Genomic DNA, 55,754 nt, shown 5'->3' with positions numbered 1-55,754 from the left:
GCAACAGGATCCGCGCCAGGCGCTCGCCGCCGGGGGTGAAGACCGAGACACCGTCCTTACCTGCACCGCCTGAGACACTGCTCCAGATATTGCCGTCCTGGTCCAGCGTGATGCCGTCATAGCCCTCGTCCTTGCTCGAGACTACCGTCTCACGCTCGCCTTGCGCAGTGCCGTCCTCCGCCAGGCGCCAACGCGAGATGGTGGCCGGTTGGTCGGGGTAGTGGGACGGTGCGGTGTCACTGGCGTAAAGCGTGCGCTTGTCGGCGCTCAGTGCAATTCCGTTGGGCTTGTAAAGCGCATCGGAGAATAGCCGTGGCTCGTCGAGTTCGTCGTCGATGTAGTAGATCGCCGGGTCGAGTTCGAGTTCACGCTTGTGGCCTTCGTAATCCACGTGCGCGCCGTAGCCGGGGTCGGTAAACAGGATGCCGCCGTTGTCGAGGGCGACCAGGTCGTTGGGCGCATTGAGTCGCTTGCCCTGGAATTGGTCGGCCAGGGTCGTGACGCTGCCGTCCCACTCGTAGCGCACCACGCGCGCTGGTGAGTGCTCACATGCTACCAGGCGACCCCAGCGGTCGAAGGTGTTGCCGTTGGAATGGCCGACGCCTTCGCGCAATACGCTGACTTCGCTGGTGACCTCGTCCCAGCGCATCTGTCGGGCACGGGGAATGTCGCTGAACACGGCGTAACGGCCCACGGCATTCCAGGCGGGGCCTTCGAGCCATAGACCGCCAGTCCATTGCCGCTCGAGCGGTGTGTTGAAGACGTAATAGGGCTTGAAACGATCATCGAGCACTTCCCAGGCATCATCCGGGTAACGCTGCGGTTGACCGGCACCGTTGGTGTGCGCCAATAGCGTCGGCGCGAAGGTGGCCGTGGCGGCAAGGGCGCTGGAGGTGGCGAGAAATTGGCGACGTCCCATCTGCATGGCGTGAAGATCCTTTGCGTTTGTTGGATGTGATGTGTGACGGGTTACTTGCCTTTTTGAATGTAGAACTAATCTGCGCGTATGTTGAACCTATTCGACCAATGGGCGAGACGCAGTCGGCTAGACGCTTGGAAAGAAAGTGGGCACTTACTGTGCACTGTGCCTCTCAAGAATCGTTGCGTCCGGCCGATAACCCCTCCGTCATCGATTGTGAAGACGCAACAAGGGTCAAGGGGGGTTAATGGCTAATTCGAACGTGGTCGCTCACGCGGGCGAACCGACGGCGCCGGTGGTATCGCACGGTTCTCATGCGGAGACGACACGTACGCAGTGGACGCTCAAGCGCAAGTTGTGGCTGACGCTGGCACTGATGTGGCTGGTGATGATTGCCATCGTGGTCAGCATGGCGTGGCAGAGTCGGAATGTGATGTTCGATGAGCGCAGGGCCGCGCTTTCCAACACCATCGGTATGGTGCATACCCTGCTGGACGGCTATGCCGAGCGCGTCGCGGCGGGTGAGCTGAGTGCAGAAGAGGCCAAGGCGCGGGCCGTCGATGCCCTCGACGCAATACGCTTCGGCAGCGACCGCGACAATTATGTCTTCGTCTTCGATGCCGACGCGAAACTCGTCTATCACCCGCGTCGTGAAGCGGGCTCGGACATGTCGAACTACGAGGATCCCAACGGCGTGGCGGTGTATCGCGATCTGGCCTCGCTTGCAGGAAAGGGTGGCGGCTATCTGCCGTATTCCTCGCGCGACGCCAACAGCGATGCGCTGTTCCCCAAGCTCAGCTATGTCGAGCGCTTCGAGCCCTGGGGATGGAACATGGCGGCGGGGGTCTACACTAACGACATTCAGTCGGCCTTCATCGACAAACTGTGGCAGTACGCACTGGTCTTGCTGGTGGCGGGGGGCCTTCTGACGGCGGCCTTCCTGCTGGTGATTCGCAACGTGTATCGCAGCCTGGGCGGCGAGCCGGATGAAGCCGCGCGTGTCGTGGGACGTATCGCTGAGGGGGATCTGACGTCTCCCGTTACATTGCGCGAGGGCGATACGCAAAGTTTGATGTATGCCATTGAGCGCATGCGTCTCGAGTTGAGCAGGACGATTGCCCGTATCCGTGACGCAGGAGAGGCGATCGACCAGGGCTCACGCGAGATTGCCACGGGTAACAACGATCTTTCCGCGCGGACCGAGGAGCAGGCGGCGTCGCTGGCACAAACCGCGTCGAGCATGGAGGAGTTGACGGCTACCGTGCGTCAGAACGCGGAAAACGCCGATCAGGCCAATAAGGTCTCGGATGCCACCACGGCGTCGGTGGCGCATGGCCAGGAGGTGATTACCCAGGTCGTGAGTACCATGGGCGAGATCCGCAGCAGCTCTCGCAAGGTGGCCGATATCATTTCGCTGATCGATGACATCGCCTTCCAGACCAATCTGCTGGCGCTCAACGCCTCGGTGGAAGCGGCGCGTGCCGGCGAGCAGGGCCGTGGTTTCGCGGTGGTGGCCAGCGAGGTACGCAATCTAGCCAGTCGCAGTGCGGACGCAGCGCGCGATATCAAGACGTTGATCGAAGGCTCGGTGAGCCACGTCAACGCCGGTGCCGAACTCGTTGACCAGGCCGATAGCGCGATGGGTGAGATTCGTGAAGGTGCCCAGCGTGTCAGCGACTTGATGGCCGAGATCTCCGCCGCCTCGCAGGAGCAGTCCTCGGGGATCGAGCAGGTCAACCAGGCCGTGACGCAGATGGATCAGGTCACGCAGCAGAACGCGGCCCTGGTGCAGCAGGCCGCTGGTGCAGCGGGTTCGCTCGAAACGCAAGCCGGCGATCTCTATCAAGCCGTGGTGCGCTTCCGCGTAGCATCGGACCGCTAATACCGGTTCTGTAACGCGCCTCGCGAACTGCGATGGCGAAAGACACGAACGCCCGGCGAGAATATTCTCGCCGGGCGTTCGCGTTATGGCGTGGTGCTCGGTTGCTTGCTCCCGGTCTCACACTCAAGACGCTAGGCGCTGCATCTCTTCCTGGTAGGTCTTGGCCAGCGACAGCTTGGTCGCGTCGTCGAAGACGCGCCCGGCCAACTGAAAGACTTCCTGTTCTTCCTCGTCGAGATGATGGGTGACCATCTCCTGCAGCTGGCGCGCCGTTGCGAGCCAGCCCGGTGAGCTATAATCGGTCTGTTGCAGGCTCTCGATCAGTTCGTCGATCTCGTGATGCTCGGCCACGCTGTGGCGGGCTTTTTCCTGCGTCATGTCGTGTTCCATCATGGGGATGTAGAGCGCGCGCTCCTCCGCCCCCGCATGATGTTCCAACTCGGCGCGCACGCGCTTGAACAGCTCGTCGCGACCATTGCTATCGCCGTGCGTCTTGACCAGCAGATCGAGCAAGGTGCGCTGCCTGTCGTGACTTTCGCGCAGTGCTTCGAATATCGTCATGATCCTCTCCCTAGATCGTTCACGGTCTGGGCCGTGGCTGTTGGTGCCACGTCCCCATTTACCCACCTACCTTAGGCGACGCGCGCGGCTGGTGCGACCAAGCGGACTGCTCAGATCGCCTCGATGATGGCCTGCGCCAGGCCCCGTGTCGTGCCATGACCCTTGAGGTCGGGGGTCAGCACGTTGGGGTCGGCCTTGGCGAGCACCGATTCGATGGCGTCGAGAATGGCTTTGCCGGCGTCCTCGTGGCCCAGGTGATCGAGCATCATGGCGCCGCACCAGATCTGGCCGATGGGATTGGCGATACCTTGGCCGGCGATATCCGGCGCGCTGCCGTGAACCGGTTCGAAGAGGCTGGGGAACTTGCCTTCCGGGTTGATGTTGGCCGAGGGGGCGACGCCGATGGTGCCGGTGCACGCCGGGCCCAGGTCGGAGAGGATGTCGCCGAACAAATTGCTGGCGACGACCACATCGAACCAGTCGGGGTGGAGCACGAAATTGGCGGTGAGGATGTCGATGTGGAACTGATCCACATCGATCTCCGGGTAGGACGCATGCATGGCTTTCACGCGTTCGTCCCAGTAAGGCATGGTGATCGAGATGCCGTTGGATTTGGTGGCCGAGGTGAGCTTGCCGCGCGGGCGCTTTTTGGCCAGCTCGAAGGCGTACTTGAGCACTCGGTCGATGCCGGTGCGAGTCATCACGGTTTCCTGCATTACCGTTTCGCGCTCGGTGCCCTCGAAGATCTTGCCGCCGATGCTCGAGTATTCGCCTTCGGTATTCTCGCGCACCACGTAGAAGTCGATATCGCCGGGATGGCGGTCGGCCAGCGGACTCTTGATACCGGGCATCAACTTGCAGGGGCGTAGGTTGATGTATTGGTCGAACTCGCGCCGAAACTGCAGCAGCGATCCCCAAAGTGAGATGTGATCGGGCACCTTGGCGGGTATGCCCACGGCGCCGAAGAAGATAGCGTCGAAGCGGGACAGCGTGGCTTTCCAGTCATCCGGCAACATCTGGCCGTGGGCGAGGTAATAATCGCAGCTGGCGAAGTCGAAGTCTTCGAAGCTGAGGTCAATGCCGAAGCGTTGGGCTGCGGTTTCAAGGGCGCGGACGCCCTCCGGGGTGACTTCGGTGCCGATGCCGTCGCCGGGAATGACGGCGATGTTGTGTGTGGTCATGAAAGGCTCCTGAGCGGTCAATGGAGTGAAATGGTATGTCGTGGTATGTCCCTTGAGTCTAGCGCGCGGCAGCGCGGTGATAATCAGGCTATAATGCAATCCACTATTGAATGAAAGTGGAGAATGATGTGACGCCGCTAGACGATTTGGCCTTCTTTCAGCAGGTGGCGCGTTCGGGGAGCTTGACCGGGGCATCGCGTGAGCTCGGCCTGTCGTTGTCGGCGGTGAGCAAGCGCCTCATGCAGTTGGAGACCCGACTCGGGGTGTCGCTGGCCACACGCACCACGCGCCGGCTGACGTTGACCGCCGAAGGGGAGCGCTATCTGGCGCGTGGCGCGACGATCCTCTCCGACCTTGGCGAGCTGGAAAGCGAATTGCGTGACCGGCGCGGCGATTTGTCGGGGCGCCTGCGTATCAATGCCACCTTCGGCTTCGGGCGGCGGCATGTGGCGCCGTTGATCGCGACCTTTACCGCGCGCCATCCGGGGGTGGATATCTGGCTGGAGTTGACAAATTTCCCCTTGAGTCTCGCCGATCATGGTTTCGATCTCGGCATTCGCGTCGGCGAGCCGCCCGATGCGCACCTGGTCGCGCATCCGGTCCTCGCCAACCGCCGCATTCTGTGCGCCTCGCCCGACTATCTCCAGCGGGCGCCGCCGCTGCGAACGCCGGAAGACTTGGCGCGGCACACTTGCCTGGTCGTGCGCGAAAATGACAGCGACTTTGCGTTATGGCGCCTTGAACGCCAAGGTGAGGTGCGCACGGTGCGTGTCGGCGGTCACCTGGCCAGCAATGACGGCGAGGTGGTCACTTGCCTGGCGAGGGAAGGCGCGGGAGTTCTGATGCGTTCGTGGTGGGATGTGCATGCTGCTTTGTCACGAGGGGAACTCGTGCCTCTGTTGCCGGAATGGCAAGGTGTGCGAGCGGATTTCTATGCCGTGCATGAGCCGCGTCGACATGCCGGCGCGCGCTTGAGGGCGTTTGTCGACCACCTGGCGGAAGGCATGCGGGGGCGCGTGCCTGAATTGCCCGACGCATCACGTTAATGTCTCCAACTCTGGCCTTTGGTGCCATGCTATCTGCTATGATGTGCCGCCTTGCGGCGGGCCAGATCCGCGTCGCGCTTTCGAGGTCATAGGGAGTCGAGGGATTGAATATCCTGATGTTCACCAACACCTACTGTCCGACCGTGGGTGGAGTGAGTGAATCCGTTCAGCGTCTCAAGCGGTGCCTGCAGAATGCGGGGCACAGCGTGTTGGTCGTAGCGCCGAAACTGGATGGTCAGCCACGTTTCGAGCGCGATGTGGTGCGCGTGGTGGCCATGCAGCGCTTCAACGGCAGTGATTTTTCTCTTCCCGTGCCGGTGCCCGGTCAACTCTACGAGGCCATCGAGGCGTTCGAGCCCGACCTGGTGCATTCCCATCATCCCTTCCTGCTCGGTGACACCGCAGCGCGCGTGGCGCAAACCTATGGCCTGCCGCTGGTCTTTACCCATCACACGCTTTATGAGCACTATACGCATTACGTGCCCGGCGACTCGCCGCGCATGCAGCGTTTCGCGATTGCCCTGTCCAGCGAATACACGCGCTTGTGCGATGCGGTCATCGCACCCAGCGAAAGCATTGCGGGCCTATTGGCCCAGCGTGGCGTTTTACCCGACAAGGTGCGCGTGATTCCCAGCGGCGTGGATACGCGCGCCTTTGCCCGGGGCGATGGAAAGCGCTGGCGTCAGCGTTTCGGCATCCCCGAGGATGCGATGGTGATAGGCCACGTGGGGCGTCTGGCCATGGAGAAGAATCTCGACTTCCTGGCTGCAGCGCTGTCGCGTTTCATGGCGCGTCATCCCAAGGCGCGCGCCTTGATCGTCGGCGAGGGCGACGCCCGCACGGCGATGCACGACCATGCTGCGCGAGAGGGCGTGGCGGATCGCTTCCATTACACCGGCAAGCTGCACGATCAGGCGCTGATCGATGCCTATCATGCGATGGACACGTTTGCCTTCGCCTCACACAGCGAAACCCAGGGTATGGTCATTGCCGAGGCCATGGCCGCCGGCCTGCCGGTGGTGGCGGTCGATGCCAGTGGTGTGCGCGAGGTGCTGGGTGATGGTCTCAACGGCATCATGTTGCCGAGCGACGATGTCGAGACGTTTGCGAAAGCGCTGGAAACGCTGCAAGAGCCGGCGCTGCGTGCGACCTTGCGCAAGGGCGCGCTCGATAGCGCGCTTGGCTTCGATGAACGACGCTGTGCCGAGCATTGCTTGAGCATCTATCGCCAGGTGCTCGAGGCTGAAGCGAGCGCGGCGGAGCGCGATGACGGGGCCTGGGAAAAGGTGCGCGGGCGTCTCGAAGCCGAGTGGCGTTTGCTGCGACATCGCGGTCGGGTATTGCGCTCGGTGTTTCAAACCGTGCCGGAGAGCGATGTTGTCCAGGCCACGGAAGAAGCTCCCAGTAAGTGAGCGCTCATAGAGAGGGCGTTACACACGTTTGCGACGCCGCTCGGCATAACGCTTGAGTCCCCACAAGATACCAATCGCGACGACGATGCCGCCGGCGGCGATCAGCAATCCCTCGCGGCTTTCTGCGGTGACCAACGACCCCAGTTGACTCCCCAGCAAGGTGACGCCCAGCAGTCCAGGGGCGATCCCTAGCGTGGAACCGAGCATGTAATCGCGAAAACGCAAATGGCAGGCTCCGGCCAGCATATTGGTCAGGGTAAAGGGGGCCAGCGGCAGCAGGTTGAACAGCACCATGGTGCGTATACCACGTCCCGCGAGTAGACGGGCAAGACCGTTGAGCTTCTGGCCGCCGTGGCGCAACAGGGCGTCGCGTCCCAACGCCCTGCCTACCCAGTACGTGGCGATCGACGCTGACAGCGTCCCCAGCATGGCATAGACGAAGCCCCAGGCGGGACCGAAGATCAAGCCGGTGACCGCCACCAGTACACTCAAGGGGAAGATCACCAGCGACGTGGTGGCATAGATCCCCATCACCGCAAAGGGTGCCCAGGCGGCGTCGCGCCATGTGCCGGCGTGTTGTAGCGTTTGCAATAGTGCTTGCGGCGTCAGGATGTCTTGCATGGCCAACCATTGCCAGAGCAGGCCACAGCCGAGCATCACGGCCAGCAGGGCGAACAGGATAGCGAGGGAACGGGACATGCGGGCCTCTCAACGTTGAATGCGCCAAGCATACGTGAGAGACCGCATGGGGGAAACATGGCACCCAGCGGTGCCATGCGTGTAGGTGCGGGGTTGTCTTATAGCGACAAGGCTTCTTTGACGATCGGCCAGGCGGGCTTGCCGTTAGTGGTGGTCACGCCCTTCAGCATGTCTTGGATGCGCTTGGGATGGTCCTGGATCCAGGTGTTGGCGACTTCTTCGCGCCCTTTCTTGTCGAGACCGAAGGCCTTGATCATCCAGCTTTGCTGTTCGGCGGTGAAGGTGAAGTTCTCGAAAAACGCTGTCAGGTTGGGGTGAGCGTCGGCATAGTCGGCGTTCATCAATGTGAGCACCTGGCTGGCGCCGTTGCCCTTGCCGAACAGGTTCTTGCTGTCATCCAGATAGCGCATCGGCATCTCGATGTTCATCCAGTGCGGCGTCCAACCTACCCACACGATGGGTTCCTCGCGAGAGATGGCATCCCGCGCAGCACTGAGCATGCCGACGGTGCTGGTATCCACCAGCTGCCAGTCGCCGAGTCCCCAAGTGTCGTTGTCGATCGCCTTGTTGAGGATCTCGCTGGCGGCCGAGCCGGCGCCGAAGCCGTAAATCTCTCCTTCGAACATATCACGATGCGCGTCGAGGTCCGCGAACGAGGTCACGCCTTGCTCGTAGACATACTCGGGCACCGCCAGCGTCATTTGCGCGCCATCGACGTTGTTGGCGATACGCGTCACGCTGCCGCTGTCTTCCATCGGCGTGAGCATCGGCTCTTGTGCCGGCAGCCAGCCGCCCAGAAAGACATCCAGGTCGCCGCTTTTCAGGCCTTGATAAATGACCTGCAGGCCGACGTTATCGGACTGCGTCGTGTAGCCGAGAGGTTCCAGCAGTTGGCTGGCGATCTCGGTCTTGACGGTAATCCCGGGCCACGAGGGCACGCCGAAGTTCACGCTATTGTCGGCGGCTTGAGCCGGCATGGCCAGGCCGATAGCGGCGGCTAGCGGTAGTCCGCCGAGTAAGGGGCGCAGCGAGTGAGACATCAGGAAACTCCCGTTTCATTGGTGGATGTTGTCGGAGTAGCGGGCGCGGCGTTGGAAGCGTGGCGCGCCAGCACGCGTAGATGCGATTCGAGGTGGTCGATATCCAGATAAGTGCCTTGCAGGTGACGACGGCCGGTATTGGGGTCGAAGGCGCCGCGACCGTGCAGCACGCGACGGTTGTCGAAGGCCACCATCTGCCCGGACTTGAGCGCGAAGTCGACGCGGAAGCGCGGCTCACGCAGACGCTGCCAGAAGATCAGGTACGCCTCGTACCAGGCATCGGCTTCTTCCGGCGGAAGACGCAGGGTGTCGCGAATCCAGTTGTTGAAGCGCACTTCGCGAATGCGGCCTGTGTCATCGACATCGATGACTGGGGCACGCACGGCGATGTCGCTATCCTCGTCCTGGAAACGGAAATCAATGGGGGTGTCGCGCAGGCGGAGGAAGACCTCCGGCGCCTCGTGGCGCAGTGCTTCGGCCACGGCGAAACCATCGGCGAACAACGATTCGCCGCCTTCGGCTTCGTTCTCCAGGCAATACAGCAACTGGATGTCCGGCGGATGGCGCCAGTTGGGCAGGTCGGTATGCAGCTCGAGGCCGATGGCCGTATAAGCGGCATTATTAGGATTCGGCTTGGACTGGACGTCGAAGCGCGCCCCGAAGTTGGTGGCACGCATCGGCCCGAACAGTTCGGTGATGCGCACGACTTCCTCGAGTTCGCGCGGGCCGTCGTCGAGCAGCACCAAGCCATCGCGCAGCAAGGCAGTCAACCACTCGCGGCGACCGTCACTGCCGGCCATCATGTCGGCATGCGACACATGAACGGGCGCGAAGTCTTCGCGCCAGGCTGTGGCGCGGGGAACGCCGTCATCGATGTGCGATTCGGGGCGACGTTGATACAGCCAGCCGGCGTCGAAGCGCGATTCGTGACCGTCGGCCCAGCGCAGCACCAGCACACCGTCCTCGACGGCGGCTTGGGGGCGGGCATTCAGGAAGTTCTCGTCTTCGAGCGGCATATAGAGACGCTCACGCGTCATGGGGTGGCGGCACTCGGCGCAGGCGCAATGGTCACGCAGCCAACGGTAGCTGAAACGCGCACTGTCGGCGTTTTCCCAGGTCACCTCCAGTGCATTGTCGTGAGCCCGGCTGGCGTGCAGCGTGGAGCCTTGTGCATAAGGAAACAGCTCGCTCATGTCGACGGCGGGGGAATGGCTCTGGGAATGCATGATGGCCTCCTGATATGGGTCGTGCGAATCGGCCTCTAGCATGTCGCCTCATGGCGACATTAGACAAACGATGAATCTCGTACCTGAGGCCAAGTTTTGCTAATGGGTGGCTTATTGACGATCATGGGTGAATATTCATCACCGCCGAGTTCGCCATGTCCCTACCGCCGGTTCTATGGATGCAAGCCTTCGAGGTTGCTGCGCGCACGCTGAGTTTCACCCAGGCCGGTCGTGAGCTGGGCGTGACGCAGTCAGCCGTCAGCCAGCGGATTCGCTTGCTCGAGGACCGCCTCGGCCAAGCGCTATTCGTGCGTCACCCTCGGAGTTTGTCGCTGACGCCGGCCGGGCAGGCCTGGCTACCGAGCATTCAGGAGGCCTTTACGCGTATTGCCGAAGGTACCGCCGAGGTCTTCGGGCCGCACCCCGACGCACCGGTCACGTTGCGTGCCACACCCGCCGTTCAGGCCGGTTGGCTGGCCACCGAGCTGACGCGCTTTCACCAGCGCCATCGTGATATCACGGTACGTTTAGTGAGCGCCGTGTGGCCCGGTGACTTCGGCGCCGAGGGCGTCGACATGGAAATTCGCTACGGCCAGGGAGATTGGCCCGATATGGAGTCGGTGCTGCTCAACGAAGAAGTCATGCTGCCGGTATGCGCGCCGGCTCTGGCCCGTGAGTTGCAAACGCCTGGCGACCTGGCCGGGCATACCCTGTTGCACGCTGCGGGCTTCGCGCTGGGCTGGCCGAGCTGGCTGGCGCTGGCCGGGTCTGAAGGGCTGGAAGCACGCTGTGCTTCGTTCATTTGCGATACCCAGGTTGCCACACTGGCATTGGCCTCACGCGGCGCGGGCATCGCCTTGACCCACCGGCGCCTCTTCGATGGTCGCGACGATCTGGTAGCGCCTTTTGAGTTGTGCATGCCCACCGATGAAGCCTTCTGGCTGGTACGCCCGCAGGCGCGAGCACTGCGGCCGGCATGCGAAGCGCTGTGGGAATGGTTATGCGATGCACGTGAACTAGACTGACGGCATAGGCCCATGAGTGGGATCGGGTTCCGAGGAGATGAGCATGACGAGGTATCGGTACGTGGGTGACGTAATGCCTGTCGCGATGGGCATTGCCTTGTGGCTGGCGGTGGCGGGAATCACGACGGCCAGCGCGGATGGCATCAAGGTTTACGATCCCGATAGCGGGCGCTTGCTACCGCTCGAGTCCCGTTCTGCCGGGCATGATGACAGACGACATGACCGTGAGCGTCACGCCGGGTATGGCTGGGACGAGCGCGGATGGCGAGAAGAACGCCAGCGCATCGACGTGTACCCGTCGGTCATCGTGCAGCCTCGTGTGTCATCGTCGCCGGATGTTGAGGCGCGCACTAACACCTCCGCAGGTAGCCATGTATGTCGCGGGGACGATGGCGCCACCACCTGGTCGACGCGTCCCATGCCCTGTGCTTCGTCCTCGGCCACGACCTCGGAGAGCCGCGATGCGACGCCTCAGTGATGTCGCGATGCGCCGCTGCCTGGTGTGGGCGTTCCTGCTGCTGGCGGGGTTGGGCTTGTCATGGTGGGCGAGCGCGCAACCCGAAGGTGAGGGTGACACCCCCCACGGCGTGGTCCTGACCATCGACGGCAGCATTGGCCCCGCCACCAGTGATTACTTTCAGCGTGGGCTCGAGCGTGCCGACGAAAACGGTGCCTCGTTGGTGATTCTCGAACTCGATACCCCCGGCGGCCTGGCCGCTTCGATGCGCGACATGATCAGCGCAATGCTCACCTCGCCGGTGCCGGTGGTGAGCTATGTGACGCCCGCCGGTGCGCGTGCCGCCAGCGCCGGCACTTATCTGCTTTATGCCAGTCATGTCGCCGCCATGGCGCCGGCCACGCATCTCGGCTCGGCGACGCCGGTGCAACTGGGTGGCGTTGGTGACGATAACGATCAAGCGCGTGAAGAGGGCAAAGGCGACGCTGAAGCGGGCGAGGGCGGCAATGACACGCAGGCGTCTTCTTCGGCGATGGAACGCAAGGTGCTCGAGGATGCCGTGGCCACGATTCGCTCGCTGGCCGAGCGCCACGGGCGCAACGCCGAGTGGGCCGAACGCGCGGTTCGAGAGGCGGCCAACCTGACGGCCAACGAGGCCTTGGAGGCCAATGTCATCGAGATCGTGGCGAGTGATCTCGATGCTTTGCTGACCCAGCTCGATGGGCGGAGCGTGGTCATGGAAGGCGGTGAGCGTACGCTCTCCACGGAGAACATGACGCTCGAGCGCCAGCCCCCCGATTGGCGCGCCAAGGTACTGGCGTTCATTACCGATCCCAACGTCGCGTATTTCCTGATGATCATCGGCTTCTACGGGCTGATCTTCGAATTGCTGAGCCCGGGCACGTTATTCCCGGGGGTCGTCGGCGCTATCTGTCTGGTGTTGGCCATGTATGCCTTCCAGGTGCTCTCGGTGGGGTACGCTGGCTTGGTATTGATTTTCCTGGGCATGGCGCTGGTGGTGGCCGAGGCATTCGTGCCCAGTATCGGGGTGCTGGGGTTCGGCGGACTAGCGGCGTTCGTCGCCGGTTCGGTGATGCTGATGGACGACACGCATCAGGCGCTGGCCTGGCCATTGGTAGGCGGCGTGGCGCTGGTGGCCGCCGGGTTCTTGCTGTGGGTAGTGATGCGCTTCGTGGGGTTGCGCGAACGTCGTCCTCAGGGCGGCCAGGAGGAGATGGTCGGTCAGGAGGCCACGGTGCTGGCGGATTTTCAGGGGCAAGGCAAGGTCATGGTGCATGGTGAGCGCTGGCACGCACGCTGTGCTTCTCCCGTGGCCCGTGGTCAGCGGGTGCGGATCGTATCCAACGAAGGCTTGACGCTGGTGGTCGAGCCCATCACGGCAACCCCCTAGTCGTCATGCGGGGCATGCCAACGCTAAGCGAGAAGGAGTAACGCCATGTACGCGAGTTATGCCTATCTAGTGCCGATTGTTCTCGTGGTGCTATTGCTGTTCGCGGCGATACGCATCTTGCCGGAGTACAAGCGCGGTGTGGTGTTCTTCCTGGGCCGTTTTCAGGCGGTGAAGGGGCCGGGGCTGTTGTTGTTGATTCCGGGTATTCAGAAGATGCAGGTCGTCGACCTGCGCACCGTGACCCTGGACGTGCCGGAGCAGGACGTCATCTCGCAGGATAACGTCACCGTGCGCGTCAATGCGGTGTTGTACTTTCGCGTGGTCGACCCCGAGAAGGCCATCATTCAGGTCGAGAATTTCGGTGTCGCCACCAGCCAGCTGGCACAGACCACCTTGCGCTCGGTGCTCGGCAAGCACGATCTCGACGAGATGCTCTCCGAGCGCGACCGTCTCAACAACGATATCCAGGAGATCCTCGACACCCAGACCGAGGCCTGGGGCATCAAGGTCGCCAATGTCGAGATCAAGCATGTCGACCTCGACGAGAGCATGATCCGCGCCATCGCCCGGCAAGCCGAGGCCGAGCGCGAACGGCGTGCCAAGGTGATCCATGCCGAGGGCGAACTGCAGGCCTCGCACAAGCTGGTCGAGGCCGCCGATGTCATGGCCAGCAATTCGGCAGCGCTGCAGTTGCGTTACCTGCAGACGCTCAGCGACATGAGCAATAAGAACGCCTCGACCATCGTCTTCCCGTTGCCGATGGACATCATGGACGCTTTCAAGAGCCAGTTGAACAAGTCGGGGGCAGCGTCGACTGGCAACGACACGTCGGGTAGTTCTTCGTCAGATAAGTCGTCGAGCCGTGCGTCATCAACTAACGAGACGCCGGGCAACGAAGCGTGACAGACGTCTGTCATATCGAGCGGTTAGAATGACGCTTCGTTTTCCCCAGGAGCCAGGCGCCATGCCCGCTGACAGCCGCCAACTGGCGATTTTTGACCTCGACGACACCCTGCTCGATGGAGACTGCACCGGGCTGTGGATTGCCTGGCTGGTGCGCCGCCAGTGGGTGGACGACGGCGAAGCCTTCATGGAGCAAGTGGCGCGTCATGACCGGGCGTACCAGGCCGGTACGCTGGATATGCAGGCGCATCTTCGCTTCGTGCTTGCGCCGCTGGTCGCGCGTTCGCACGAGTCGGTGCACCGCGAGGTGGAAGATTTCATCGATGCCTGGATCCGGCCGCGCCTGATACCCGGCGCGCTGGAACGCCTGGCTTGGCATCGTGACCAGGGCCACGCCACCTTGATCATTTCGGCCTCGATGCATCACCTGGTGGCGCCCATTGCGCAGGCTGTCGGTGCCGACGAGGCGCTGGCCACGCACCCGGCCTTCGATGCCGAGGGACGTTTCACCGGCGAGCCGACCGGTATCGTCACCTATCAGGCAGGCAAGCTGACGGCACTGGATGCCTGGCTCGCCGAGCGCGAGGCGGCGAATGCATGCCCCGACGTCCTCTGGGGGTATAGCGACTCGCACAACGACCTGCCGTTGCTCGAACGTGTCGATCATGCCCATGCCACGCAGCCCGATGCCCGTCTGGCACGTATCGCCGAGCAACGCGGCTGGCCGATGTACGACTGGCGTGAGGTGCACCCTTCTAAGACGAAAGGTGCAAGTGCGGGATCGAATTGGTAGAATCCTGCGCTTTCCTGGGTACATGACGCCATGTGCCCACAACCGACCGTTCAAGGCCGATTTGATTTCATGAGCGCAACGCCGCCCTAGCGTACCCCTTTCCCCTGGAGCGTTTTCCACGCTCCTCGCGGCCCCGATGGAGGCACCATGCGTCCGTCGGGGCCGTTTCCGGCCGTCTTTTCGGTTCCCGTCGCATTCTCGACATCGGCACATGACACGATGCCCGTGACCCGAATGGATCGTCGCCAGGCGCGCCGAGTAACACTTCTGACCGTTCTCATCGATGGACACACGCATGTACGCATCAATCAAACAACGCTGGTTCTTGAACGTCCGATCGGACGTCTTGGCCGGCGCCGTGGTGGCGCTGGCCCTGATCCCCGAGGCGATCGCCTTCTCGATCATTGCCGGGGTCGACCCTAAGGTGGGGCTCTTCGCGTCCTTTTCCATGGCGGTGGTGATTTCCTTTACCGGCGGCCGCCCGGGGATGATTTCCGCCGCCACCGGCGCCATGGCACTGCTCATGGTGACCTTGGTCAAAGAACATGGGCTCGAATACCTGCTCGCTGCCACGCTCTTGACCGGGGTGTTGCAGATCGTAGCCGGTTATCTGCGCTTGGGCGCCTTTATGCGCTTCGTTTCGCGCTCGGTGGTCACGGGCTTCGTCAACGCCCTGGCGATTCTGATCTTCATGGCGCAGTTACCGGAGTTGACCGATGTAACCTGGCACGTCTATGCCATGACCGCCGCCGGTCTGGGGATCATCTACCTGTTTCCCTACGTCCCGGTCATCGGCCGCATGCTGCCGTCGCCGCTGGTCTGTATCATCGTGCTGACCACGATTTACATGCTGGGCGATTTCTCCATGGTGCGCACCGTGGGCGACATGGGCGAATTGCCGGATACGCTGCCGGTCTTCCTGTGGCCAGACGTTCCGCTCAACTTCGAGACGCTGGCCATCATTTTCCCGTATTCCGCTGCGCTGGCGGTGGTGGGCTTGCTCGAGTCGCTAATGACCGCGACCATCGTCGACGAGCTCACCGACACGCCCAGTGATAAGAACCGCGAGTGCAAGGGCCAGGGCGTTGCCAACATCGCCACCGGCTTTCTGGGTGGCATGGCCGGTTGCGCGATGATCGGGCAGTCGGTGATCAACATCAAATCCGGTGGCCGCACGCGGCTTTCCACGCTGTGTGCCGGCGTCATTTTGCTGATCATGGTGGTCTTTCTCGGTGATCTCGTTGCGCAGATTCCCATGGCCGCCCTGGTGGCGGTGATGATCATGGTGGCGATTGGGACGTTCAGTTGGGAGTCGCTGCGCGATCTGCGCAAGCACCCGATGTCGACCAATGTCGTCATGCTGACCACGGTGATCGTGGTGGTGGCGACTCACAACCTGGCGATCGGCGTACTGGTGGGTGTGCTGCTGGCGTCGCTGTTCTTCGCCAACAAGGTCGGCCAGATCCTCTACGTGGGCAGCGAGACAGGCGATGACGACAAGACACGTGTCTATCGCGTCGTCGGCCAGGTGTTCTTTACTTCGGCGGATCGTTTCGTGGATTCCTTCGACTTCAAAGAAACCGTGGAGCGCGTCCACATCGACCTGACCCGCGCACACTTCTGGGACATCACCGCCGTGGGGGCGCTCGACAAGGTGGTCATCAAGTTCCGCCGTGAAGGCACCGAGGTGGAAGTCGTGGGGCTCAACGAAGCCAGCGCTACTCTGGTGGACCGTTTCGCAGTGCACGACAAGCCCGGTGCGGTAGAAAAGCTGATGGGGCACTGAGCCGCAGCCTACGCCTTAAGGGGAGACGACAAGTCTCTCCTCGCTTGAGTATCATGCGTTTAGCCCCATTGCGATGGGACCCGGAAGATAATCACAAGGAGCCCGCCACATGAAAGCACCTCACGTCATGGCGTGTATCGATGGCTCGAATTATTCGGAGAGCGTGAGCAAGGCTGCGGTCTGGGCCAGCCAGCGCATGGAGGTGCCGCTTTCCTTCGTGCATGTGCTGGATCGCAATCAGGCGCCGAGTCAGTTCGATCCGCGCGGCAACATAGGGCTCGGCTCGCGCGAACACCTTCTTGAAGAGCTGGCCAGCCTGGATGAGCAGCGCGGCAAGGTCGCGCAAGAGCACGGCCGCTTGATGTTGAGCGCTGCGCGTGAGCGCGCCGAGGCTGCCGGCATCACTGAGGTCGAAACGCGTCAGCGTAACGGCGAGCTGGTCGAGGCCTTGGCCGAGATCGAAGAAGAAGCGCGGTTGATCGTGCTGGGCAAGCGTGGTGAGTCGGCGGATGCCTCTCCGGAACATATGGGCAGCAACCTGGAGCGCGTGATTCGCGGGCTGCATCGCCCGATTCTGGTAATCCCGGAGTCCTTCTCCACGCCCAAGCGCTACCTGATCGCCTTCGATGGTGGTCCGACCACGCGCAAGATGGTCGAACTGCTCTCGGAACGGCCTTTGTTGCGCGACCTGGAATGCCACCTGGTGCTGGTGGGTGCGGATACCGACGAACATCGCGAGCAACTGGCCTGGGCGGAAAAGCAAATGGCGCCGATCAGCAGCGCCGTGCATACGCACATCATCGCCGGTGAGGTCGAGAAGGTACTGTGCGACTATCAGCACGAGCACGATATCGACTTATTGGTCATGGGCGCCTACGGGCATTCGCGCATTCGCCAGTTCCTGGTCGGCAGCACCACCACGGCGATGATTCGCCGCGCCCAGGTGCCTTTGCTACTGTTGCGTTAAGCGCTACAACCCTATGAGGATCCTGCCATGATCATTCAGCGTCACGACACCAAGGACCGCATGAGCCGGGCCGTGATTCACAACGCTGTCGCCTATCTATGCGGCCAGGTCGCCGGCCCGGATGCCCGCCACGGTGACATCACCGAGCAGACCGAGAGCATGTTGACACGCGTGGACACCTTGCTCGAGGAAGTAGGCTCGGACCGCGAGCACTTGCTCACGGCGACGGTCTATTTGGCGGATGGCAAAGACGTGGCGGCCATGAATGCGGTGTGGGATGCCTGGGTACCCACCGGCCATGCCCCGGCGCGCACCTGCGTAGTAGCGCCGATGCCTGCCGACGAGCTCAAGGTAGAAGTCACCGTGACGGCGGCGGTCAAGGGCCAATGAGCCGCATGTCGTAAGGCGTCGGTCACGCCGATGGCGCCTCCTCATCCTCGTGCTGGGTCGCTGCCGGCGGCTGGTGGCTCAGAAATTCGCCCACGCGTTCCGGCTCGCTTTCGCCGACACGGCATAGCTGGACGGCGATCTCTGCATACTGCATCAGTACCGGGACCAACAGGCGTTGCCGTTCGGCATTGTCGCCGGTGGCGCGTGCTTCGCCGTCGAACCACTCGAATAGCCGTGCCAGTCGTGCATAGTTGGGGTCACCGCGCCCGCTATTGCCGCGTAGGGCATCGATGGACAGGCAGCGCAACACGTTGCGCTTGTTGGGATCCAGCCCCTCTTTCTCCAGCAAACGTTCGGCATGTTGCATGAAATGCTCGGCCAGCAGTGCCGTGGTCTGCGTGCGCCCGTGATGGGACAAGGCCTCGAGGCTGTCGTGCAGGGCGCGCTGCTGCTGGGAGAGCTGCTGCCACAGCGCCAGGCCCAGCAAGGCCAAAATCGCCAGGGCGCCAAGCGCGAGCACGAACGCGCCCAGGGGAATCAGCGCCGAGGGCGGCAGCGGCCAGGCGAGGTCGGTGGCCGACAGCAGTACACCCCCCAGCAGGGCGGTAGCGAGGAGTATGGCAAGTATCAGAGCCAAGCGTTTCATCGAGTCGTATCCATTGCCTCAGGCGTATGCCTGATTATCGGCCCCGTCGCGCCAAGCTTGATGGTGGCAAGCGACATCCTCTCCAGAGAGCTCAGCACATGCCGCCATTAACCGGCAACACCTGGCGTGTCATATAGGCGGCATCCTTTGAACATAGAAAGCTCACCACGCCGGCAATGTCATCGACTTGGCCGGTGCGTCGCATGGGAATCAGCTTGAGCACCTCTTCCTGGGAGAGGTGATGTGTCATATCGGTGTCGATCCATCCCGGGGCGACGCAGTTGACGGTGATATGGCGCTTGGCCAGTTCGATGGCCAGCGCCTTGGTGGCGCCGATGATCCCCGCCTTGGCGGCACTGTAGTTGACCTGGCCGCGATTGCCGATGAGCCCCGACATCGAGGCGATGGTGACGATGCGTCCCGGCTTGCGGCGCTGGATCATCGGCATCACCAGCGGATGCAGTACGTTGTAGAAACCGTCGAGATTGGTATGTACCACGCTGTCCCAGTCGTCGCCGGTGAGCGCGGGGAACGGGTTGTCGGCGGTGATGCCGGCGTTGCAGACCACGCCGAAATAGGCGCCGTGGGTGCCGATGTCCGCTTCGAGGAGGGCGCGTGCCTGGTCGCGATCGGTCACATCGAAACATATAAGGCGCGCCTCGCGGCCCAGCGCGCGAATTTCCTCGGCGACGCGCTCGGCGTCCTGCTCCCGCGAGCGGTAATGAAGGACGATATCGAAGCCGTCGTGCGCGAGGCGCAGGGCGGTGGCGCGACCGATGCCACGGCTGGCACCGGTCACCAGGATGGTGTCGGTCATCGAGCGTCTGGCCTTTCTGTGGGGGAAGAAGAAGTTTCCGGCGTTGGTTGAAAGATGCTCAGGCGTCCTTCGGCAAGGCATGTACCTGATGCCATCGATAGGCTGCCGCTGAAGGCGCGCACGCCGTTGTCGGCGACGAATTCCCGTGTCACTCGGACATGCACCGGCTCGCCGAGAGCGAAATTATCCACATGGGCATGATAGCGCCGGCTGGCGATCAAGAAACCGGGCGGCGGCGGTGCGCCGTCGATATGCGCCCAGACTCCGGCCCAGGCGGCGACGCCCTGGGCCATCCATTCGAGGCCGACCCAGGCGGGAATCACACCGTCCTCGACGAAAAGATCGCTGTCTCTGGGCGTGATCTCGACGGTGGCGCCTTCGGCGTCGTAATCCAGCAGCGTGTCGAGTAGACACATGGCGCCGTCATGGGGGACGAATGGCTTGACCGAACAGGGGAGTTCAAGGCGCATGGCATGTCTCCTCGCGGGTCATCAGCAGCGCGGCGTTATTGCCGCCGAAGGCGAAGGAATTGCTCAGCGCATGCTGGAGCGGACGCGGCGTGTGCTCGGGCGTGACCGTAGGTATAACATAGTCGAGTAGCGGCAACTCGGGATCGGGGACAGCGTCGAAGACATGCACCGGCAGGCGTCCACGGTCGAGCGCCAACCAGCAGAACGCGGCTTCCAGCGCCCCAGCGGCGCCCAGGGTGTGGCCGGTCAAGGCCTTGGTCGAGCTGCACGGCGGCGAGGTCGCAAAGAGCGCCGCGACCGCCTTGGCTTCCATGCTGTCGTTATGGCGGGTGCCGGTGCCGTGCAGGTTGAGGTAGTCCACCGCCTCGGGCGCGCAGCCGCCCATCGCCAGGGCCTGGCGCATTGCCTCGTACGCGCCGCTACCATCCGGACGTGGCGCGGAGACGTGATAGGCGTCGCTGGACTCTCCCGTACCGCTGAGCTGAATGCCGCCGGCTTCCGGGGTGACCACGAACAGTGCCGCCGCCTCGCCGATATTGATGCCGTCGCGCTGCGCGGAGAATGGCAAGCAAGGCCGCGTGCTGATCGCTTCCAGGCTGGCGAAGCCGTTGACGGTCAAACGGCAGAGGCTATCCGCGCCCCCCGCGACGACCGCGTCGCATGTCCCGCTGGCCAGCAGGCGCCGAGCGCTGGCCAGGGCCCGTGCGCTGGAGCTGCATGCCGTGGAAAGCGCATACACTGGTCCCTGGGCGCCAATGCGTTCGGCGACGAAGTGTGCCGGCGCCCCGAGTTCCTGATTGGCGTAGCGAAACGTCTCGGGTAGCGGACCCTCGCGGCCGACTTCGGCGATGGCGCGTTCGGTCTCGCCGATCCCCGAGGTACTGGTACCGATGACCACGCCGATGCGCTCGGGTGCCACCGACTCGCGCAACGTATCGAGCGTGTCATGCAGGCGTTGCATGGCGAGTGCCAGCAAGCGGTTGTTGCGGCTGCGCTGTTCGGGCGGCCAGTCATCCCAGTCGGGGAGCGCGCAGGTCACCATGCCCAACGGTAGCTCGCGTTGGGGAGTGAAGGCGGCGCTGGATGTCAGCCCGCGTCGCCCGGTGAACAAGGCGTCGGCGATGGTCTCCAGGTCATCGCCGAGGCTGCACGCTACGCCGGGACGCGACAGACGACAGGGTTGGCGGTCGGTGGATGGGGTCATTGTGAGGCCTCGTTCTCTGTGGACGCATCGAGCGGCGTGATGCGCAGTCGATACCCGCCTTGAAAATCTTCCAGCAATATTTCGCTGTCACTGTTCATATCGCGTTGCGCCGGTGGCGGCGCGATGCGCGCGATACGCTCGCCGTGATAGGCGATCAAGCGCCGCTGGCGATTCTCATCGAGCGTCCAGGCGCTATCGGCGAAGGCCGTCTCGAGCGACGCGCGGGGCCACAGCGCCCATTCTAGGCGCGTCGCCAGCCAACCCGGCGGAAACGGCAGGACATCCTTGCGCGGGGCGTCGCCCTGCTCGAAGCGGCTGCCCGAGGCGTCGCGCACCAGCGTCGTCAGGCGTTGCCCGTAGGGCGTGGTCAGCACCACGCGCAATTCGTCCGGGGCAAGGCGCAGCACGGCGATCAGGGTCCGTGAGTCTGCCTCCGCGTCGTTGGGAACGAAGGTCAGGCGCCGGGTGAGCGTCTCCGTGCGTTCGGCCTGATCCAGTGCGGGATGGGGCGCGATGGGCGGCGCCAGCGAACAGCCGCCGAGCAGCAACAGGCCACACAGCACGAGTGCGAGGGGGAAACGTGACAGGCTCATGAACGCACCTTGTCGCGTTGTTCGCAGACTTCGGCAAGCGTTGCCAGGCGCCGCCGCGAGGCGGTGACGAAGGGATTGTCGTGGTCCCAGGCGTAACCGGCGAGTACGCCGCTGATCCAACGTTTGAAACGCGGCGGCGGTGCTTCGTGAAAGACGATGGTCTGCAGCGTGCCGGCGTACCACGCCTCGACGAAGGCGCGGAAAGTATCCACCCCGGCGCGCAACGGGGTCTCGAAGTCGGCGTCCCAGTCGATTGCCTCGCCGCGTAGCTGGCGGTCGACCAACGGCGCGGCCAGGTGCGCCGAGTGCAGGGCAATGGTGACGCCGGAGGAAAACACCGGGTCGAGAAATTCCCCGGCGTTGCCGAGCAGCGCGTAACCGGGCCCGTGCAGACGCGTGACGCTGGCCGCGTAGCCGCGTATCTCGTTGACTTCGCGCACGCGCCGCGCCTGGTGCAAGAGCTGTCGAAAGCGCGGCTCCCGGTCGATCAGGGTTTGCCAGCGTGTCTCGGGGCAGTCGCCATGCGCGGCGAGGGTCTCGATATCGCCGACGATGCCCACAGAGGCGCGTCCGTCGGCGAACGGGATCAGCCAGTACCAGATACCGGCGTCCTCGGGGTGCACGCCGATCAGGATTTTCTCGCGGTCGTAATCGGGGTCCTCGATGCCGTCATCGACATGGCTGAAGATCGCCATGCGTGGCTCGGCGCGTGGATCGCGTTCGAGCGCTTCCAGGCGCGCCAGCACCCGGCCGTATCCGCTGGCATCGAGCACGTAGCGCGCGCTCAAGCGGCGCGTTGCCCCCTGTTCGTCCTCGAGTTGCAGCGTGGGGCGCGTGGCATCGGCGTCGAACGCGATGACCGTGGTACCGAACTCGAGCGTCGCGCCCTGGGCCTCGGCTGCATGGATCAGACGCTGATCGAAGTCGGCGCGCGGCACCTGATAGGTGGTGCCCCAGCCGGGCGTGGATTTCTCGCGGAAATCGATCGTGGTGGTCCGCGCGTGGCGGGTAAAGGCGGCGCCGTTCTTGGGCTGATAACCGGCGGCCTGGACCGTTTCCAGCAAACCGGCTGCCTCGAGATAGGCCATGCTCTGCGGCAGCAGACTCTCGCCGATGGCAAAGCGCGGAAAATGGCTGCGTTCGATGACATGCACACGCCATCCAAGGTGGCTCAGGCGCGCGGCGGCCGCCGCCCCGGCGGGGCCGGCACCAATGATGGCGACGTCGCAGTCGGCGGCATGTGGGGATGCGTCGGTGTGCATGTTCATCCTGCGTCTCCTCGTGGACCGGACCTGAGCAAGTAGACCAGCCCCCACACCGCGGCCAGGCCGATCAGGCACGTCAGACCGAGATAGTGAAGCGCCGGGGTAGCACTGAAAGCCAGCAGCCCGAAGGCCAGCAGGCTGGTCAGCGTGGACAGGCTGATGGCCAGCCAGGCGGCGGCCTGGCGGGGGTGCTCGGCATTGAAGATACCCGCGTCGAGGCCGATGCCCAAGACCAACAATAGCCCCAGTTGACTGAAGACGTTGAGTGGGATGCCGGCCACCGCGAAGCTCGTCAATACGATCAGCGTAGCGCCCAGCGGGGGCAGCAGCACTCGCCAGGTACGGCGACGATAGCGCAGGGTCAGCGCCGTGCTCAGCAAGATCAGGCCCAATGCCAGCCATTCGGCGATATGCGTGCGCAGTTCGCCGAGTAGCCCGGAGAGGCGTTCGATGCGATCGATATAGGTGACGCCGGGCGTCGACTCGGCCAGTGCCCGCAAGGGTGCTTCTCCTGCGCCATCTTCGACGCCCTGCAGCACCACCGTGGCGGCGACGCCACCGTTATCGGTCTTGCCTAGCCACAGGCGACGCTGTGCCTCGCCCAAAGGGGTGTCGAGCCAAGTGGCGACATCCAGCACCGGGCTTGCGTCGAGGCGTGCGCGAGCGCGTTCGGCCAGCGTCTCGGGCAATCCCGCGCGGGTAAAGAGTGTTTCGAGCGGCGCCTGGTAAAGGCGCTTGACGCGTTCAAGGTTGGCATTCTGCCGCGAGGGTGGCGGTACGCTGTCGGCGAGGTCGACGTGTCCGCTGATCACGCCTTGACGTTGCAGGCGCTCAAGTGGTGCGTGCAGGGCGTCGAGCCGTGAGAGCAACGCGGCCTCGTCGTCGCCACGCACCAGCAAGTAGTGGGTGCCGGTATCGTTGCCGAGATGTCGCTGCACGATGCGCTCCTGCTCGAGCAAGGCGGCGGGCGAGGAACTGAGCAGCCGCAGGCTGTCGTCGCTATGCAGGCGCCAGATACAGATCGTCACCAGGATCACCACCGCCACGCCGACCCAGCCGGGCGTGAGACGCCAAGGCGCTCGGGTGAGACGCTCCCAGCGCGTCGCTAGGCGTGCGGTGGCCGGCGAGACGGGTAAGCGCAAGCGGGGCAGCCACAGCACCACCGAGAGCCAGGCACCCAGCAGGCCCAGCGCGGCAAAGATTGCCATCTGGCGCAATCCCGGTAGTGGTGTGAGGGTCTGGGCGAGATAGGCGACCAGGCTCGATACCAGGCCGAGTGTGAGTCCGGGCAATAACGCGCGGAGCTGAAAGGCGCGGCCGGCGATGGCGCGATGACTCTGCAGATGCAGGGCGTAATCGATGGCGATGCCGATCAGGCTGGCGCCGAAGGCCAGCGTCAGCAAGTGCAGGCTGCCGAACAATGCCAACGTCAGGGTCAGCGCCATCAAAAGGCCGCTAGCCAGGGGCAACAGCAGGGCGAGCAGTACGCGCGGCGAGCGAAAGACGACCAGCAGCACCGCGATCAGGCCGAGCAACGCGCCCAGGCCGATGGTCGATATCTCGTGCTTGGCCTGTTCGGCCCCGACGGCGGCGTGGAAGATCAATCCCGAGCGCAATAGCGTCGCCTCGGGGTGTGCGGCCTTGAAATCCGCCAATGCCGTGGTCAGGCGTTGCTGGGCGTCCGGTGCGTAGGGTGAGGCGGCGAGTTCGCCGATCAAGAGATCGAAGCGTTGCCCGTCGATGTCGACACCCAGGCGGCCGTCGCGTGGCGTGACGCGACTGGCGGTGCGTTCCTCTAGCCAGGCATCGAGCAGCCCGAAGGGGTCGCGCACGGGGTCGGGACTTGCCACGGGCGAGAACAGTGCCTTCAGCGCAGGGGCGACCAGCGACATGCCGCCGTTGGCATCGATGGCCTGGCGGATCTCGGGAGTCAGCAAGCGATAGCGATAGGCGTCGAGCGCCGCTCGCGGGTCCTTGTCGAGAAGGTCGGTATCACGCCAGATCAGCGCGTCGAGCAGCGGCGTCGCGCCGTTGGCTTCGGTGAGTGCGTCGGCCAGTGCCGGTGTGGCGCTCGACAGGTCATCGGCGTGCACCAGCAGTACGAAACGGTCTTCGAAACTCGTGCCTAGTTTGGCACTGGCGCGCTCCACCAATGGCGCTTGTCGATCCTCCGGTAGCATGGCGGTCAGTCGCGTATCCGCGGGCAGTCCGTCGCGCAGCAGCCAGCCGAGCGCCACCAGACACACGAGATGGGCAATCAGCCAGGCCCAGGCAAGGTAGCGGGGCACGCGCGAGGTGGTGGGCAATAGCGACATGAGTGGCTCTCGCGATCCGGTCAGCGGGTGGTGGCGTCGGGGAGGGCGTCGATTTCCTCGGGCGTCAACGGTGCTTGATTGCTGAAGTCGACGCGCAAGCGGTCACCTCCGGCGAGACGCATCTCGAGGTGTTCGATGTAGCGCCCGCCGGACAGACGAATCTCGCCGATACGCTCGGCGAGTGCCGGGTCGCGTGGCGTGAGCCGAATCCGCCAGTCATCGGCGTCGCCCTCGAGCGTCTGAGTGAAGCGTGACTCCAGCGCCGACCAATCGCCGCCGAGCAGTTGCAGCAATAGCGCGGCGATCTGCTCACGGCCGGCCCGTCGAGCGTCGTTCGGTGGCGTCGCCTCGGTGGCATCCGCTGGCGTGAGCACCAGGGTATCTTCCACGGGCGTTTCCAGTTGCCAGACGACCTTCTCGTCGCGCACATAGGCAAAATGCCCTTGGCTTTCGAGGGTGGTATCGACATCGGCGAGCCAGCGTGTCTGCGTGAAGTGGCCTTGCAGCGCCGGGGTCTGTTCGAGACGTTCCTGCAGTGCCTGTCGATCGAAGGCGTGTGCGGCGAGCGGCAGCCCGACGAGCCCCAGACAGATGTAGGCGATCAAGCGGCGCATCATGTGGTCTCTCCCGTGTCGAGATGACACGCGGCGACGAAACTCAGCCGTCGTCACGTGTGTGCGTTGTCGAAGAAGCCCAGAAGGGAAAGAAGTTGAACCATTGCAGGGGCTGACGCTGGCATTGCTCGGTCAGCCATTGTACGTAACGTCGCATGGCTTGTTCGCGCCAGGCATCGCGCTCGGCGCGCTTGACGTGGGTGGTGTCGTCGAAGTCATTGAATTCCACTCGGTAACCCTCGGCATCGCGAAGGCAGGCGACCGTATACAAGGGGCAACGCAGTAACGCCGCGAGATGGAAGGGGCCTTCCGGAAAGTGGGCGGGCGTCCCCAGGAAATCTAGCGTCCGGGTACGGCCGCCGTCGTTAATCGGTACACGGTCGGCGGCGATCATTACGAAGCGTCCCTGCTGGATGCGTTCGGCAAGCAGCATGGCGGTGGCCGGCGTGATCTCGCTGACCTCGATGATCTCCGGCGCGCGGCGCAGGCTGCTGCGAGCCAGCAGTTCGTTGAACTTGCTGGCGTTGCGGGTGTGCATGATCTGCACCACGTGGAAGTCGTCGCGGCGTTCCTGCATGGCGCTGCAGATTTCCAGGTTGCCGACGTGCGAGACCAGTACCAGGCCGCCGCGTCCGCTGCGGATGGCGGCGTCGAGGCGGGCACGGTCCTCGCCGTCGACCCGCGCCTCCAGAGTACGCCCGCTCCAGGCATCGATCTTGTCCATCAGCATGCCGCCGAAGACCAGGAAATGGCGCAGGCTCAGCCAGTGTACGCAGCGCGGCGCACGCCCGGCATACAGCGGCCAGATGCGCTTGAGATAATCCTGCGACGCCTGGCGGGGAATGTGGCGTATCGCGTAGTAGTAAAGGATGACCGGCACCAGCATGAGCCGAAAAGGCCAGCGTCCCAGGTGGCGGCGAATCCAGATCATCAGGCGCATGCCGGCCAGCGTGCCGGACTCCTGAACGCGCGACCAATGGTGTGTGTCGCGTTGCGTGTCATCGTCGCCGGGGGTCATCCGTTGCTCCTGGTCATTCGTGCGTTGCGACGCAGCAAGCGTGGCAGCCGCCACAGCATGCCGACGAACAGCCGCAAATGCATGGTCGTGAGTTGGCGGTTGTCGCGCCACATGGCGAAATGCGAGACGCCGTCCAGCGGATACATCACCCGTACCGGCAGATTCTCGACCCGGTGCCCTGCCCATATCCAGCGCACCGGCAGTTCAGTGTCGAACTGCATGCGATCCCCGCAGGGGTGTCGCGCGACCAGACGATTGACTGCCGCTACTGGGTATAATTTGACGCCGCACATCGTGTCGCGTAGCGCGAAGGACAACGTGTTCAACCACACCAGTGAATGGGTGAGGTAACGAGCGTAAAAGCGGTGGCGTGGCACGCTGGCATCGAAACGTGGATAGCCGATGCGCAGCGTCGTGTCGTCGGCGTCGAGGCCGGCGAGAAACGGCGGTAGATCGTCGGCGTCGTGCTGGCCGTCGGCATCGACCTGCAGGGCGTGCGTGAAGCCCAGTCGCTGTGCCTCGCCCAGGCCGGCCCTGACCGCTGCCCCCTTGCCCTGGTTGTAAGGCAGTTTGAGCAGGTGTGTGTGCGGCGTCTCGGCGAGCCGCTCGAGAACGGCGGCACAGGCGAGTTCGCAGCCGTCGTCGACGAGTAGCAGAGGCACGTCCAGACGGCGTAGCGCCTGACAGGTGCGTTCCACCGCGTCGGCGTGGTTATAGACCGGAATGATGACACAGGCGCGGGCATCTTCACGCATGGCGGGTGCCCTCTGGCGGGGTCAGTAACAGTGTGCCGGTGCCGTGGGTGCCGCGCTGGCTGGTGAACGTGAAGCGTAGTCGGATCGTCATGGCGTCTTTATGAGCATCGTCATGAGCGGTTGCGTGCGAGCTGTTTTGCGTGGCGTCGAGCGTCAGGGTGACGCGCTCCCCTGGCAGCAGCAGCAAGGGAAACTTGATGCGGGTCATGTCGCGGCACACGCCGTGCAGGCCGAGACTGTCGCGCGCGGCGTGCAGCGCCCAGCGCACCATGACCACGCCCGGCACTACCGGCTGCGTGGCGAAATGGCCTTCGACATAGGCGAGACGCTCGGGGACTTCCAGGGTCAGACGTGCGCTTTGCGGGCCGTCCAGCGTTTCGCCCAGCCAGCGTGGGGTACGGGGATCGTCGAGATCCGCGAACAGGCGTGACAGGCACGCAGCACCGAGCTTGCCCTGAGCATCACGAGGCCAGGTCTCGACGAAGCGCCAGTAGCGCGGCAGTACGGCATTCTCGAAGCGTGGCGCCAGTGCGGTGCGCAGCGCCTGGATCAGCCGGCGTCGTGCGTCATGGTCGTGCGGCACGGCTTCGGGGGCGAGCTCGACGATGGCGCCCAGGCGGCCATCGCGCCTCGGCAGCGGCATGCAATGCGCTCGGCGAACGTCCGGCAGTTCGCCGAGAGCGCGGTCGAAAGCGGTGAGCGAGACACGCTTACCGCCGACCTTGGCGATACGGTCGCTGCGGCCGAGCAGTTGAAAGCGGGTGTCCTCGACGACCACGCGATCGGCCTGCGGGGTCCAGGTCGTTGGGTCGGCCAGCCACGGCGTGCGTAGCCACAATTGGTGCTCGCTATCGGCACTTATCTCGACGCCGGGAAGCGGTGTCCATCTGGGGTCATGTTGCTGGATGCGCCAGGCGATGCCGCCGGTTTCGGAGCTGCCATAGACTTCGCGTACCTCGGTGCCGAGCAGGCGCCGGGCATGCGCGGCGGCGTCGCGCGGCAGGGGGGCGCCGGAAGAGTGAATACGCGCCAGAATGCCCTCGACCGCCGGCCAGTCGAGTGTCTCGGGGAGTCGTTCGAGGGGCGGCGGGGCGCTGATCAGCACCGCCTCGCGCCGGGTTTGCGCATGCCAGCGCGCCAACCACTGGTGCAGGGTTTCGGGATAGCGGCATACCTCACTGGCGAACGGGCTGCGTTCGCACAACGGGCGCAGCACGCCGAACAACAGCCCGTAGATATGCTGATGACTCACCTGGCTCAGTGTCAGTCGCGAGGCGAGCGGCCATAGGGCGGCATGCATGGCCAGTTCGGCGTCGAGCTGGGCGAAGGTCTTGTCGAGGCGCTGCGGTGCGCCGGTAGAGCCGGATGTATAGAGGCTCACGGCGATGCGCTCCGCTTCGAGCGTGCCCCAGCGCGGCGTGCGTGGGGAGGCGCTCGGCGTCAGGCCGCCGGGGGTATCTCCCAGGCGAGTGGCACCTAATTCATCGAGGGCCTCGAGTGTCGCGGGACGCGTGTCGGCCGGCAGAATGACATGATCGCCGCGTTCCCAGGCGGCGATCAACGCACAGCCGAACCGGTAAGGGGCGTGTGTACTCAGTATCCAGCTGCAGGGGGATCCCGCATGTGCGTCCAGCGCCGCCTGCCAGGCGCCGATGTCGGCCTGGAATGTCTCCAGCGTTCGCCAGGGCGTCTCGCTGTGTGCTTCGGTTTGCCAGGCCACGGCGCGTGCCGGGTCGCGTTCGCGCCAGGGGGCATCCAGCAGCGGGCCGTGCACTGTGTCATTCATCATCGGGCGTTTTCCTCACCTGGCGGCGGATCAACCATTCGCCGCCGAACATCATCGCCAGCAATGCATAGACGATGCCCCCGTTGTAGAGCGTCCATGTGGCCAGGTCGGCGTAGAATGCGGTCCATAGTGCGATGCTGCCATTGATGGCGAAAAACACGCACCAAGCCTGCGTCACGCGCCGCGTGTAGCGAACGCCGCGTGGCCCGAGGTTTGGTTCGCGGCGCCGCGCAAAGCGTTCTATTGCGCTGGGCGGGCGCGCCAGGCTGTACGCGAAGGCGGCTAGCATTGCGGTATTGAGGAGCACTGGCCAGGCGCGCACGCCGAGTTCGGCGCGGCCGGCGGCGAGCATGGCCACGCCGGCGATCAGCAACCCCCAGCCCCACCCCCGGCGCGCGGCCGGTAGACGCCACCAAGCCAGGGCGACGAGGGCGAGCAGCAGTGGCCAGGCGCCGAGGCGCGGCAGCAAGGCGTGCACGGCCAGCGGCCATCCCAAGGCCAGGATAGCGAGTAGCAGGTTGCACAGGGCCGAGCGCGGTGCGGCCGCCGACGGGGTACGGGAACTCATGCTGGGCTCTACGCGGTACGACGTTCCTCGACCAGCGCGGCGAGCGTGCGCAGGTTGCGGAAGTGGTGGCGTGTTTCGTCACTATCGGCTTCCAGCTTGATGCCGTAGCGCTTCTGCAGAGCGAGCCCCAGTTCCAGGGCGTCGATGGAGTCCAGGCCGAGGCCTTCGACGAACAGCGGCTCGTCGGGATCGATATCCTCCGGCGTGACGTCCTCGAGTTCGAGGGTATCGATGATCAGATGCTTGAGCTCTTGTTCCAATTCGCTCGTCATGGGCGACTCCATTCTCGTCGATGCAGCATAAGGCGTATGTCGTGTGCGTAAACGTTGCCGACGGCGGACATTATACCGACTGGCCTATGATACAAGGTGTAAGCGGGTATAGGGCAGGACGTCGATTTTTCAGACAAAGCTTAGTCGGCACGTACCAACGACCATGCCTGGCGTGGCCGGTAGCAATAGAGTTCGTCGCGTGTACCGCATAGCCAGTCGATGAGCTCGCTGGGCTGAGGGCTATCCTCGGTGGTGGCGTCGCTGGCCAGAGGGCGCGATGTCAGTGCCCAGGCGTCTTGCGCCGGAGCCAACGACAAGCGCAGTGCCACGGCGGCGGTGTCGATCGGGGTCGTGAAGTGCGCAGCGAAGCGCGCGGGGATTGCTTGCTCGGCGAAGGCAACGATCACGGCCGGCTCGCCTTGTGCCAGATATCCCCGGGCTTCGACGAGCAGCGCGGCGAACTCGTCGCCCGAGGCGGCGATAGCCTGCTGGGTACGGTGGTTGCCGCGTCCGATCGAATACACACCGGGAATGGCGTTATGCACCGAGAGGCCGAAGCGTGCCGGCGACAATGGCGCTTCCTCGGCCAGGGCATTGAGCATTTCCAGGGTGCGTTCGCCATCGCCGTGGCGGGAGGCATACAGCAGGGGACAGTCGGCGTCGACATCGAGCTCGGCCAGCATGTCGCAGAGTGCGCGACCGATGCCGGTCAAACGGCGTCGCAACATGGCGGGCACATGGCCGCCGGCGGGTTTTTCCACGACGCTGAGGCGGGGCTGCGACGCATCGCGGCGGCCGGGCTGCCAGGCGCGCCAGTCATGCACGTACATCATGGCCGGTGTCGTCATGCAGACGTTTTCCCTTTCGTCGGCGAATGCCGCGGGCTTGAACCGTGGGGTGAGTGACAACGTATATGGACGCTTACCCTACCCGAGTCGTGGCATGATGGCTACTGTCTCGGGGCGCCGACAGCGGGGTTGTGAGGCGATGATGGGTCGCAAAAAATGACCGCCCTGGCGGGCGGTCCGGCCTGAGGCCAAACCCGCATGTGCGGGTGCAGGGAAACGGCGCTTGGCGCTGTTGTGCAATGCGCGTGAGTGTATGTGCTTTCAGGTGCCAGCCTATGTCAGCGCCGCATGAGTGGCTGTCAGTCATGGCGGCGAAAGACGTAGGCAATGCTTGCCGGGTAGTGCAAGCGACTGGCCATGCACGAGGTGGTCTTCAGGAAGCACGGGGTGAACGTTGGCGCCCGTCCTTGCGTTCGGCGTCAGGGATGTTTTCTTATCGCCACCCGCTGGCAATCACGCCCATGCCGGCAAGCGCGAGACCGGCGCCGATCCAGTCGGTGGGTTGCAGGGATTCGCCATCGACCGCCCATAGCCAGCCCAAGGCACAGACCACGTAGACGCCCCCGTAAGCCGCATAGATACGTCCGCTGGCGGCGGGGTGCAGCGTTAAAAGCCAGGCAAATAGCGCAAGGCTGGCGGCCGCCGGGATCAGCAGCCAGGGCGAGCCTTGCTGGCGGAGCCACAGCCAGGGCAGGTAGCAGCCGACGATTTCTGCCAGGGCGGTGACGATGAACAGCAGTGTCGTGATCAGCATGCGGCGTCTCCTGCGGGGCGGTCGTGCTGGCTTGGGGGGGCGGCGAGTTCGCGCGGTCGGTAGCGGCGCGCCAGGGCGTCGACGCCGATGTTGAGCGCGGCGGTGATCAACAGCAGTACGAAGGCTTGATCGAACATCATGTAGGCGAAGCTGGAATCGATATGAAAGCCCAGCGTGGCGATGCCGAGCATCCCTAGTAGCGCGGTCTCGCGAATGATCGTCTCGGCGCGGTAGAACAGCAGCGCCAGCAAGCCACCATAAAGACGCGGGAGTAACTCGTAGGCATAACGGGCAGATGCCGGCAGTGCGTGGCTACCCGGCACGATGGCATCAGCATGCCGCGCTACCAGAAAGGCGATCAGTGCGCCGTTGTGCAACGACAATGCCAGCCAGGCGGGCAACATCGAGGGGCCGAGCATCAACAGGAAGATGAAGGCCAGCATCAATTCCGGCGTCGAGCGCATCAAGATCAATACGCCTTTGCCTGCCATACGGGTGGGGCGGTTGCCGAAATGGCGGCTGGCTAATGGCCACAGCAACAAGGCCACCACCAGGCTGCCGGCAGTACCCATCAGCCCCAGCAGCAGGGTGTTGCCGATGGCGGGCAGTAGATCGGGGATTTCGCCGAACCACTGCCAGAGTTCGCTCCAGTTGCCTTCGAGCAGAGGTTTCGGCCATAGATCGACACTCACGAACCGCCACAGCAGGGCGCCGTCGATGTCCGGCCAGGGCCCGAGCAGGAAAAGACTCCCCAGCGCGATCCACGGCAGAAGGCGGCGGTGTCCCCATAGATGCAGCGAGGCGATCATGAGATAGAACACCCACAGCAAGGCGCCGGCCTCGGGGTAGCGCCCCTCGCGGAAGGCGCTCTCCAGATGGAAACCTAGCGTGGGCAGGCCCACGAAGCCCAGCAGCACGCTCGAGCGCATGGCGCATTCGAAGCGATAGCGGGTGTAGCTCGAGAGCCTTGCCCAGATCATGGGTAGTTCGGCATACACGAAACGCGAGAGGCGTCCCGTGCCCTCGGGCAGGGCGTCGACCGGCGCACGTGGCGTGAGTTCGAGTATCTCGGCGTAGACCTTGGCGAAGATGCCGGCGTAGGGAATCGTCAAGGCGGCGATGGCGGTGACGGCGGAAAGGCCGAAGACCTGCAGCAGGAGTAGCGCCCAGAACAACTCGTGGATGGCGCGCACGAATGCACAACTGCTGCGTATCAGACGCGAGCGCGAGAAGAGCAAGGCCAGCGGAAAGCCCAGCACCACGCCGAGCAGCGTTCCCCACAGTGCAAAGCCGATGGTCAGGGCAATCGCATGGGGCAGTGATTCGGTCGCCAGGATGTCGGGGTGCAGCAAGCCCGCGAGCATGCGTCCTAGCTCGGCCCAAGGGTCGTGGGTGGTGACCGCCAGATCGGCGAATGGCAGCAATATCAGACACAGCGCAATTAGCCCCAGCGAGCGCCGGGCGAGACGCAGGTTGAGTGAGTCTCCGGCAAGCAGGCCAGGTGCGCGCTCAGCACTCATGCCGGCTCCGATTGGGCATCAGATGAGCGTGCGTCGGGGTAGAGCGTGTCAAGATCCGCGAGTGTCAGCTCGCACGCCGGTGCATCGAACATCAGTTGGCCGTCGCGCAGCCCCCACACGCGATCGAAATGCGTCAACGCGAGCTCGCGCTGATGCAGAGCGATCACGCAGGTAGCATGTCGGTGTTGCACCATATGCAGCAGGCGGCGCGCCTGGTGCGGATCGATGCTGGCGACCGGCTCGTCGCCGAGAAATACCTCGCGTGCCTGATAGAGCGCCCGGGCGATGGCCACGCGTTGGCGTTGGCCGCCGGAGAGTTGTGACACGGGACGCTTGAGCAGCCCCTCGAGGCCCAGCTCGCCGCATAGTGCTTGAATATCGTGCCAGGCGTCGCGGCGCGGGCGCGCCAGATTCAGGAGGTTGGCGAGCGCGGAGTGGCGCTCCAGGCGGCCCATGTAGACGTTGTGATAAACCGACAATGGCGGTACCAGGCCATGCTCTTGCGGACACCAGGCCGCGTGGTGCCCGAGGCGCCGGCGCAAGGCGGTCAGCAGGGTCGATTTACCTACCCCGCTAGGGCCGAGCAAGGCCACGCGTTCGCCGGCCCGAAGCCCAAGCGTGAGATCGGCGAGGACGGTATGGTGTGCATGACCCAGCGCCTCGCCGTCGAAGCGGACGAGTTCCTCCACACTCAACGCAGCAGGCCTAGTTTCTCGCCGATGTCTTCGATGGGTTGGTAGTCGTCATTGTCGGCGGGAATGAAGCTCTGACGGGGGAAGCTCTCGAGGAGTGCGGGATCGCTCATGTCGAGCAGTGCCTGGCGCACCTTGGCGGTAAAGCCGTCGCCATAGCGGCCGTCGACGTCGCCACGCACGGTCCATTGATAGTCGGGGTAGGTAGGCGTCTTCCAGATCACGTCGACCTTGTCGGTATCCACGCGGCCATCGGCGACGGCATCCTCCCAGACCTTGAAGTTGACCGCCCCGAGGTCGTATGCACCTGACTCGACAAGCGCGATGGTACGCGAGTGATCGCCGGAGAAGCCGACCCGCGAGAATAGCGACTTGGGCGGCGCCCCGAATTGCTTGCGAATGAAATACTCGGGCATGAGCCGACCGGAGGTGGAGGTCTTGGAACCGAAGGTGAATGTCTTGCCCTGCACGTTCTTGGGCAGGTCATCGCCCTGGGGTTTGATGTCGGCGTCGGTGTTGGCGATGAAATAGGTGCGGAATTCGGCGTCTTCCTTACCTTGGGCAATGGCGCGGGAACCGGGCACTAATCGACGTGCCTGCACGCCGGTCAGCCCGCCGAACCAGGCCAGTTGGACCTGGTCGTTGCGGAAGGCCGAGACGGCGGCGCTATAGGATTTGACCGGTACGTATTCGACCTCTACATCCAGTTGTTTCTCGAGGTAAGCAGCGACCTTGTCGAAGCGTGCCTGGAGTCGCGACTGGTCTGCGTCGGGGATGGCCGTGAAGCGAAATGTCTCCGCCGTGGCGGCAGTGCTGACGAGAATCAACAGACAGGCGACGAACCAGCGCATGGGCATACTCCTTTGAATAGGTACGATTGGGTGAAACGGCGAGACGCTCATTGTTGTGACTGCGCGGCGTGGCGGCAAGCGGTCCCGTGATGCTTACTCGTCGTGGATCGGAAACCGCGTGGCCTGCAGACTGTCCTTGATCTTCTTGAGATGCGGCAGGAAGTCCTCACCGCGACGCAGCGTGACGCCCGTTGCCAGTACATCGATCAAGGCCAGATGGATCATGCGTGAGGTCATCGGCATGTAGACATCGGTATCTTCCGGGGTGATGACCTCGAGGGTTTCGGTACACTCATGGGCGAGCGGCGAGTCGGGCGCGGTGATGCCGAGCACGATGGCGCCATTGTCACGCGCCACACGGGCAATCTCGACCAGCTCTCGAGTGCGCCCGGTGTAGGAGACAATGACAATGACGTCGCCGGTATGGGTGGCGGCGGCGACCATGCGCTGCATCAACACATCTTCGTAGGCGGTGACGGGCAGGTTGAAGCGAAAGAACTTGTGCTGTGCGTCCTGAGCCACGGGCCCCGAGGCGCCGAGGCCGAAGAAACTGATCTGCTTGGCTTGGATCAGATAATCGACGGCACGCTCGACGCGCTGGGCGTCCAGCGTCCTGCGGGCGTCGTCGAGGGCGGCGATGGTGGCACCGAATATCTTGTCGCCATAGCTGGCGGCGGCGTCGTCACGCTCCACGCTGCGGCTGACATAGGGCGTACCGCCGGCTAGGCTTTGGGCCAGCTTGATCTTGAAGTCGGGATAGCCCTTGGCATCGAAATTTCGACAGAAGCGATTGACCGTCGGTTCGCTGACCGCCGCCGCCTGCGCCAGCGTCGCGATGCTCATTCCGGTGGCGGCGGCTGGGTCGTGGAGAATCACGTCGGCCACTTTACGTTCGGAACGATTGAGTTCTTCCAAGCGGGAACGGATACGGGCGATCAGATCGAAGGCTGGCATGCGTAATGAGAGTCTCTGTCTGCCAAGGGTGTCGAAAGGTGGTCAATTAACGACGTTGTCACGTAACCACGTTTTCAAGTAACCACGTTGTGTTAGAAAGGCATCCTAGCGTGGTGACGCATGGTCGCCAAGCCAAGCCGGTCGCGAATGAAGGCAAGCGTGTACCGCCATGGTAGTAAATTTACATAATATATTTGCCCGGGAGCCTTAGAATGGCTTATTTTATAGGTAAATTAACCAGATTTTTGGGGGCCGCGTCATGAGTCGAGATACTACGCCCGATGTCGATCTGGCCCTTTTCGGGGCGCTTGGCGATTTGGCGCTGCGCAAATTGTATCCGGCATTGTACCACTTGGATCGCGAAGGATTGCTTGGCGATACCACGCGGATTCTGGGGCTTGCGCGCCAGGAACACGATGGCGCTAGTTTCCGCGCCAACGTCAAGGAAGCTCTCAACAAACGGCTCAAGCCCAACGAGCTGGAAAAAGCCTGTCTCGATCGGTTCCTGGCACGTCTCGACTACCAGCAACTCGACTTTGCTACCGTCGAGGGATATGACGTCATTCGCGATTGGCATGACGCCACCGAGCGCCCGATGGTCGTGTACCTGGCGGTGCCGGCCAGCATTTACGGCGATATCTGTGCCAATTTGCATGCCAGTGGCAGCCTCGATGACGAGACCCGCGTGGTCGTCGAAAAGCCCATCGGCTACGATCTCGAATCTTCCATTCAGATCAACGATGCCATCGGCGATGTTTTCCCCGAATCGCGCATTTATCGCATGGATCACTATCTGGGCAAGGAAACGGTCCAGAACCTGATCGCGCTGCGCTTTGCGAACCCACTGTTCGGTAATCAGTGGAATCAGAACCAGATTTCGCATGTGGAAATCACCGTCGCCGAGAAGGTGGGCATTGAAGGCCGCTGGGGTTATTTTGACGAGGCGGGGCAGCTGCGCGACATGGTCCAGAACCACTTGTTGCAGCTGCTGTGTCTGATCGCCATGGATCCGCCGTCGAATCTTGACGCCGACGCCATTCGCGATGAGAAGGTCAAGGTGCTCAAGGCGCTCAAGCCCTTGGTAGGTGAAGAGTTGTCGCGCAATGTGGTGCGAGGGCAGTACATCGGTGGCTCCGTGGACGGTGAGAGTGTGCCGGGCTATCTCGACGAGGAAGGCGCCAACACCTCGAGTCATACAGAAACCTTCGTCGCCATGAAGCTCGAAGTCGCCAACTGGCGCTGGGCTGGCGTGCCGTTCTATCTGCGCACCGGTAAACGCATGCCGGAAAAGATGTCGCAGATCGTCATTCACTTTCGCCAGCAGCCCCACTATATCTTTGATCCCGACCAGCGCGGGCTGGCGGCCAACAAGCTGGTCATCCGTCTGCAGCCGGAGGAAGGCATTGCGCTGCAGGTGTTGACCAAGGATAGCGGACTCGACAAGGGCATGCGCCTGCGGCCTGGGCCGCTGCACCTTGATTTTAATCACGCCTTCCCCAAGACGCGGATTCCCGATGCCTACGAGCGCTTGCTGCTCGAAGTGATGAAAGGCCAGCAATACCTGTTCGTGCGTCGCGACGAGGTGGAATACGCCTGGAAGTGGGTGGATCAGTTGATCGCTGGCTGGGAGGCGCGAGACATGCCACCGCGCCGTTATCCGGCCGGCTCCTGGGGCCCGGTGGCGTCGATCGCCATGATTACCCAGGATGGTCGCTCCTGGTACGAAGATTATTGATTTGATAGGCAGCCGATTATGACAAGCATCGAGGAAGGCCGTCGTTACCTTGCCGAGCGCCTTGCGGATACCGTGGCCCAGGCGCTCGAAGCCGACCTGGCCAGTCGCGAACGGGTGCTGCTGGTCGTCTCCGGCGGTTCTACGCCGAAACCGTTCTTCAGCGCCCTGGCCACCAAGGCGCTGCCTTGGTCACGTATCGATGTGACGCTGGCCGATGAGCGTTGGGTGGCCGACGACGATGCCGACAGCAATGCGCGTCTGGTCCGTGAGACATTGCTCGTCGGGCCGGCCGCCGAAGCGCGTTTTCATTCCCTGACCACCGACGACGATACCCCCGAGGCCGGCGCCGAGGCGGTGTCGGCGCGGGTCGCGGCGCTGCCGTGGCCGGCCAGCGTGGTCGTCCTCGGCATGGGGGGCGATGGGCACACGGCCTCGCTGTTTCCCGACAGCGAACAGTTGGCCACGGCACTTGAGACATCCGAGGCGACGGTAGCGGTGCATGCGCCCAGCGTACCGCAGGCGCGGATTACGTTGAGTGCCGCGCGCCTGGCCGATGCCCATCTGCACATTCTGCACGTCACCGGCGAGGACAAACGTCGTGTTCTCGCCAACGCGTTGGGGGGCGATGATGCTCGGCAACTGCCGATTCGCACCTTCCTCTCCCAGCCGATCGCGACGTATTGGGCGCCCTGAGCCCTGCGTTTACGAATATCCGGAGCATCCCCATGACTATCGACAAACAGCTTCCCTCCACTCGCACGACGGAACTCGACAGCATCTGCCAGAAGGTGGAGGTGATTCCGGTGCTGGTGATCGATCGCCTCGAGGATGCCGTGCCCTTGGCGCGCGCTCTGGTCGAGGGCGGGCTCAACGTGCTCGAGATTACCCTGCGCACCGACTGCGCACTGGATGCCATCCGGCGTATGCGTGCCGCGTTGCCGGGCGTGAGCATCGGCGCCGGCACCGTGCTGACGCCTGCCCAGTACCGACTGGCTGAAGAGGCCGGTGTGGACTTCGTGGTCACGCCCGGCACGACCGAGGCGCTGTATCGCTATGGTGTGGAAAGCCCGGTGCCGATGCTGCCTGGGGTGGCCACGGTGTCCGAGTTGATGACCGGCTGGCAGTACGGCTATCGACGCTTCAAGTTCTTCCCGGCGGAAGCCAGCGGCGGCGCCAAGGCGATCAAGTCCATCGGTGGTCCGATTCCGGAGGCGCGTTTCTGCCCCACTGGCGGTATCACCGTGAACAACGCCGACGATTATCTCAGTCTGCCCAACGTGATGTGCGTGGGCGGCTCGTGGCTGACGCCCAACGACCTGGTCGAGGATGAAGACTGGGACGGCATTCGCGAACTGGCGCGCCAGGCCGCCGAGCGCTTTCATCACTAAGACTGCTTGCTACTAAGCAGGCAACCGCTTTTCTCTCGACAGCTGATGCTGTTCTTCCGACCCGCCACTTGGCGGGTCTTTTTTTAATCGGTCGAGCACACCGGTTCTCTCAAGCACGCCCATAGTCATCTTCGAAGCGGACGATATCGTCTTCGCCGAGGTAGCTGCCGGACTGTACCTCGATCAGTTCGAGTGGCTCCGTGCCGGGATTGCGTAGTGCATGAATCTGACCAATGGGGATGTAGGTCGATTCATTTTCGGACACGAAATAGCTCTCATGCCCGTTGGTAACTTCTGCCGTGCCGGAAACCACTATCCAGTGCTCTGCCCGGTGATGGTGCATCTGTACCGAGAGCTTCGCTCCAGGATTCACCGTGATGCGCTTGACTTGGTAACGCTGGCCCTTGTCTATCGATTCGTAGCGCCCCCAGGGCCGGTAGACGTCTCGGTGATTTTCGAATTCGGCCCGTCCTTCGGCCTTGAGACGTTCGGCGATTTTCTTGACGTCTTGGGACTTGCGCCGGTCAGCTACCAAGACGGCGTCTTTGGTCTCGACAATGACTAGATCTTCCAAGCCGATGGCGACCACTAGGCGACTCTCGGCATGCATCAAGGTATTGCGAGTGCCTTCGTGGATGACATCACCATGATAGCTGTTACCCGATTCGCATTTATCGCTTATATCCCATAACGACGACCAGGAACCAAGATCGCTCCAGCGCGCATCCAAGGGCACGATGGCGGCGTGCTGGGTTTTTTCCATCACGGCATAATCGACCGATATATCGGGACATTTGGCGAATTCTTCATCATCCAAACGCGTGAAGTCCAGATCCTTCTTTGTATGGGCCATGGCCTGACGGCACGCATGAAGGATATCGGGATAAAAGCGTTCCAGTTCTTCCAGGTAGCGGCTTGCTCGAAACAGGAACATGCCGCTATTCCATAAATAGTCTCCACTTTTCAAATAAGCGGCTGCCGTGGAGGCATCGGGCTTTTCGACGAATCGCCTGACGCCAAAGCCCGGCCCCAGGGGCGGCCCCTGATGGATATAACCGTACCCGGTTTCAGGAGAGGTCGGCACCACGCCGAACGTGACCAGATAGCCCAGCTCTGCGAGCGACAACGCCTTTTCGATACTGGAATGGAACTGTTCGATATCCTGAATCAGATGGTCGGCAGCCAGCACCAGCAATAAGGGATCATCACCGTCCTGGGTAGCTGCCATTGCAGCTAGCGCAATCGCAGGTGCCGTATTGCGGCCTACCGGCTCAAGCAGGATATGGCTGCTATCCGCGCCGATCTCGCGTAGCTGTTCTGCCACCAGGAAGCGGTGTGCCTCATTACAGATGACGATAGGCGCTTGCTTCTCGAGTCCGTCAAGACGTTCTAGCGTTTGCTGCAGCATGGTAGGTCCGTCGTCAAGCGACAGAAATTGCTTGGGATGCAATTGCCGTGACAACGGCCACAGTCGGGAACCAGTGCCTCCTGCCAGGATTACAGGCAAAAATGACATGTCAGTTTGGTCCTTGTGTCATAGAATATTTCCTTTGTTGATTGCGGGAGGTCGAAAAGGTTCAGGTTGTCAAGGCGGGTCTTTATGAAGTACGTGTATACATGAGGTGTGGCCTGTCTGTTATGCTCAGCCAGCTTCTATGTATTTTTTCATGGTTTATAAATTATTAATTCAATCAATATTCTCACTATCAAGGAGGAGTATCAATGACAGATGCTATCAAGGTGCCGTTGTCGTTTGGCGAAGTCATGGATAAAATTACTATATTGGAAATTAAGTCAGAGCGTATGCACGACGAGGAGAAAATAAGGAATGTGCGCTTTGAACTGGAGGCGCTTAATCGTGTCTGGGAGCATGAGATAAAGGCCTCATCTGATGTCGAAGATTTACGTGCTCAGTTGAAAGTCGTCAACGAAGAGCTTTGGGTCATCGAAGACGATATTCGTGCACAGGAAGCGATGCAGGATTTCGGGGCACGTTTTATCTCCCTGGCTCGATCGGTTTATTTCACTAACGATCGGCGTGCGGCCATCAAGAAGGAGATCAATCGTATCCTGGGGTCGCGTTTCATTGAAGAAAAGTCGTATCAAGATTACACCTCGACTTCCTGACGTTTCTATCAGTGGGCGGCCATGGCGTGTCGTGCGACCCAGCGGTCGAGCATGTCGGTAGCATCGTCGACCGAGATCATGTCCATGGCACCCTCAAATTCTGCTTTCGCTCCCCAGCGGGCTTGTGAAACGGTCTTGCCAGTGAACGTTTGCAATGCGTCTGGATATCGGTCTACACACCATGCAAGGGAGTTGTAGGGGCCGGACCGTTCAGGATTACTGGCAGCATAGAGTCCGAGCACATCGGTGCCCATGGCGTTGGCGATATGGGCGGGCCCGGTATCCGGTGACACTAAAAGATCCGCGCTTTCCAGAAGAGCCGTGAGTTGCTTGAGGGTATCCTGGCCGCAGATGTTCACGGCTTCCTCCTCCATCAGTTCTTCAATCTCGCGACAGATATTCTTTTCAAACTCAGCGGGACTGCCCACGAGAATCACGTTGGCGGCGTGCGTTGCCACGGCGTAGTCGGCCAGTGCGGCATACCGCTGTGATGACCAGTTACGAAGCTTATGGCTTGCACAAGGGCTCACGATCAGATTCATCCGATCTTGCGCAAGATGTTGTCGAGCCAGCGTATAGTCGGCGTCTTGCAGTGGAATGTGCCATTCAGGCGGTGCCGAAGGCAGGCCAAGAGGTTCCAGGAAGCTTGCCAGGCAATCGCGCACATGTTGTTCGGGTTTGGCGGCAATACGCTGATTGATGAAGAGGCCGTGGAGGTCCTTGCTGCGGGCCCTGTCATAACCGATCTTGATGGTTGCCGGAATCAGTGCGGTGGCAAGATTGGCGCGCAAGGATACCTGCATATGCAGAAGTGCATCGAAATGTCTTCCCCGCATGGCACGACGTAAAGCCGTATAGCCTTTGTATCCTGCTTTTTTGTCAAAGGTGATGAACTCTACTCCAGGAAGATCTCCCACTAGCTTGGCTTCCAGCTTGCCGGTCACCCAGGTAATCTCGATACCGGGAACTTTAGCCTGCAAACTTTTAACAACCGGGATGACGTGTGTGACATCACCCAAGGCTGAAAGTCTCATAATGCAAATTGAATTTAGCATATACGCTTCTTCTGTCATGCCATCGAGCCTGATGTCCAGGCTTTTAAGGCGTTATCGTTCCAGGATCGCTGGATCTTTTGATCAGGATACCTGAACAATGACGTGGTAGCAGACATCTGCGAATCGATTTTTCGATACTTACAGTCCAAGTGGTACTTTAAAAATACTTGATGTATGTGGGGCGGCCTTGATTAGACATCGGACTCATAAGGCAGTATCTGTCATCTAATTGAAAGATATCTTGTCTAGCGTGAAGCGAGTAGCTCGACTTCCGTGTACTGGACAAGGAGACTTTCATGCAACGCGCTTTTCAGCTTGCTTCCCTGGGGGCCACGCTGGTGCTAGGGGGCTACGTGGGTAGCGTACAGGCCAATACCGAGATTGATTGGTGGCATGCCATGGGCGGTGCGCTGGGCGACAAGGTCGAGCAAATTGCGGCCGGCTTCAACGCTAGCCAGGATGAATATGTCGTCAATCCAGTCTTCAAGGGTAACTATACCGAAACCATGACCTCGGCGATCGCCGCCTTCCGAGCGGGCAAGGCGCCCGAAATCGTGCAGATCTACGAGGTGGGTACTGCGACCATGATGAGTGCCAAAGGCGCCATCGTGCCGGTTCATGAGTTGATGGCGAATGCCAATGTCGATTTCGACCCGAGCGCCTATTTACCCGCAGTGACGGGATATTATACCGACCCCGAAGGACGCATGCTGTCCATGCCTTTCAACTCCTCCACGCCGGTGACCTATGTCAATCGGGACATTCTGGCCAAGGCCGGCGTCGAAGAGGTGCCCAGGACGTGGCAGGGCCTGGGTGATGCCCTCGAAAAGGTGGTCGATTCCGGCGCCGCAGAATGCGGTCTCACCACTACTTGGCCGTCCTGGGTGATGCTCGAGAATTACTCGGCACGCAACGATATTCCCTTTGCTAGCCAAGCGAACGGGTTTGAAGGACTGGATGCGCGGCTGAAATTCAACCAAACCGCCGTGGTCGATCATATTCAGCGTCTCAAGGAATGGCAGCAAGACGGGCGCTTCGAGTTCGGTGGCCGCAAGGACGAAGCCGCTCCCAAGTTTTATTCTGGCGAGTGCGCCATGATGATGGCTTCCTCCGCCTCCTACGCCGGGGTCAGGGAGAATGCCAGCTTTGATTTCGGTGTCGCACCACTGCCCTATGATGCCGAGGTGATTGATACCCCTAACAACACCATCATCGGTGGGGCCTCTTTGTGGGTGCTTGATGGCGCTAGCGAGGCTCAGGAAAAGGGCATCGCCGAGTTCTTCGAATACCTTTCCTCGCCCGAGGTGCAGGCTGACTGGCACCAGTTCACCGGTTATCTGCCGATCACCGAAGCCGCTGCCGAACTGACTCATGAGCAAGGCTTCTATGCCAAGAATCCAGGTACCGAGGTGGCCATCAATCAGATGACCGGTTCCACCCCTACCGAAAATTCCAAGGGGTTGCGATTGGGTAACATGGTGCAGATCCGCGACGTCATTAATGGGGCGTTGGAAAAGATCTTCGCTGGCGAGGTCGGTGTGCAGGCAGGGCTCGATCAGGCGGTCGAGAAGGGCAATGCCCTGCTGGAAGATTTCCAGAACGCCAACCGCTGACTCGCTTGTGATTGTGGCCCGTCACCGGTAATGCCGGTGGCGGGCCGGCATGCCGTGGAGATGTCGCATGGCCTACTTTCAACGCTCTCACTTCACTCCCTGGTTGCTGCTGGCACCACAGTTGATCATCGTGAGTGTGTTCTTTTTCTGGCCGGCATGGCAGGCGGTCAAGCAGGCGTTCTATATCGAGGATGCGTTCGGTCTGTCGCAGCAATTTGCTGGCCTTTCCAACTTTATTGCTGTGCTCAGTAATCCGAATTACTACAGCGTCATATGGACCACGGTGGTGTTCTCGTTGTCGGTAGCGCTAGGGGCTATGAGCATTGCTCTTTTTTTGGCGGTGCTCGCCGATCGCGTTATCAAGGGTGCAAGTACCTACAAGACATTTCTGATCTGGCCTTATGCAGTGGCTCCGGCGGTGGCAGGGGTGTTATGGCTTTTTTTATTCGATCCTTCACTAGGGTTGATAACTGCCCTTTTGGAACGCCTGGGTATCGAGTGGAATCACAACCTTGAAGGCGGTCAAGCGTTGTTGTTGGTTATCCTGGCATCTGTATGGAAGCAGATGAGTTATAACTTCGTATTTTTCTTGGCCGGGCTGCAAGCGATTCCCAAGAGTTTGTTGGAAGCCGCGGCCATTGATGGTGCCAGCCCTATGCGTCGTTTTTGGACCATCATCTTTCCGCTGTTGTCACCAACGAGTTTTTTCTTGCTGGTCATGAACAGCATTTATGCCTTCTTCGAAACGTTCGGCACCATCGATACAGTGACCTCGGGTGGGCCGGGGAGTGCGACGACAACGCTAGTCTACAAGATCTATCAGGATGGTTTCGTGGGTCAGAACCTCGGTACTAGCGCGGCTCAATCAGTGTTGTTGATGGTGCTGGTGGGAGGGCTGACATTCATTCAGTTTCGTTTCGTTGAACGTCGAGTACAGTACTGATGCGCTATCAACGCCTAGGGCTTAATCTGGTCAGTCATCTCTTGCTGGCCGCAGGGTGTGGCCTGTTCTTTCTGCCGGTATGGCTGGCCTTTACGGCAAGCACGCACTCGATGAGCGATCTTTATACGCATATTGCACCGCTATGGCTCGGCGATGTTGGTCTAGGCAATTACGTGCAATTGTTAAGCGAGCCGGTAAGTGGTTTAAACACTGGAATGCTTCGACTTTTATTCAACTCATTGGTAATGGCGACCGGCATTGCTGTGGGCAAGATAGTGATTTCCGTCCTGGCGGCTTATGCCATCGTGTTCTTTCGCTTTCCTTTTCGTCGCTTATGTTTCTGGCTGATTTTCATCACGCTGATGTTGCCGGTAGAAGTGCGTATTCTGCCGACCTACGAAGTGGTCGCGAACCTTCATATGCTCGATAGTTATTCGGGATTGATCCTGCCGTTGATCGCCAGTGCGACGGCAACGTTTCTCCTGCGTCAATTCTATCTGACGATTCCCCCCGAGCTGGTTGAAGCCGCGCGCATCGACGGCGCGGGCCCCTGGCGTTTCTTGAAGGATATCTTGTTGCCACTATCGAAGACCAACCTCGCGGCATTGTTCGTGATCATGTTCATTTATGGCTGGAATCAGTATCTATGGCCGCTTTTGATCACTACCGATGCCGATTACATGACCGTGGTGGTCAGCCTCAAGCGCATGCTGACGACGGGGGATGCCTTGGTCCCTTGGCAGGATGTCACGGCGACGGCAATACTCGCCATGGGTCCCCCTATCCTGGTGATCCTGCTTCTACAGCGCTACTTCGTCAAAGGGCTGGTCGACGCCGAAAAGTAAGGCGGCACTATCGCGACTAGCGTGAATTCGAACAGAGTCAACGAGATAACGACCTATGGCTACCCTGCAATTGACACGCCTCAAGAAGCGCTACCCCAATGGTTGTATCGCCCTGCATGAAGTGGATCTGTCGGTGGCCGAGGGGGAGTTGATCGTCATCGTCGGTCCTTCGGGATGTGGTAAGTCGACCTTGCTGCGCACGTTGGCGGGGTTGGAGGCGATCAGCGATGGAGAACTTACGATCAACGGTCGATGCGTCAACGAGCTGGAGCCTGCCGAACGCGATATCGCCATGGTCTTCCAGAACTATGCGCTCTATCCGCACATGAGCGTGGCCGGGAACATGGGCTATGCCCTGAAAAATCGTGGCGTTCCCAAGGACGAAATCCGCCGTCGCGTAGTGGCGACCGCCGAGTTGTTGGGTCTCGGGGAGTTACTCGAGCGGCGCCCAAGGCAGTTATCCGGCGGACAGCGTCAGCGTGTCGCGATGGGCCGGGCGATCGTGCGTGAGCCGCAAGTCTTTCTCTTTGACGAGCCGCTCTCAAACCTCGATGCCAAGCTGCGCGTACAGATGCGTCTGGAAATCCGGCATCTTCAGAAGCGACTTGGAATCACCTCGGTCTACGTCACGCATGATCAGGTCGAAGCGATGACCCTGGCGGATCGTCTGGTCGTGATGAACGGTGGGCGTGTCGAGCAATGTGGAACGCCGATGGCGCTCTACGCGCAGCCGGCGACACGTTTCGTGGCGAGTTTTCTCGGTTCGCCGGCGATGAACTTCCTGCCCGTAACGGTCCACCAGGAAGGTGTGGTGCTGCCCAATGGCACACAGTTGGCGCTGCCTGTGGACATACCCGAAGGCCGGGCGGCGACCCTTGGCGTTCGCCCGGAACATCTGGTCGCGTCGACATCTACACAGGATGCAGGCGTGACCTTGGATGTGACGGTCGAGATGCTCGAGCCGCTGGGAGCGGATATGTTGGCCTACACACGTTTGCCTGGGCTCGAGGAATGGTTGGTGGTGCGTCTGGATGGCGCGCACGCCGCCCGCGAGGGGCAGCGTTTGTCACTCGCGTTCTCGCCGACGCATTGCCATGTCTTCGATGCCGACGGGATGCGTGTTATGACCCAGAGAGCCGGTGCCAAGGAGCGGGCGGTTCAATAGCCGGCCTTGGGGTCGACGGTGTCGATGGCTTCCCCGGCCTGCATGGCGGTGAGGGCCTTGGCGACTTGGTCGGCGGCTTCATCGATGGGGGTCGGACCGGCCATATGAGGGGTAATCCATAGGCGTGGATGTTGCCACAGCGGGCTATCGTCGGGCAGTGGCTCCGTGGGGAAGGCATCGAGCAACGCGCCGCGCAGTCGGCCGTTTTCGTCTTCGCCGGTACCCAGTGCCTCGAGCAATGCGGCCTCGTCGATCAACGTGCCGCGTCCAGGGTTGATCAGGCTGGCGCCGTCGGGCAACGCGGCCAGGGTGTCGCGGTCGATGATTCCGCGCGTGGAGGGCGTATCGGGTAGCAGCGTGACCAGGGTCTGGACCTGGCCGAGCAGTTTATAGAGGCCGTCGTCGCCGTGATGGCAGGTGATGCCTTTTAGGGTCTTGGGTGAGCGGCTCCAGCCGTGCACTGGGTAGCCGTCAGCGGCGAGCTGACGAGCCACATGGTGGCCGATGGCGCCCAGCCCGAGAATGCCGACCGCCCATTCGCGCTTGGACGTGAGCGCGTGTTCACGCCACGTAGCGCGATGTTGCTGGCGGCGGTAACGGTCGAAGTCGCGCTGAAAATGCAGCACCCCATAGCGTACATAGTCGGCGATCAGCTCGCCCATGCCGGCATCGCGCAGCTTGACGATGGGAATGTCCCGGGGAAGCGCGGGGTTGTTGAGCAACGCATCCACGCCGGCGCCGAGATTGACGATGCCCTTGAGCGCTGGCTGGGCCTCGAAGAGCGACGCCGGCGGCTTCCATGCCACGAGATAGTCAGCCTGGAAGTCGCTCGTTTCGCCACTGATGGCGAATTCCGCCGAGGGTAAACGCGAAGCGAGCCTGTCCTTCCAGGGCGCGGCGTCGTCGGCATGGATCAAGATGCGCATGAAGTCCTCACGAGGTGGTCGTAGATGATGGATGATGAGCGGCGTCGACGCGCCCCCATCGCGCTATATGATTTGTAGCATCGGTGGTGGTGCCTCGCCGAGCAAACGCCCGAGAATCGTCAATCCCTGATCGAAGCGTTCGGGATCGTTTTCCCCTCCCAAGCTCACGCGAATACGCCGAGGTGGGGAGCCCTGATCGACCATGAACGACTGCGCCGTAGAAATCGCCAAGCCTTCGTGAAGTGCCTGTTGCTGCAGTTCCTCCGCGCGCCATGCACCGGGCAGGGCCAGCCAGATATGCATTCCCGTGGGCCGTGAGGTCATGGCGTGACCCGCAAGGCGTGTACGGGTCAACTGCTGGCGTTCGGCGAGCAGACGCCGTTGCTCGCTGGCCAGGGCGTCGACGGTGCCATCGGCCAGCCAACGGTCGGCGATCTCGAAGACCAGCGGCGTGGCCATCCAACTGGTGGCGCGCAATCTGGGTAGCGTGTGGTGCAGCTGTCCGCGCGGCACGCTGAGATAACCAGCGCGCAACCCCGAGACGGTGGCTTTGGTCAGGCTGGTGACATGAAAGCTCTGGCGCGGCAGGCGCGCGGTCAGCGGGCTTAATCCCGGTGGTTCGAGCAGGGCGTGAACGTCGTCCTCGATCAGCCAGGTGCCGTGTCGCGCCAACACCTCGGCCACGGCATCGCGGCGTGCGTTGTCCATGGTCGCGCCGGTGGGGTTTAGCTGGGTGGGCGTCAGGCACACGACACGCGGTCGGTAGCGGCGGCACGCGGCGTCGAGGGCCTCGGGTATTACCCCCTGCTCGTCGATGGCCACGCCGCGCAGTTGCAACCCCAGCGTGCGTGACAAGGCAATCAAGCCGTGGTCGGTCAGCGCTTCGGTTAACACGACGTCGCCATGCTGGACCAGCGTAGCGATGGCCAACATCACGCCGTGGGCGGCGCCGTTGCACAGTACTCGGTCGTCGGGCGTGCCGGGCACGCCGAGCGTGTCGTGCAACCATTGGCTGGCGCGCTCGCGCTGGTGGAGCAGCCCTGCGATGGGGCGGCAGGCATCAATGACATCGGGGTGCGCGCTATCCGCCATGTCGCGAAGCGTTTCGCGAAAGCGTAGATGATGCCCGGGCGGGCAGATCGGGTGCGCAATGGAAAGATCCACAGGGGAGGCATCCATGGCCATGTTGGCGCTGCGTAGATACTCGGCTTCCTGGCCGTCGTCGAGTGCGTTGATCCATGTGCCGCTGCCCACGCGGGCCTGCACCAGGCCCATCTTCTCGGCTTGGGCATAGGCACGCGAGACGGTTTGCACGCTGACCGCCAATGTCTCGGCAAGACAGCGGTGTGGCGGCAGGCGTGTACCGGGCGTGAGCTCGCCCTGACGGATGGCCTCGGCGAGTGCTCGGGCGATGGCCAGATACTTGGGCCCATGGTCTGGAAGATAGGGTGTCAGGTCAATTGTCATGACACAATAAAGCCTTTGACGGCAAGCAGCGCGTGAATGCTAGTATCGACGTTAACGCATTGATCGACAATTGTACTGATTTAACCTTCTTTTTATCAGTACAATTCATTTCATCGAATGCAGGGTCCTGCCTCCCGTCCGGGAGATCAGGGATGAGCAATTCTGTCGGGCGAGTGGTGCCATGTCTGAGGTTTCCCTGCCTTTCACTCGTGAGGAATACGCCAGCCGTCTGCACAAGGTGCGTTCGGCCATGGCCCATCGAGGGATCGACGTACTGATCGTCAGCGATCCGTCCAACATGGCGTGGTTGACGGGATATGATGGTTGGTCCTTCTATGTGCATCAGTGCGTGCTGCTCGGCCTGGAAGGCGAGCCGGTTTGGTATGGGCGCCGCATGGATGCCAATGGTGCGTTACGTACCTGCTGGATCCATCCGGAGAACATTACCTATTATCCGGATTATTACGTTCAAAATCCCGATATGCATCCCATGGAGTACCTGGCGCAGTCGATCCTGCCGGATCGTGGCTGGCATGAGGGTATCATCGGCATGGAGATGGATAACTACTACTTTTCTGCCAAGGCGTATTTGAGCCTCGTGCACGAGTTGCCGCATGCGCGTTTCGCGGATGCCAATTCGCTAGTCAACTGGTGCCGGATAATCAAGTCGCCGCAGGAAATCGAGTACATGCGCATCGCGGCGCGGATCGTCGAAGGCATGCATTCGCGCATCCTCGAGGTCACCCAGCCGGGGGTGCCCAAGAGCAAGGTAGTGTCCGAGATCTACCGCGTGGGCATCGAAGGCTGGAGCGATCCTCAAGGGCGAGTCTTCGGCGGCGACTATCCGGCCATCGTGCCCATGCTGCCGACCGGCAAGGACGCCGCCGCGCCGCACCTGACCTGGGACGATACCCCGTTTCGCGAAGGCGAGGGCACCTTTTTCGAGATTGCCGGCGTCTACAAGCGCTATCACGCGCCGCTGTCGCGTACGGTGTTTCTGGGCACGCCGCCGAGCCAGTTCCTGCGTGCCGAGTCGGCATTGCTCGAGGGCATCGACAATGGGTTGGCGGTGGCCAAACCGGGCAATCGTGCCGCCGATATCGCCATGGCACTGGGAGCGGCAATGGACAAGTACGGTTTCGACCGTGGCGGCGCGCGTTGCGGCTATTCCATCGGCCTCAGCTATCCGCCGGATTGGGGCGAGCGCAACGTGAGTCTGCGCCCCTCCGACGACACCATCCTCGAGCCGGGGATGACGTTTCATTTCATGCCGGGTCTCTGGGAGGACGACTGGGGCCTGGAGATCACCGAAAGCATTCTGATTACCGAGACTGGCTGCGAGACGCTGGCCAACTTTCCACGCCAGCTGTTCGTGTGCTGAACCGTGGGACGCGAGACGAGGAGAACATGATATGAGCAAGCGACCCAGCCCGGTGTCACCCACCGTCGATTTCGATGCCGACGGCATTCAGCACGGTTTTCTCAAGCTGCCCATCTCTACCGATGAATCGGCCTGGGGCGCGGTGATGATTCCAATCACCGTTATCAATAACGGTGCGGGCCCCACGGCGCTACTCACCGCTGGCAACCACGGTGATGAATATGAAGGCATCACGGCGCTTCTCAAGCTCAGCAATACGCTGCGTGCCGAGGACGTGCGCGGCCGCGTGATCATCGTGCCGATCATGAATGTGCCGGCCGCTACCGCCGGCAAGCGCACCTCGGGGCTGGATGGCGGCAATCTCAACCGCAGTTTCCCCGGCGATCCGAACGGCAGCGTCACCGAGCAGATCGCCGATTACTTCACGCGTGAACTGGTGCCGATGTGCGACATGGCGTTGGATCTGCATTCCGGCGGTCGTACGCTGGATATTTTGCCCTTCGCTGCGGCGCACCGTCTCGATGATCGTACCCAGGAAGCGCAAAGCCTTGCCGGTGCGGTTTCCTTCGGCGCACCGGTGGCGATGATGATGTTCGAGCTCGACGCCACCAAGCTCTATGACACGGCCGTGGAATCCCAGGGCAAGACCTTCGTGACTACCGAGTTGGGCGGCGGCGGCACTACCACGCCGGAGCGCATGGCCATCGCCGAACGTGGCGTGCGCAATTTCCTGATTCACTACGGCCTGATCGAAGGTAAGCTGGAAGCGCCCGCCGAGCCTCAGGTGTACGTGGACATGCCCGACGCGTCTTGCTACGTGCAGAGCGAGCATAGTGGCCTGCTGGAACTGAGCTTCGCGCTGGGCGAGACGGTGCGGCGCGGCGATGTGATCGCGCGGATCTATGACATGACGCGCACCGGTAGCGAACCGGTCGTCTACCATGCTCAGTGTGATGGTGTGCTGGTGGCGCGGCGCTTCCCGGCGCAGGTGAACATGGGCGATACGATTGCGGTGATCGCGAAAGTCGTCGATAGTCTCGCGCGTTGAGGATGGGTCGCCACACCACATGAAACTCGACCGCTACGACCTCAAAATTCTCGACATCCTGTCGCGCGATGGGCGCATCACCAAGTCGAAACTGGCCGAGGCGATCAACCTTTCGGTCAGTCCTTGCTGGGAGCGCGTGCGGCGTCTGGAAAAAGCCGGCGTCATCGAAGGCTATGGCGCCCGGATCAATCCAGCGATGGTAGTCAAGCGCACGCCGGTTTGGGTGCAGATCGAGCTCGCGACCCATCAGGCCGCGAGTTTCGCCCGCTTCGAGAAAGCCGTCGCCGAGACGCCGGAGGTGACCGAGTGTGTCGCGGTGGGCGGCGGCGTCGATTATCTGGTCAAGTTCGAGACCGATTCCATTGACGCCTACCAGCGCACGATCGACGCCTGGCTGATGGACGGCCTGGGGATCGAGCGCTACTTCACCTATATCGTCACCAAGACCGTGAAACGCACCCCGACGCCGCTGTCGTTGCACGACGACGCTTTGTAGCGAGTCATGGATCATCGCCAACTTGCGTTTTTATGTGCCCTGGCGCGTGAGCGCCACTTTGGACGCGCCGCAAAGGCATGTCACGTGACCCAGCCGACCCTATCGGCACGCCTGCGTCAACTCGAGGAGGAGCTGGCCACGCCGTTGATTCGTCGCGGTCACCGCTTCGAGGGATTCACCGCCGAGGGCGAGCGCGTGCTGGGGCATGCACGCCGCATCCTCGGCGAGTTCGAGGCTCTGCGCGGCGACTTGGCGTCTCATGCGCCGCTGGTTGGCCGCTTGACTCTGGGCGTAATTCCCACTGCGTTGAATACGCTCACTGAGTTGCTGCCGTCGCTGCGCGCCGCACATCCCGGACTCGTCCTGCGCGTGCGCGAACTCGCGACCCCCATGCTTGCGCAGGGCCTGGAAGACGGTGGACTGGACCTGGCCATCGGCTACCTGGATGCGTCGGCGATGGCGGGATTCGCGCATCGCCCCCTGTTCGATGAGTACCACTCTTTGGTGGCGTCCTCCGCGCACTTTGACTTGCCTGAGGCACCGCAGTGGGCGCAGTTGGCCGAGTATCCCCTGTGCCTGCTGACCCCGGAAATGCATCAACGCCACTTGCTGGAAACACGCCTGGCGGCCCACGGTTTGACGCTGATGCCCGCTCTCGAAACCGATGCTACCGCGGCTCTGGGGGAATGGTTGCTGGCTGGGGTGGGCGTATCGATTTTGCCTGAGCAATTTGTCCATCGCCGCTGGCTTCAGAACGGCGAGGGGGCGTCTGACCTCGTGGCGCGTCGCCTACCCGGTGAAGGAGATCGAGTGGGAATGCTATGGCCACAGGGGACGCCACGTGGGCGCCGCTTGCAAGCCATTCTCGACCTATGGCAGGTGGTGTCCGTGGGCACTTGATCGAGTCGCTCTATCGAGGCATCGCTTAGCTCGATTGGTTTAGGCACAGATGGCGCGCTAGGGTTAAGGGACTCCGTCGAACGACTGCTCGGGGCGAGACGAGCGGTCCGGTAGCGCTTCTGGCTGAGGTGGTTGTCGTTTCCCGCGTGGGCGTTGCGAGGGGGCCGGTTATTTTGTTTCCCGATGGAACTTTTATATGCCACCAGAGCCGATGACACCGCACTCATTTTCCGCTGTATCGCGCTATGACGACCAGCGCGACCGGCCCTTGCGAACGCTCGATGGTCCGCAGGAACAGCCGCTGACCCTGTCGCTCAACGATACCGCCATGGTGACCTTGCTGGCGACGCCAGAGGCCCTCGAGTCGCTGGCGCTGGGGCATGCCTTTACGGCGGGTTGGATCGAGCGTGCCGAGCAGGTAGCGGGCATTCAGCTTTCGCGGCTGCGTCACGGCCTGTTGGTGCGGCTGACGGTTTCGTCGCAGACCGAAGCGCGCGCCGTTGGTCTGCAACGCGCCGGGGCTTCGGTGTCGAGTTGCGGTGCCTGCGGCGTGGCCGAGGAGTCGCAGTTGATGCAGGGGCTGAGGCGTTTGCCGGCGTGTGCGCCTCTGGCGCCCGAGGCTTTGATGCGTGGGGTGGAGAGTTTACAGCGCCACGCACGCGCCGGGCTGCATATGGCGCTGGCCCTCGATAGCGATGGCGAGGTGCTGGCTCGTGGCGTGGATATCGGACGCCACAACGCTCTGGACCGAGTCATCGGCGAAGGGTTGGCACATGGCGAGATGCCGGCGGCGGTGTTGCTTTCCAGCCGCTGTAGCATGGAGCTGGTGCAGAAGACCGTGCGTGCCGGCATTGCCACCCTGGCCACTTTGTCGTTGCCATCGGCCCTGGCGGTGGAAATCGCACGTGCCTGTGACCTCAACCTGATCTGTTGTCATCGTGGTCGGCATCTCGAGCGCCTGAGTGGTGCGACATAGCGCCCGACGCTTTCCTGGTGCTTCACCGCTGTCATCGCGTCATCCTTTCACCTTTCTACTACGTCACCGAGATTGTCATGGCTTCCCATCATCAGACTCCGTTCCCCGACAGCCGTGAGGCGATTCCCACAAACGAGGCCGGGGAGCGTCTCCCCGAAGCGGATGCAACCCTGACCCGCGCCCCGAGCGTCGAATCCTACACCGGCCCGGCCGGTGGCTGGGGCGCGATGAAAAGCGTGGGGCGTCACCTCAAGCGTAGCCAGGCGCCATTCAAGGGCGTGCGCGCATTGCTGTCCACCAATCAGCCGCACGGCTTCGACTGCCCGGGCTGCGCGTGGGGCGATCCGCTGCACGGCTCGTCATTCGAGTTCTGCGAAAACGGCGTCAAGGCGGTGGCCTGGGAAAGCACCAAGAAGCGTGTCACGCGGCGTTTCTTCGAGCGCCACACGCTGAGCGAGCTGCGCAGTTGGGATGACTTTCGCCTCGAGGATCAGGGCCGGCTCACCGAACCCATGCGTTATGATGCGGCCAGTGACCGCTATGTCCCCATTGACTGGGAGGCGGCGTTCGAGCTGATCGCCGAACGCTTGGCGGCGCTGCCCGATCCCGACCGCGCGCTGTTCTATACTTCGGGACGTGCCAGCAACGAAGCGGCGTATCTGTATCAGTTGTTCGTGCGCCTCTATGGCACCAACAATTTTCCCGACTGCTCGAACATGTGCCACGAGGCCAGTGGCGTGGGCATGGAGGCCAGCCTGGGCGTGGGTAAGGGGACCGTTCAGCTAGAAGACTTCGAGCACGCCGATACCATCCTGGTCTTCGGTCAGAACCCCGGCACCAATCATCCGCGTATGCTCGGTGACTTGCGGCGTGCGGCGGAGCGGGGCGCGCGCATCGTCAGCTTCAATCCGCTCAAGGAACGTGGCCTGGAGCGTTTCGCCGATCCCCAGAACAAGCGCGAGATGCTCACCCAGGGCAGCCATCGCATCTCCTCGCATTACTATCAGCCCAAGATGGGCGGTGACATGGCAGCGGCACGCGGGATTGCCAAGGCGTTGTTCACGCTCGAGGCCGGCGGTTACTTCACGCCGGATCGCGCCTTCATCGCGTCGCACACCGCCGGCTATGAGCAGTGGCGGGCTCAGGTCGAGGCCACGCCGTGGGCGGACATCGAAGACCAGGCCGGCCTGACGCGCCCTCAGATCGAGGAGGTGGCGGATATCGTCGCTCGTGCCGAGCGCATGATCATCACCTGGGCGATGGGCATTACCCAGCACGAACATTCGGTGGATACCGTTCGCGAGCTGGTCAACTTGCTGTTGCTGGGTGGTCATATCGGGCGCCCCGGCGCGGGGGCGTGTCCGGTGCGCGGTCACTCTAACGTGCAGGGTGATCGCACCATGGGCATTGACGAGAAGGCGCCCACGCGGCTGATCGATGCTCTGGAGGCGCGTTATGGTGAAAAAAGCGGTGTGACCATGCCGCGCACGCCGGGGCATAACACAGTGGGCGCCATTCGTGCTCTGGAGCTGGGCGAGGCCGATGTCTTCATTGGGCTGGGGGGTAACTTCACCCGGGCCACGCCGGATAGCCAACGCACCGAGCGCGCCTTCCGACGCCTTGGGCTCAACGTGCAGATCAGCACCAAGCTCAACCGTAGCCACCTGATCACCGGTGGTGATGCGTTGATCCTGCCTTGTCTGGGGCGCACTGAGATCGATCGCCAGGGCGAGGCGGGCGCGTCGCAGCAGGTCAGCGTCGAAGACTCGATGTCGATGGTGCACGGCAGTGCCGGCATTCATGCACCGGCTTCCGAATGGCTGCGCTCAGAGCCGGCGATCATTGCGGGGATTGCCGAGGCCACGCTGGCACGGGTACTGCCGCGTCGAGGCATCGACACGGGCGTGGTCGATTGGACCGCGCTGGTGGCTAATTACGACCGCATTCGCGACGAGATCGAGGCCGTCATTCCCGGTTTCGAGGACTTCAATGCGCGTCTAGGGCAGGCAGGCGGCTTCTGGCTGGAAAACGCCGCCAGTCAACGCCGCT

54 protein-coding genes (2 of these 54 running past the window's edge) are annotated in these 55,754 nt (G+C 62.3%); 25 read left to right on the top strand and 29 right to left on the bottom strand.

The window, feature by feature from the left end:
• Window positions 1-925: the 5' portion of an SMP-30/gluconolactonase/LRE family protein gene (locus RVY79_RS02105; RefSeq protein ID WP_317462346.1), read on the bottom strand. The gene continues 107 nt to the left of window position 1, outside the view; only the first 925 of its 1,032 coding nucleotides appear in the window; it begins with the start codon at window positions 923-925; its stop codon lies off the left edge, out of view.
• Between the two features lie 241 nt (window positions 926-1,166).
• Here RVY79_RS02105 and RVY79_RS02100 point away from each other — a divergent pair, with 241 nt between their 5' ends.
• Window positions 1,167-2,801, top strand: a complete 1,635-nt coding sequence (locus RVY79_RS02100; protein ID WP_317462345.1) for a methyl-accepting chemotaxis protein — start codon at window positions 1,167-1,169, stop codon at window positions 2,799-2,801.
• 123 nt (window positions 2,802-2,924) lie between these two features.
• On the opposite strand, the gene RVY79_RS02095 is transcribed toward RVY79_RS02100, so the two are convergent.
• Window positions 2,925-3,362, bottom strand: coding sequence for a hemerythrin domain-containing protein (locus tag RVY79_RS02095; RefSeq protein ID WP_317462343.1), 438 nt, complete (start codon window positions 3,360-3,362; stop codon window positions 2,925-2,927).
• A gap of 110 nt (window positions 3,363-3,472) precedes the next feature.
• A complete protein-coding gene (locus RVY79_RS02090; RefSeq protein WP_317462342.1) occupies window positions 3,473-4,543 on the bottom strand; it encodes a tartrate dehydrogenase in 1,071 nt (356 codons plus the stop codon).
• Between the two features lie 128 nt (window positions 4,544-4,671).
• Between RVY79_RS02090 and RVY79_RS02085 the strand changes: the two genes are divergently transcribed.
• The gene (locus RVY79_RS02085) at window positions 4,672-5,589 is read left to right on the top strand and encodes a LysR substrate-binding domain-containing protein (RefSeq protein WP_317462341.1); all 918 of its coding nucleotides are present in this window, start codon (window positions 4,672-4,674) and stop codon (window positions 5,587-5,589) included.
• Window positions 5,590-5,693: 104 nt separating this feature from the next.
• On the top strand, window positions 5,694-7,001 hold the full coding sequence (locus tag RVY79_RS02080; RefSeq protein ID WP_317462339.1) for a glycosyltransferase: 1,308 nt from the start codon (window positions 5,694-5,696) through the stop codon (window positions 6,999-7,001).
• Window positions 7,002-7,019: 18 nt separating this feature from the next.
• Here RVY79_RS02080 and RVY79_RS02075 read toward each other — a convergent pair whose 3' ends face one another.
• The 3 genes from RVY79_RS02075 to RVY79_RS02065 form a co-directional block, all read right to left on the bottom strand.
• Complete coding sequence (locus tag RVY79_RS02075) at window positions 7,020-7,700, bottom strand: TVP38/TMEM64 family protein (RefSeq protein ID WP_317462338.1); 681 nt, start codon at window positions 7,698-7,700, stop codon at window positions 7,020-7,022.
• 98 nt (window positions 7,701-7,798) lie between these two features.
• Window positions 7,799-8,740, bottom strand: a complete 942-nt coding sequence (locus RVY79_RS02070; protein WP_317462337.1) for an ABC transporter substrate-binding protein — start codon at window positions 8,738-8,740, stop codon at window positions 7,799-7,801.
• Window positions 8,740-9,966, bottom strand: coding sequence for a TauD/TfdA family dioxygenase (locus RVY79_RS02065; RefSeq protein WP_317462336.1), 1,227 nt, complete (start codon window positions 9,964-9,966; stop codon window positions 8,740-8,742). The genes RVY79_RS02070 and RVY79_RS02065 overlap by 1 nt, the downstream gene beginning before the upstream one ends.
• 155 nt (window positions 9,967-10,121) lie before the next feature.
• Here RVY79_RS02065 and RVY79_RS02060 point away from each other — a divergent pair, with 155 nt between their 5' ends.
• From RVY79_RS02060 to RVY79_RS02025, 8 genes are all read left to right on the top strand, one after another.
• On the top strand, window positions 10,122-10,991 hold the full coding sequence (locus RVY79_RS02060; RefSeq protein ID WP_317462335.1) for a LysR substrate-binding domain-containing protein: 870 nt from the start codon (window positions 10,122-10,124) through the stop codon (window positions 10,989-10,991).
• 43 nt (window positions 10,992-11,034) lie between these two features.
• Window positions 11,035-11,469: a hypothetical protein gene (locus tag RVY79_RS02055; protein WP_317462334.1), complete on the top strand. Its 435-nt coding sequence runs from the start codon at window positions 11,035-11,037 to the stop codon at window positions 11,467-11,469.
• Window positions 11,453-12,859: a nodulation protein NfeD gene (locus RVY79_RS02050; protein ID WP_317462333.1), complete on the top strand. Its 1,407-nt coding sequence runs from the start codon at window positions 11,453-11,455 to the stop codon at window positions 12,857-12,859. The genes RVY79_RS02055 and RVY79_RS02050 overlap by 17 nt, the downstream gene beginning before the upstream one ends.
• A 45-nt stretch (window positions 12,860-12,904) precedes the next feature.
• The gene (locus RVY79_RS02045; RefSeq protein WP_317462332.1) at window positions 12,905-13,762 is read left to right on the top strand and encodes a slipin family protein; all 858 of its coding nucleotides are present in this window, start codon (window positions 12,905-12,907) and stop codon (window positions 13,760-13,762) included.
• 61 nt (window positions 13,763-13,823) lie between these two features.
• Window positions 13,824-14,555 carry an HAD-IB family hydrolase gene (locus tag RVY79_RS02040; RefSeq protein WP_317462331.1) on the top strand — a complete coding sequence of 244 codons (732 nt, stop codon included), beginning with the start codon at window positions 13,824-13,826 and terminating at the stop codon, window positions 14,553-14,555.
• A gap of 295 nt (window positions 14,556-14,850) precedes the next feature.
• On the top strand, window positions 14,851-16,341 hold the full coding sequence (locus tag RVY79_RS02035; RefSeq protein WP_317462330.1) for a SulP family inorganic anion transporter: 1,491 nt from the start codon (window positions 14,851-14,853) through the stop codon (window positions 16,339-16,341).
• 109 nt (window positions 16,342-16,450) lie between these two features.
• Window positions 16,451-17,308, top strand: coding sequence for a universal stress protein (locus tag RVY79_RS02030; RefSeq protein ID WP_317462329.1), 858 nt, complete (start codon window positions 16,451-16,453; stop codon window positions 17,306-17,308).
• Between the two features lie 27 nt (window positions 17,309-17,335).
• Window positions 17,336-17,698 carry a RidA family protein gene (locus tag RVY79_RS02025; RefSeq protein ID WP_317462328.1) on the top strand — a complete coding sequence of 121 codons (363 nt, stop codon included), beginning with the start codon at window positions 17,336-17,338 and terminating at the stop codon, window positions 17,696-17,698.
• A 22-nt stretch (window positions 17,699-17,720) separates the two neighbouring features.
• Here the strand turns inward: RVY79_RS02025 and RVY79_RS02020 are convergent, their stop codons facing one another.
• The 19 genes from RVY79_RS02020 to RVY79_RS01930 all read right to left on the bottom strand — a co-directional run bounded on the left by RVY79_RS02020 (window position 17,721) and on the right by RVY79_RS01930 (window position 35,640).
• Window positions 17,721-18,344, bottom strand: a complete 624-nt coding sequence (locus tag RVY79_RS02020; RefSeq protein WP_317462327.1) for a hypothetical protein — start codon at window positions 18,342-18,344, stop codon at window positions 17,721-17,723.
• 91 nt (window positions 18,345-18,435) lie between these two features.
• Window positions 18,436-19,161 (bottom strand): 3-oxoacyl-ACP reductase FabG, encoded by a 726-nt coding sequence (gene fabG, locus RVY79_RS02015; RefSeq protein WP_317462326.1) that lies wholly within the window; start codon window positions 19,159-19,161, stop codon window positions 18,436-18,438.
• Window positions 19,158-19,631 (bottom strand): hotdog family protein, encoded by a 474-nt coding sequence (locus RVY79_RS02010; protein WP_317462325.1) that lies wholly within the window; start codon window positions 19,629-19,631, stop codon window positions 19,158-19,160. Before RVY79_RS02010 ends, fabG begins: the two co-directional genes overlap by 4 nt.
• Complete coding sequence (locus RVY79_RS02005; RefSeq protein WP_317462324.1) at window positions 19,621-20,835, bottom strand: beta-ketoacyl-ACP synthase; 1,215 nt, start codon at window positions 20,833-20,835, stop codon at window positions 19,621-19,623. Before RVY79_RS02005 ends, RVY79_RS02010 begins: the two co-directional genes overlap by 11 nt.
• Window positions 20,832-21,428 carry a DUF3261 domain-containing protein gene (locus RVY79_RS02000; protein WP_317462323.1) on the bottom strand — a complete coding sequence of 199 codons (597 nt, stop codon included), beginning with the start codon at window positions 21,426-21,428 and terminating at the stop codon, window positions 20,832-20,834. Before RVY79_RS02000 ends, RVY79_RS02005 begins: the two co-directional genes overlap by 4 nt.
• Window positions 21,425-22,696, bottom strand: coding sequence for an NAD(P)/FAD-dependent oxidoreductase (locus tag RVY79_RS01995; protein ID WP_317462322.1), 1,272 nt, complete (start codon window positions 22,694-22,696; stop codon window positions 21,425-21,427). The genes RVY79_RS02000 and RVY79_RS01995 overlap by 4 nt, the downstream gene beginning before the upstream one ends.
• Window positions 22,693-25,008, bottom strand: a complete 2,316-nt coding sequence (locus RVY79_RS01990; protein WP_317462321.1) for a hypothetical protein — start codon at window positions 25,006-25,008, stop codon at window positions 22,693-22,695. The genes RVY79_RS01995 and RVY79_RS01990 overlap by 4 nt, the downstream gene beginning before the upstream one ends.
• Window positions 25,009-25,028: 20 nt before the next feature.
• Window positions 25,029-25,625: an outer membrane lipoprotein carrier protein LolA gene (locus tag RVY79_RS01985; protein ID WP_317462320.1), complete on the bottom strand. Its 597-nt coding sequence runs from the start codon at window positions 25,623-25,625 to the stop codon at window positions 25,029-25,031.
• Between the two features lie 40 nt (window positions 25,626-25,665).
• Window positions 25,666-26,640 carry a glycosyl transferase gene (locus tag RVY79_RS01980; protein ID WP_317462319.1) on the bottom strand — a complete coding sequence of 325 codons (975 nt, stop codon included), beginning with the start codon at window positions 26,638-26,640 and terminating at the stop codon, window positions 25,666-25,668.
• Complete coding sequence (locus RVY79_RS01975; protein WP_317462318.1) at window positions 26,637-27,395, bottom strand: glycosyltransferase family 2 protein; 759 nt, start codon at window positions 27,393-27,395, stop codon at window positions 26,637-26,639. Before RVY79_RS01975 ends, RVY79_RS01980 begins: the two co-directional genes overlap by 4 nt.
• Complete coding sequence (locus RVY79_RS01970) at window positions 27,388-29,184, bottom strand: AMP-binding protein (protein ID WP_317462317.1); 1,797 nt, start codon at window positions 29,182-29,184, stop codon at window positions 27,388-27,390. Before RVY79_RS01970 ends, RVY79_RS01975 begins: the two co-directional genes overlap by 8 nt.
• Entirely contained in the window at window positions 29,174-29,749 is a 576-nt protein-coding gene (locus RVY79_RS01965) for a hypothetical protein (protein WP_317462316.1), read from the bottom strand. Before RVY79_RS01965 ends, RVY79_RS01970 begins: the two co-directional genes overlap by 11 nt.
• A gap of 8 nt (window positions 29,750-29,757) precedes the next feature.
• Window positions 29,758-30,021: a phosphopantetheine-binding protein gene (locus tag RVY79_RS01960; protein ID WP_246899936.1), complete on the bottom strand. Its 264-nt coding sequence runs from the start codon at window positions 30,019-30,021 to the stop codon at window positions 29,758-29,760.
• Window positions 30,022-30,161: 140 nt separating this feature from the next.
• Window positions 30,162-30,869 (bottom strand): beta-ketoacyl synthase chain length factor, encoded by a 708-nt coding sequence (locus RVY79_RS01955; protein ID WP_317462315.1) that lies wholly within the window; start codon window positions 30,867-30,869, stop codon window positions 30,162-30,164.
• A 433-nt stretch (window positions 30,870-31,302) separates the two neighbouring features.
• The gene (locus tag RVY79_RS01950; RefSeq protein ID WP_317462314.1) at window positions 31,303-31,623 is read right to left on the bottom strand and encodes a YnfA family protein; all 321 of its coding nucleotides are present in this window, start codon (window positions 31,621-31,623) and stop codon (window positions 31,303-31,305) included.
• The gene (locus RVY79_RS01945) at window positions 31,617-33,143 is read right to left on the bottom strand and encodes an ABC transporter permease (protein WP_317462313.1); all 1,527 of its coding nucleotides are present in this window, start codon (window positions 33,141-33,143) and stop codon (window positions 31,617-31,619) included. The genes RVY79_RS01950 and RVY79_RS01945 overlap by 7 nt, the downstream gene beginning before the upstream one ends.
• Window positions 33,140-33,838 carry an ATP-binding cassette domain-containing protein gene (locus tag RVY79_RS01940; RefSeq protein ID WP_317462312.1) on the bottom strand — a complete coding sequence of 233 codons (699 nt, stop codon included), beginning with the start codon at window positions 33,836-33,838 and terminating at the stop codon, window positions 33,140-33,142. The genes RVY79_RS01945 and RVY79_RS01940 overlap by 4 nt, the downstream gene beginning before the upstream one ends.
• Entirely contained in the window at window positions 33,835-34,686 is an 852-nt protein-coding gene (locus RVY79_RS01935; RefSeq protein ID WP_317462311.1) for a putative selenate ABC transporter substrate-binding protein, read from the bottom strand. The genes RVY79_RS01940 and RVY79_RS01935 overlap by 4 nt, the downstream gene beginning before the upstream one ends.
• A 93-nt stretch (window positions 34,687-34,779) precedes the next feature.
• Complete coding sequence (locus RVY79_RS01930; protein WP_317462310.1) at window positions 34,780-35,640, bottom strand: MurR/RpiR family transcriptional regulator; 861 nt, start codon at window positions 35,638-35,640, stop codon at window positions 34,780-34,782.
• A gap of 259 nt (window positions 35,641-35,899) precedes the next feature.
• Between RVY79_RS01930 and zwf the strand changes: the two genes are divergently transcribed.
• From zwf to RVY79_RS01915, 3 genes are read left to right on the top strand one after another with little or no spacing between them, the layout of a single operon-like run.
• Window positions 35,900-37,375 carry a glucose-6-phosphate dehydrogenase gene (gene zwf / locus RVY79_RS01925; RefSeq protein ID WP_317462309.1) on the top strand — a complete coding sequence of 492 codons (1,476 nt, stop codon included), beginning with the start codon at window positions 35,900-35,902 and terminating at the stop codon, window positions 37,373-37,375.
• A gap of 18 nt (window positions 37,376-37,393) precedes the next feature.
• Window positions 37,394-38,068 (top strand): 6-phosphogluconolactonase, encoded by a 675-nt coding sequence (pgl, locus tag RVY79_RS01920; RefSeq protein ID WP_317462308.1) that lies wholly within the window; start codon window positions 37,394-37,396, stop codon window positions 38,066-38,068.
• 32 nt (window positions 38,069-38,100) lie between these two features.
• The gene (locus RVY79_RS01915; RefSeq protein ID WP_317462307.1) at window positions 38,101-38,763 is read left to right on the top strand and encodes a bifunctional 4-hydroxy-2-oxoglutarate aldolase/2-dehydro-3-deoxy-phosphogluconate aldolase; all 663 of its coding nucleotides are present in this window, start codon (window positions 38,101-38,103) and stop codon (window positions 38,761-38,763) included.
• Between the two features lie 109 nt (window positions 38,764-38,872).
• Here the strand turns inward: RVY79_RS01915 and RVY79_RS01910 are convergent, their stop codons facing one another.
• Window positions 38,873-40,279, bottom strand: a complete 1,407-nt coding sequence (locus tag RVY79_RS01910; RefSeq protein ID WP_317462306.1) for a mannose-1-phosphate guanylyltransferase/mannose-6-phosphate isomerase — start codon at window positions 40,277-40,279, stop codon at window positions 38,873-38,875.
• Between the two features lie 206 nt (window positions 40,280-40,485).
• On the opposite strand from RVY79_RS01910, the gene RVY79_RS01905 reads away from it, so the two are divergent.
• Window positions 40,486-40,890, top strand: a complete 405-nt coding sequence (locus RVY79_RS01905) for a DUF6165 family protein (RefSeq protein WP_317462305.1) — start codon at window positions 40,486-40,488, stop codon at window positions 40,888-40,890.
• Window positions 40,891-40,898: 8 nt separating this feature from the next.
• Here RVY79_RS01905 and RVY79_RS01900 read toward each other — a convergent pair whose 3' ends face one another.
• Entirely contained in the window at window positions 40,899-41,963 is a 1,065-nt protein-coding gene (locus RVY79_RS01900; protein ID WP_317462304.1) for a glycosyltransferase family 9 protein, read from the bottom strand.
• Window positions 41,964-42,241: 278 nt separating this feature from the next.
• Between RVY79_RS01900 and ugpB the strand changes: the two genes are divergently transcribed.
• The 4 genes from ugpB (at window position 42,242) to ugpC (ending at window position 46,511) form a co-directional block, all read left to right on the top strand.
• Window positions 42,242-43,558, top strand: coding sequence for a sn-glycerol-3-phosphate ABC transporter substrate-binding protein UgpB (ugpB, locus tag RVY79_RS01895; RefSeq protein WP_317462303.1), 1,317 nt, complete (start codon window positions 42,242-42,244; stop codon window positions 43,556-43,558).
• A 67-nt stretch (window positions 43,559-43,625) separates the two neighbouring features.
• Complete coding sequence (gene ugpA, locus RVY79_RS01890; RefSeq protein ID WP_317462302.1) at window positions 43,626-44,501, top strand: sn-glycerol-3-phosphate ABC transporter permease UgpA; 876 nt, start codon at window positions 43,626-43,628, stop codon at window positions 44,499-44,501.
• Complete coding sequence (gene ugpE / locus RVY79_RS01885; RefSeq protein ID WP_317462301.1) at window positions 44,501-45,346, top strand: sn-glycerol-3-phosphate ABC transporter permease UgpE; 846 nt, start codon at window positions 44,501-44,503, stop codon at window positions 45,344-45,346. Before ugpA ends, ugpE begins: the two co-directional genes overlap by 1 nt.
• Window positions 45,347-45,401: 55 nt before the next feature.
• Window positions 45,402-46,511 (top strand): sn-glycerol-3-phosphate ABC transporter ATP-binding protein UgpC, encoded by a 1,110-nt coding sequence (gene ugpC, locus RVY79_RS01880; protein WP_317462300.1) that lies wholly within the window; start codon window positions 45,402-45,404, stop codon window positions 46,509-46,511.
• Here the strand turns inward: ugpC and RVY79_RS01875 are convergent.
• Together RVY79_RS01875 and RVY79_RS01870 are read right to left on the bottom strand one after the other, a co-directional pair.
• Window positions 46,505-47,437, bottom strand: coding sequence for a glyoxylate/hydroxypyruvate reductase A (locus RVY79_RS01875; RefSeq protein WP_317462299.1), 933 nt, complete (start codon window positions 47,435-47,437; stop codon window positions 46,505-46,507). The genes ugpC and RVY79_RS01875 overlap by 7 nt on opposite strands.
• A 63-nt stretch (window positions 47,438-47,500) precedes the next feature.
• Window positions 47,501-48,904 carry a PLP-dependent aminotransferase family protein gene (locus RVY79_RS01870; RefSeq protein ID WP_317462298.1) on the bottom strand — a complete coding sequence of 468 codons (1,404 nt, stop codon included), beginning with the start codon at window positions 48,902-48,904 and terminating at the stop codon, window positions 47,501-47,503.
• 181 nt (window positions 48,905-49,085) lie between these two features.
• Between RVY79_RS01870 and doeA the strand changes: the two genes are divergently transcribed.
• From doeA to RVY79_RS01840, 6 genes are all read left to right on the top strand, one after another.
• A complete protein-coding gene (gene doeA, locus RVY79_RS01865) occupies window positions 49,086-50,285 on the top strand; it encodes an ectoine hydrolase DoeA (RefSeq protein WP_317462297.1) in 1,200 nt (399 codons plus the stop codon).
• A 31-nt stretch (window positions 50,286-50,316) separates the two neighbouring features.
• Complete coding sequence (gene doeB, locus RVY79_RS01860; RefSeq protein WP_317462296.1) at window positions 50,317-51,333, top strand: N(2)-acetyl-L-2,4-diaminobutanoate deacetylase DoeB; 1,017 nt, start codon at window positions 50,317-50,319, stop codon at window positions 51,331-51,333.
• A 19-nt stretch (window positions 51,334-51,352) separates the two neighbouring features.
• Window positions 51,353-51,829: an Lrp/AsnC family transcriptional regulator gene (locus RVY79_RS01855; protein ID WP_317462295.1), complete on the top strand. Its 477-nt coding sequence runs from the start codon at window positions 51,353-51,355 to the stop codon at window positions 51,827-51,829.
• A gap of 6 nt (window positions 51,830-51,835) precedes the next feature.
• Window positions 51,836-52,729, top strand: a complete 894-nt coding sequence (locus RVY79_RS01850) for a LysR family transcriptional regulator (RefSeq protein ID WP_317462294.1) — start codon at window positions 51,836-51,838, stop codon at window positions 52,727-52,729.
• Window positions 52,730-52,940: 211 nt separating this feature from the next.
• Complete coding sequence (locus RVY79_RS01845) at window positions 52,941-53,705, top strand: formate dehydrogenase accessory sulfurtransferase FdhD (protein ID WP_317462293.1); 765 nt, start codon at window positions 52,941-52,943, stop codon at window positions 53,703-53,705.
• Window positions 53,706-53,782: 77 nt separating this feature from the next.
• Window positions 53,783-55,754, top strand: the 5' portion of a protein-coding gene (locus tag RVY79_RS01840; protein WP_317462292.1) for an FdhF/YdeP family oxidoreductase. It continues 455 nt past the right edge of the window; 1,972 of the gene's 2,427 nt are visible here — the first part of the coding sequence; its start codon is at window positions 53,783-53,785; its stop codon lies off the right edge, out of view.

Source organism: Chromohalobacter sp. HP20-39 (genome assembly GCF_033052815.1).
Lineage (GTDB): Bacteria > Pseudomonadota > Gammaproteobacteria > Pseudomonadales > Halomonadaceae > Chromohalobacter.
The sequence above is the reverse complement of the archived record's forward strand: the minus strand, read 5'-3'. Positions and strand labels throughout refer to the sequence as shown.

What these genes read in the sequence shown, in the direction of transcription:
- RVY79_RS02100 (WP_317462345.1), top strand. Translation starts at nt 1,167, where the DNA reads ATGGCTAATTCGAACGTGGTCGCTCACGCGGGCGAACCGACGGCGCCG.
- RVY79_RS02095 (WP_317462343.1), bottom strand. Translation starts at nt 3,362, where the DNA reads ATGACGATATTCGAAGCACTGCGCGAAAGTCACGACAGGCAGCGCACC.
- RVY79_RS02090 (WP_317462342.1), bottom strand. Translation starts at nt 4,543, where the DNA reads ATGACCACACACAACATCGCCGTCATTCCCGGCGACGGCATCGGCACC.
- RVY79_RS02075 (WP_317462338.1), bottom strand. Translation starts at nt 7,700, where the DNA reads ATGTCCCGTTCCCTCGCTATCCTGTTCGCCCTGCTGGCCGTGATGCTC.
- RVY79_RS02070 (WP_317462337.1), bottom strand. Translation starts at nt 8,740, where the DNA reads ATGTCTCACTCGCTGCGCCCCTTACTCGGCGGACTACCGCTAGCCGCC.
- RVY79_RS02065 (WP_317462336.1), bottom strand. Translation starts at nt 9,966, where the DNA reads ATGCATTCCCAGAGCCATTCCCCCGCCGTCGACATGAGCGAGCTGTTT.
- RVY79_RS02060 (WP_317462335.1), top strand. Translation starts at nt 10,122, where the DNA reads ATGTCCCTACCGCCGGTTCTATGGATGCAAGCCTTCGAGGTTGCTGCG.
- RVY79_RS02055 (WP_317462334.1), top strand. Translation starts at nt 11,035, where the DNA reads ATGACGAGGTATCGGTACGTGGGTGACGTAATGCCTGTCGCGATGGGC.
- RVY79_RS02050 (WP_317462333.1), top strand. Translation starts at nt 11,453, where the DNA reads ATGCGACGCCTCAGTGATGTCGCGATGCGCCGCTGCCTGGTGTGGGCG.
- RVY79_RS02045 (WP_317462332.1), top strand. Translation starts at nt 12,905, where the DNA reads ATGTACGCGAGTTATGCCTATCTAGTGCCGATTGTTCTCGTGGTGCTA.
- RVY79_RS02040 (WP_317462331.1), top strand. Translation starts at nt 13,824, where the DNA reads ATGCCCGCTGACAGCCGCCAACTGGCGATTTTTGACCTCGACGACACC.
- RVY79_RS02035 (WP_317462330.1), top strand. Translation starts at nt 14,851, where the DNA reads ATGTACGCATCAATCAAACAACGCTGGTTCTTGAACGTCCGATCGGAC.
- RVY79_RS02030 (WP_317462329.1), top strand. Translation starts at nt 16,451, where the DNA reads ATGAAAGCACCTCACGTCATGGCGTGTATCGATGGCTCGAATTATTCG.
- RVY79_RS02025 (WP_317462328.1), top strand. Translation starts at nt 17,336, where the DNA reads ATGATCATTCAGCGTCACGACACCAAGGACCGCATGAGCCGGGCCGTG.
- RVY79_RS02020 (WP_317462327.1), bottom strand. Translation starts at nt 18,344, where the DNA reads ATGAAACGCTTGGCTCTGATACTTGCCATACTCCTCGCTACCGCCCTG.
- fabG (WP_317462326.1), bottom strand. Translation starts at nt 19,161, where the DNA reads ATGACCGACACCATCCTGGTGACCGGTGCCAGCCGTGGCATCGGTCGC.
- RVY79_RS02010 (WP_317462325.1), bottom strand. Translation starts at nt 19,631, where the DNA reads ATGCGCCTTGAACTCCCCTGTTCGGTCAAGCCATTCGTCCCCCATGAC.
- RVY79_RS02005 (WP_317462324.1), bottom strand. Translation starts at nt 20,835, where the DNA reads ATGACCCCATCCACCGACCGCCAACCCTGTCGTCTGTCGCGTCCCGGC.
- RVY79_RS02000 (WP_317462323.1), bottom strand. Translation starts at nt 21,428, where the DNA reads ATGAGCCTGTCACGTTTCCCCCTCGCACTCGTGCTGTGTGGCCTGTTG.
- RVY79_RS01995 (WP_317462322.1), bottom strand. Translation starts at nt 22,696, where the DNA reads ATGAACATGCACACCGACGCATCCCCACATGCCGCCGACTGCGACGTC.
- RVY79_RS01990 (WP_317462321.1), bottom strand. Translation starts at nt 25,008, where the DNA reads ATGTCGCTATTGCCCACCACCTCGCGCGTGCCCCGCTACCTTGCCTGG.
- RVY79_RS01985 (WP_317462320.1), bottom strand. Translation starts at nt 25,625, where the DNA reads ATGATGCGCCGCTTGATCGCCTACATCTGTCTGGGGCTCGTCGGGCTG.
- RVY79_RS01980 (WP_317462319.1), bottom strand. Translation starts at nt 26,640, where the DNA reads ATGACCCCCGGCGACGATGACACGCAACGCGACACACACCATTGGTCG.
- RVY79_RS01975 (WP_317462318.1), bottom strand. Translation starts at nt 27,395, where the DNA reads ATGCGTGAAGATGCCCGCGCCTGTGTCATCATTCCGGTCTATAACCAC.
- RVY79_RS01970 (WP_317462317.1), bottom strand. Translation starts at nt 29,184, where the DNA reads ATGATGAATGACACAGTGCACGGCCCGCTGCTGGATGCCCCCTGGCGC.
- RVY79_RS01965 (WP_317462316.1), bottom strand. Translation starts at nt 29,749, where the DNA reads ATGAGTTCCCGTACCCCGTCGGCGGCCGCACCGCGCTCGGCCCTGTGC.
- RVY79_RS01960 (WP_246899936.1), bottom strand. Translation starts at nt 30,021, where the DNA reads ATGACGAGCGAATTGGAACAAGAGCTCAAGCATCTGATCATCGATACC.
- RVY79_RS01955 (WP_317462315.1), bottom strand. Translation starts at nt 30,869, where the DNA reads ATGACGACACCGGCCATGATGTACGTGCATGACTGGCGCGCCTGGCAG.
- RVY79_RS01950 (WP_317462314.1), bottom strand. Translation starts at nt 31,623, where the DNA reads ATGCTGATCACGACACTGCTGTTCATCGTCACCGCCCTGGCAGAAATC.
- RVY79_RS01945 (WP_317462313.1), bottom strand. Translation starts at nt 33,143, where the DNA reads ATGAGTGCTGAGCGCGCACCTGGCCTGCTTGCCGGAGACTCACTCAAC.
- RVY79_RS01935 (WP_317462311.1), bottom strand. Translation starts at nt 34,686, where the DNA reads ATGCGCTGGTTCGTCGCCTGTCTGTTGATTCTCGTCAGCACTGCCGCC.
- RVY79_RS01930 (WP_317462310.1), bottom strand. Translation starts at nt 35,640, where the DNA reads ATGCCAGCCTTCGATCTGATCGCCCGTATCCGTTCCCGCTTGGAAGAA.
- zwf (WP_317462309.1), top strand. Translation starts at nt 35,900, where the DNA reads ATGAGTCGAGATACTACGCCCGATGTCGATCTGGCCCTTTTCGGGGCG.
- pgl (WP_317462308.1), top strand. Translation starts at nt 37,394, where the DNA reads ATGACAAGCATCGAGGAAGGCCGTCGTTACCTTGCCGAGCGCCTTGCG.
- RVY79_RS01915 (WP_317462307.1), top strand. Translation starts at nt 38,101, where the DNA reads ATGACTATCGACAAACAGCTTCCCTCCACTCGCACGACGGAACTCGAC.
- RVY79_RS01910 (WP_317462306.1), bottom strand. Translation starts at nt 40,279, where the DNA reads ATGTCATTTTTGCCTGTAATCCTGGCAGGAGGCACTGGTTCCCGACTG.
- RVY79_RS01905 (WP_317462305.1), top strand. Translation starts at nt 40,486, where the DNA reads ATGACAGATGCTATCAAGGTGCCGTTGTCGTTTGGCGAAGTCATGGAT.
- RVY79_RS01900 (WP_317462304.1), bottom strand. Translation starts at nt 41,963, where the DNA reads ATGACAGAAGAAGCGTATATGCTAAATTCAATTTGCATTATGAGACTT.
- ugpB (WP_317462303.1), top strand. Translation starts at nt 42,242, where the DNA reads ATGCAACGCGCTTTTCAGCTTGCTTCCCTGGGGGCCACGCTGGTGCTA.
- ugpA (WP_317462302.1), top strand. Translation starts at nt 43,626, where the DNA reads ATGGCCTACTTTCAACGCTCTCACTTCACTCCCTGGTTGCTGCTGGCA.
- ugpE (WP_317462301.1), top strand. Translation starts at nt 44,501, where the DNA reads ATGCGCTATCAACGCCTAGGGCTTAATCTGGTCAGTCATCTCTTGCTG.
- ugpC (WP_317462300.1), top strand. Translation starts at nt 45,402, where the DNA reads ATGGCTACCCTGCAATTGACACGCCTCAAGAAGCGCTACCCCAATGGT.
- RVY79_RS01875 (WP_317462299.1), bottom strand. Translation starts at nt 47,437, where the DNA reads ATGCGCATCTTGATCCATGCCGACGACGCCGCGCCCTGGAAGGACAGG.
- RVY79_RS01870 (WP_317462298.1), bottom strand. Translation starts at nt 48,904, where the DNA reads ATGACAATTGACCTGACACCCTATCTTCCAGACCATGGGCCCAAGTAT.
- doeA (WP_317462297.1), top strand. Translation starts at nt 49,086, where the DNA reads ATGTCTGAGGTTTCCCTGCCTTTCACTCGTGAGGAATACGCCAGCCGT.
- doeB (WP_317462296.1), top strand. Translation starts at nt 50,317, where the DNA reads ATGAGCAAGCGACCCAGCCCGGTGTCACCCACCGTCGATTTCGATGCC.
- RVY79_RS01855 (WP_317462295.1), top strand. Translation starts at nt 51,353, where the DNA reads ATGAAACTCGACCGCTACGACCTCAAAATTCTCGACATCCTGTCGCGC.
- RVY79_RS01850 (WP_317462294.1), top strand. Translation starts at nt 51,836, where the DNA reads ATGGATCATCGCCAACTTGCGTTTTTATGTGCCCTGGCGCGTGAGCGC.
- RVY79_RS01845 (WP_317462293.1), top strand. Translation starts at nt 52,941, where the DNA reads ATGACACCGCACTCATTTTCCGCTGTATCGCGCTATGACGACCAGCGC.